Genomic DNA, 56,020 nt, shown 5'->3' with positions numbered 1-56,020 from the left:
GCGACCTCTTCGACGATCTCGGCAAGACCGGACAGGACGTTGTCGCTCACTGAAGTTCCCTTTCGATTGAAACGATGGAAAAACCGGGGGCACTCACGGGCACCGGACCACCTGTCCCGCGTAGGACAGGCCTGCGCCGAAACCGACCATCAGCACCACGTCTCCGCTGGAGATCTCGCCCGTCGCCCTCATGTGGTCCAGTGCCATGGGGATCGAGGCCGAGGAGGTGTTGCCGGATTCGACGATGTCTCGAGCGACCTTCAGGTCCTCGCGCGCACCATTGTTCCGCAGGCGCTTGGCGATCGCTTCGATGATCCGCAAGTTTGCCTGGTGCGGGGCGAACACGTCCACTTCGGACAGTTCGACACCCGCGAGTTCGGCGGCGCGGATCGCGACGGGCGCGATCTGGGTCGTCGCCCAGCGGAAGACCGTCTGGCCTTCCTGGTGGATGAACGAGTCGCGGTCGGTGATGGAGATGACCTCCGCCATGTCACCGGCCGAGCCCCACGCGACGGGGCCGATCTGGTTGTCGTCGCTGGCGCCGATCACGACGGCACCCGCGCCGTCCGCGAAGATGATCGCGGTCGAACGGTCGTCCTGGTCGGTCCAGTCGGTGAGTTTCTCCGAGCCGATCACCAGGACGTTCTTGGCGGTGCCGGCGCGGACCAGGTCCGCGCCGGTCGCGACGGCGTAGCAGAAGCCCGCGCACGCGGCGTTCAGGTCGAACGCCGGAGCTGCCTTCACACCGATCTTGTCGGCGACCTGGGCGGCGGCGTTCGGGATGGTCGACGGCATGGTGCACGTCGCGACGATCACGGCACCGATGTCGCCGGGAGCGAGGCCCGCGTCCGCGATCGCCTTGACGCCCGCGATGACCGCCATCTCGACGACGCCCTCGTCCTTGGCCGCGATGCGCCGGTTCGCGATGCCGACCCGGTCGCGGATCCACTCGTCGGACGTGTCCATGCGAGCGGCGAGGTCGTGGTTGCTCACCACGGTCTCAGGCTGGTAGCTGCCGAGGCCGATGATGCGGCTACCCGCACTTGCCTGCGGGGCGTGAAAAGGCACAGCGGTCGTCCCTGAAGAGGTCATTACTGCGTGGCTCCAACGGTGTCGAAGAGCTCCGCGACCTTCTCGAGCTGGTCGGGGGTCTTCAGGGCGAGGGTGGCGGTGCCCTTCATGGCACGCTTGGCGAGACCCGTCAGCACGCCGGCGGGCGGCAGCTCGACGGAACCGGCGATGCCCTTATCGACGAGGGTGGCCTGGCACAGGTCCCAGCGGACGGGGCTCGTGACCTGCGAGACCAGGCGCCGCAGCACCTCGGCGCCCTCGGTGACGACCTGACCGTCCTTGTTGGACACCAGCGGCAGCGACGGGTCGTGCGTGGTGACTTCGGCGGCACGCGCGCGCACTGCGTCTTCGGCAGGCGCCATGTACTTGGTGTGGAACGCGCCCGCGACGGCCAGCTTGCGGATCTTCGCCGGGCCGGGAGGGTTCTCCACGAGCGCGTCGAGCGCAGAGTGAGGACCGGCGGCGACGATCTGGCCGGCGCCGTTGCGGTTGGCGGGCACGAGCCCGAGCTCCTCCAGGCGCGCGAGCACCTCCGGCTCGTCGCCACCGAGCACCGCGGCCATGCCGGTCGGCTCCAGGGCGCACGCCTCGGCCATCGCGGCACCGCGCACGGCGGCCAGCGCGACGGCGTCGTCGGCGCTGATGACGCCCGCGACGGCGGCGGCGGCGAGCTCGCCGACCGAGTGACCGCCGACGAACACGGCGGAGGGCAGTTCGACGCGCTTGCGCAGCTCACCGAACGCGAGCACGGCGAGAGCGACGACGAGGGGCTGGGTGATCGCGGTGTCGACGATCTCGTCGGCCTCCGCGGTGGTGCCGAGACGCACGAGGTCGAGGCCCGTGATCTCCGACCACGTGCGCACCTGCTTCTCCGCCCCCTCCAGTTCGAGCCAGGGGGTGAGCATGCCGGGCGTCTGGGACCCTTGTCCGGGCGCGAGGAGTGCGATCACGTCGATTACTAAAGCTGGTGAACCCGCCGGTACCCCATGTCGTGAAGAACGAAGTACGGCGATCGTATTTGTAGAGACCCTACAAAAGTGTCGCGCAGGTGAACCAGCTGCGACGTAAGCCCAGCTCAGCGGCCGGTCAGATCGTTTGGCTCTCACCCTAACGGATGTGTGCGAAGTCCGTCACAGATCGTTCGCTACCACAGGCCCCGTGCGCGAGCAAGGCGTCCTACAGACAAAGCGACGCGAAGCACAAGCGCGTCTCGAGCGTCGTGTGCATTTCTTCCCGTCATTTCCTGAACGCGCCGAAGGCGATATCTGACCGTGTTCGGGTGCACGAACAGCCTTTTCGCGCACGTCTCCAGCACGCCGCCGACCTCCAGGAACGCGTCCACGGTCTCCAGCAGCGCGCCCCCGGCGTCCTCCAGCGGCCGCGCGACCCGGTCGACCAGCTGCCACTCGGCCTCGGGGTCACCGGCGAGCGCCCGTTCCGGCAGCAGGTCGAGGGACCGGACGGGCCTGGGCGCCGCCGGCCAGCCGACGACCGCGCGCAGTCCGCTCAACGCGTCGCTGGCGCTGCGGTGCGCCTCCGAGAGGCTCGGCACCGTCGGTCCCGCCACCACGGGCCCCTCGCCGAAGCCCTCGGCGATGCGGCCGAGCACGTCCTCGCCGGTCTCGGTCGGCCCGCCCAGCACGACCACGAGCCGGGATCCCTGGATCGACAGCAGCACCGGCCGTCCCGCGCGGGTGGCCTTGCTGCGCACCAGGTAGGTGATGGCCTGCGGGTCCTCGCTGCCGGGGTTGCCGACCAGCACGGTCGCCTCCAGCGCGGGGTCCCAGCCCAGCGCCGCGGCCCTGCTGAGCAGCGACTCCTCGGGGTCGCCGCGCACGATGCCGTCCACGACCAGCGCTTCGAGCCGGGCGTCCCACGCACCGCGCGCCTCGGCCGCCGCCGCGTACGACGTGGCCGCGGAGAAGGCGATCTCGCGCCCGTACCGCAGCACGCCCTCCAGCAGCAGCGCGCGTTCGGCCTCGTCCGCCGCCATCGCCGGCATCTGGTCCTCGAAGTGCTCCAGCGCGATCCGGACGAGCTCGACGGTCTGCCGCAGGCTCACCCAGCGGGAGATGTCCTTGGGGGCGCTGCGGAACGCGTCCGCGGTGAGCCGGATCGCCTGCTGCCGGTCGTGCAGCCACTCGACGAATCCCGCCACGCCGTTCTGGATCAGCAGCAGCACGCTCGCGCGCTGGTCCGCGGGCATCCGCGCGAACCACGGCAGCCGCTGTTCCATCGCGGCCACGCTCGCGGTGGCGAGCGAGCCCGACGCGCGCTCGATCTTGCGCATCGTGCGGGCGGAGAGGGTGGGCGGGTGCTCCTCCTTCGCCTGAGCTGCCTTCGTCATACCCGCAGCTTAAGGCTCTGGAGGTGACATCACCGGGACGGGTGACAGAACCGATGAAGCCGTTTGAACGGCCATACCTTCGGGCAGCAGAGGTCTTTTCGTGCGGCGCGGAGGTTTTCGTCTTGCCCAGGTTCCTGTCGTTCGTCCTCGGCGTGATCGCGCTCACCGCCACGGGCGTGAGCGCGTCGGCTGATCCTCCGGATCCCCTCGCCGAGTACCACGCCCAGCCGGTGAAGTGGTCTCAGTGCGGCGGGAAGCTCGCCGAGCTGGAGTGCGCCACGCTCGTCGCGCCGCTCGACTACGCCAAGCCGGCCGGTGACCGGATCAACCTGACGATCAGCCGCAAGAAGGCCGCGGCGCAGGACCGCAGGCGCGGGGTGCTGTTCACCAATCCGGGTGGACCTGGCGGCTCGGGTCTGGGCCTGCCGCTGTTCCTCGCCAAGTCCGAGCTCTCGCAGGTCTACGACGTGATCGGCATCGACCCGCGCGGTGTCGGCGGCTCGACGGCGCTGAACTGCCGTGCGGCGCCCGCGATCGCCGAGCCGGACTCACGGCCCGCGGACGGCGAGTTCGGCAAGTGGGCGGCCGAGGCGCGTGAGGCGGAGGAGGCGTGCCAGAAGTCGGCCGGCGGGATCCGGCAGTTCGTCAGCACCGCCAACACCGCCCGCGACATGGACGTCGTGCGGGCCGTGCTGGGCGAGGCGAAGATCAACTACCTGGGCTACTCCTACGGCTCGTATCTGGGCGCGGTGTACGGGACGCTGTTCCCGAACCGGCTCGACCGCAGCGTGCTCGACTCCGCCGTGCACCCGGAGTGGATCTGGCACGAGCAGTTCCGCCAGCAGGCCGTGGCGTACCGGCGCGGTGTCGAGGCGTGGGCGTCGTGGGTGGGGGAGCGCAACGAGAAGTTCGCGCTGGGCAAGTCGCGGGACGAGGTGCTGGCCGAGCTCGAGAAGGTCGCCGCGAAGCTGCACACCACGCCGATCGGTGAGCACAACCGCTCTTCCTTCGACGGCGCAGTGGGTGTCGGCTCCCGCTACCGTCCACTGTGGTCGGACCTGGCGTCGATCGTGGTCAAGCTGAGGTCGGGCGAGAAGCCGGAGAACACCGAGGGCGCCAAGGCGGGGCAGGTGCTCGCGAAGACCGGTCTCGACGAGCTGCGGTCCGGTGTGTTCGACACGGTCACCTGCGAGTCGGACTGGCCGACGGACCTGCACGTCTACTACGAGGACATGCGCACGTTCCGCGAGCGCTACCCGTTCGGCTTCGGCATCGTGCGGGCGGCGCCGATGACGTGCACGTTCCGGTCGTTCACCCCGCCGGAGGCGCCCGTGCGGATCGGCCGCAACGGCTACCCGGTCGGCGTCGTCGTGCAGTCCGAGGGCGACACGCAGACCCAGTACGCGAGCGGCCCGGCGATGGCGGAACGGCTCGGGCACAACCTGATCACCGTCGTCGACGAGGGCAAGCACGGCCTCTACAACGGTGGCAACTCCTGCGTCGACGGGAAGGTCAACCGGTACCTGATCGACGGGGCGCTGCCGGGCAGCAGTTCCGAGTGCTCCGGCGACCCGCGGCCGGACGTGCCGAAGGACGGTCAGGGCGGGGCGGCGCCGGCGTTGTCCGCGGACCGGATGCGGTCGTATCTCGACGGGCGCGGGCTGTCGGCGAGGCCGTAGAAATGTGGAAGAGCCCGCCACGGAGCGTGGCGGGCTCTTCCCTCTCCCCGGTCCCCACCGGTAGTTCCACTCTGGACTGTATTGAGACAAAAATCCACGTCAGCCACCCTTTCGTGTCACAGTGTCGAAGTTGTGGAGCGGTGTGATCCACGAAACGATCAACCGGTCGGATCTTCACTCACCGCAACTTCGTTCTAGGAGGGCCCGTGGGCTCGCAAATCACCGAGGGCCTGGGCCAGGCGTGGGCGATGGTGGCCACGTTCGTGCCGAAGCTGCTCGGCTTCCTGCTCGTTCTGGTCATCGGCTGGTTCATCGCCAAGGCCCTCGCCAAGGGTGTCCAGTTCCTGCTCAAGCGCATCGGCTTCGAGCGGCTCGTCGAGCGGTCGGGCCTGAGCGGCGCGATGCGGCAGTCGTCGATGGACGCCACCGGCCTGATCGCCAAGATCGTCTACTACTTCGTGCTGCTGATCGCGCTGCAGCTGGCGTTCGGCGTGTTCGGCGCGTCGAACCCGGTGAGCACGCTGCTCAACGAGGTCATCGCGTACCTGCCGCGCATCGTCGTGGCGATGGTGCTCGTGATCGTCGCCTCCGCGATCGGCACGGCGCTCAAGGGCCTCGTGACGGGCGCGCTGGGCCAGCGCTCGTACACGAAGATCATGGGCAACATCACCTACGGCTTCGTGATGGCGCTCGGTGTCATCGCGGCCCTCAACCAGCTGGGCATCGCCATCTCGGTGACCATGCCGGTGCTGGTCGCCGTGCTCGCCACCGTCGCCGGCGTGATCATCATCGGTGTGGGTGGCGGTCTGGTCCGCCCGATGCAGTCGCGCTGGGAGGGCTGGCTGAACCGCGTGCAGGACGAGGCGGCGGCCACCCGGTCGCCGATGCCGCGCGCGTCCCAGGAGATGCCGGCGAACGTGGGCGGTCGCATGGGTGACGCCCCGACGCCGCCGTCGGGCACGCCGATGTCCGACCAGTAGTTCCCGTCTCGTCGAAGGGGCCCTGTGCGCAGGGCCCCTTCTTCGTTTTGAGGCAGTTCTCCAGTTGCGGTCCACCACCGGCGGGGAGTCTCGGATCCACGTGACAGTCGGTGGAGGAGACGTTCCATGAAGGCCCTGGTGCTGTCCGGAGGCGCGGGAACACGCCTACGACCTTTCAGCTATTCGATGCCGAAACAACTGATCCCGATCGCCAACAAGCCGGTGCTCGAGTACGTGGTGGGGAACCTGCGCGAGATCGGGGTCACCGAGATCGGCATCATCGTCGGCGACCGCGCTGAGGAGATCTCCGACGTGCTGGGAGACGGGTCCGCGCTGGGCGTGGCGATCACGTACATCCCGCAGCACGCGCCGCTGGGGCTCGCGCACTGCGTGAAGATCGCCCGGCCGTTCCTCGGCGACGACGACTTCGTGATGTACCTGGGCGACAACATGCTCGTCGAGGGCATTTCCGAGATCGCGGACGAGTTCGCGGCGGTGCGGCCGTCCGCGCAGGTCGTCGTCTACAAGGTGCCGGACCCGCGCGCGTTCGGGGTGGCGGAGGTCGACGAGAACTCGCGCGTGACGCGGCTGGTGGAGAAACCGCAGGAGCCGCGCAGCGATCTCGCCATGATCGGCGTGTACTTCTTCACTCCGCTCATCCACCGGGCCGTGGACGCGATCGAACCGTCGTGGCGCGGCGAGCTGGAGATCACCGACGCGTTGCAGTGGCTCGTGACGCACGAACGCGACGTGCGGGCGCGGATCTACTCGGGCTTCTGGAAGGACACCGGCAAGGTCGAGGACGTGCTGGAGTGCAACCGGGAGCTGTTGCAGCGGCTGCGCACGGACATCCAGGGCGTCGTCGACGAGGAGAGCTCGTTGATCGGTGAGGTCGTGGTCGAGGAGGGTGCGCGCGTCGTGCGGTCGTGCATCGTCGGGCCCGCGATCATCGGCGCGGGGACCCTGGTCGAGGAGTCGATCGTGGGGCCGTACACGGCGATCGGCGCGGACTGCCGGATCACCGAGTCCGGGGTGTCCGACTCGATCGTGCTGTCGGGTGCCTTCGTGCACAACGTCTCCGGCATCGAGACGTCGTTGATCGGGCGCAAGGCCCGCGTGGGGTCGGCGAAGCAGCACCGGCTGGTCGTCGGTGACGACGCGCATGTGGAGGTGGCGGCGTGAAGCTGCTGGTTACCGGAGCGGCCGGGTTCATCGGTTCGCACTACGTCCGGACGATGCTCGACGGCGGGTACGCGGGCTACGAGGACGCGCACGTCACCGTGCTGGACAAGCTGACGTACGCGGGGAACCGCGCGAACCTGCCCTCGTCGCACCCGCGGATGTCGTTCGTGGAAGGTGACATCTGCGACCTGGACCTGTTGCTGGAGCTGCTTCCTGGCCACGACGCGGTGGTGCACTTCGCGGCCGAGTCGCATGTGGACCGTTCGCTGACGGCGGCCGCGGACTTCGTGCTCACCAACGTTCTCGGTACGCAGACGTTGCTCGAAGCGTGCCGCCGGGTCGGTGTCGCTCGTTTCGTGCACGTGTCGACCGACGAGGTGTACGGGTCGATCGACGAGGGTGCGTGGACCGAGACCTGGCCGCTGCAGCCGAACTCTCCGTACGCGGCCTCGAAGGCGTCCAGCGACCTGATCGCCCGCGCGTACTGGCGGACGCACGGGATGGACGTGTCGATCACGCGCTGCTCCAACAACTACGGGCCGTACCAGCACCCGGAGAAGCTGATCCCGTTGTTCATCACGAACCTGTTCAACGGTCTTCAGGTGCCGTTGTACGGGGACGGGTCGAACGTGCGGGAGTGGCTGCACGTGTCCGACCACTGCCGGGCGATCCAGCTGGTGCTCACCTCGGGGCGTTCCGGCGAGATCTACAACGTCGGTGGCGGCAACGAGCGCACCAACCTGCAGATCACCAACGCCCTGCTCGACCTGTGCAGTGCGGGGCCCGCGCTGGTGAAGCGGGTGGCCGACCGGCTGGGGCACGACCAGCGGTACGCGCTGGACGACACGAAGATCCGCGCCGAGCTGGGTTACGAGCCGCTGGTGCCGTTCGAGCAGGGCCTGGCGGACACCGTCGCCTGGTACCGCGATCACCCGGCGTGGTGGAAACCGTTGCGGGACTTCACGTCCTGATCCAGTGCCGAAGGCGGTCGCACTCCTCGGCGACCGCCTTCTCCTTGTTCTTCGGCAGCTTGTCGATGTAGTCGACGGTGACGGTGCCGTCCTTGGCGATCGACCAGGTGGCGACGACGTAGCCGTCGACGAGGACCGTGGGTTTGCCGCCCACGACCACGCCGAGCCGGTCGTCGGCGATGACCCTGCGGCGGTCGGCGTGGGCCAGCAGGATGTTGTCGAACTCGGGCAGAAGCCTTGGTGGGACGGGCGTTTCCGGGTCGGGGCGCGGGGCGTCCGGCAGGTCGAAGAGCTCCTTGCCGGCCTCGTTGCGGAAGGTCACGAGCTGGGGGCGCAGTGCGTCGAACACCTCTGCCAGCTTGGTGAGACCGGACCACTGCTGGGCGTCCATGACGGTCGCTGGGCCGAACGCCTTCAGGTAGCGCAGCACGAGTCGTTCCCGGGGCATGGCGTGCTGCTCCTGGTCGAGCCAGGCTTCCAGCGTCGTGCAGATCGCGCGGCCGCTCTTCGACCACAGGCCGCGCGGCGGGAGCTGGACGAGCGCGAGCTTGTTGCGCAGCGCGTTGCCGAGAACTGTGTGCTCGCGGTCCGGCCAGAACTCCTTCAACTGCTTTCCGGCGTCCGCGGTGCCCTGCGGGTGTTCGTCGAGGATCTTGCGACCGGCTTCGGCGACGGCGTCGAGGTCGAGGCCCTGCAGTCGTTTCGCGAACGGGCCGCTCTGCAGTTCGCGGTCGAGCTTGAGCTGGGTGAGGGGCCTGAGTGCGAGCGCGTCGGCGGCGCTGACCAGGTGGATCGTGCCGCGCATGAGCAGGATGCGCACCACGTACCTGCTGATCAGAAGGTCTTCGAGTTCCTGTGGCTGGAAGTGCTGGAGGCGGGTCCAGAGGCCGATGTACGGCGACTTCGGTTCCTGCGCCTGAATGCCGACGAGGCGCTCGATGGTGGCGAGCGCGCTGAGGTCAGCGCGCTCGCGCAGCATCTGGCGTTCGATCACGGCCCTGTTGAGAGCGTCCTGGCTCAGGGTTTCCACGGGAACAGGTTAGAACCTGATGAACGCGAACCCGGTGCCGTTCGGGCGTTCGCCGTCGTGGACGACGAGCAGGTTCAGCCTGCCGGTGACGACGTCGGCGCCGTCGGAGTGCTCGACGTCCTTGACCTTGAAGTCCCTGATCGGCTTCATGTCGGTCTTGCGGTAGGCGACGAACCTGCTGTCGCCCTGGCTGGAGGCGAGCAGCACGTCGTCGGCGATCGTGAGGCCTTCGGCGTCGGCCTCGAGCCACTTGCCGCCGAATCCGGGGTTGGGGCCGTCTGCCTCGCACTCCTCGGTGTCGGGGTTGTACTTCTGCGGCGCACCGAAGGACCGCACCTTGTCGACGAGCTGCGGCGTGCCGAACCCGTTCGCGCGCAACGGGATGCGCCAGATGCCGACGTCCTCCTGCGCCGCGTACAGGGTCCGGGTCTTCTCGTCGATCACCATGCCCTCGACCTGCGGTCCTTCGCCGGGCTCGCCGCACACCGTCCAGGTCTGGCCGTTCGGGAGGGTGAAGGTGCTCGGAAGGTCCAGAGTGGACACTTTCCGGGTGTCGTACGTCTTGCCCTTCTGCACTTCGAGGAGCGCGATGCTCGTCTCGTTGCGCCGGCTGGTGGCGACGAGGTCCTTGCCGCCGACGCGTCCGGCGGCCAGGCCGTAGACGGTGTGCTGCTCGTCCACTTCCTGCTCGGTCTTCGAGAACACCGGCTTGGTCGCGGGGTTCGTGACGTCCTTCACGCCGTGTTCGTCCACTTGGAACACCCGGATGCGGTCACGGCCGCGGTCGCTGACGAACGCGAGGTCGCCCAGGACGTCGACGTTGTTGAAGCGACCGGGCTTCGAGTCCGGCGCGGGTGCCGGTGGCGCTGGGTGGACGCCGATCGTGCGGCCGTCGAGGTCGAACGCCGCCAGCCCGCCTTCCTTGAGTGTGCCCAGGACCACACTGCGTTCGGTGTTGCGCGGGTTCACCCAGATGGCCGGATCGTCGGCATCTGCGGGCTCCTCGAACGTCTGCGTGATCACCGTCGGTGTGATGACCGGCGTTGTTGGCGCGCTGAGGAACAAAGGCACGAGCGCCAGTGCTAAGGGAGATGACATGGTGGGACCGTAGGAAACACCGGTATACAGCGACTGAACCGCGGGGGAACAAGCCGTGTGGTACGAGCTGGGATTGACGATCTTCGGCCAGAAGATCGCTTACACGGAGCTGGTCGGGCAGGTGCTGGCGCTCGCGGTGGTGTTCCTCGCGCAACGCCGTTCACTGTTGACCTGGCCTGTCCAACTGGTGTCCGTGGCTTTGCTGTTCACCGTCTACCTGTCCGCGCACCTGGGCGGTCTCGCGACCCGCCAGGTCGTCGTGGGCCTGATCGCCGTCTACGGCTGGTACGCGTGGGTCCGCCGCCGCGACCCGGTCTTCGGCGTGGTGGTGCGAGCCGGTTCGTGGCGGGAACGCGCTGCGGTGGCAGGTGTTTTCGTCGTCGGCACCGTCGCGTTCGCGCTGGTGCTGGATTACCTGGACGCCTCGTGGGCGCCCTGGCCGGATGCCGCGATCTTCGTGGGAACGGTGCTGGCGTTCTCGTTGCAGGGCCTTGGCCTGGTCGAGTTCTGGCTGGTCTGGCTGGTCGTGGACTTCGTGGGTGTGCCACTGCAGATCCAGTCGGGTCTGTACTTCAGCGCGCTGGTGTACGTGGTCTTCGCGGGCCTGGTGATCCACGGTTTCATCGACTGGAACCGCACGGCACGCCGGTTGACACAGGCGGCAAAGTCTCCTCTATGAGGGGACTGTTGATCGCTCTGCTGACCGCCGTCTCGTCGCTGGTAGCCGTTCCGGCCGTCGCCGCACCTGCGTTGCGCACCGGGTTCGAGCTCACCGGCAAGTGGACCACCGAGGCCGAGGAACAGGCCTACCTGCGCGCCACCGGCCTACCCGTCTCCGAGATCGGCGTGACCGCCCAAGGCCGCCCGATCCAGCTGGTGCGCGTGGGCTCCCGCACCGCGCGCACGGTGGTTCTCTTCATCTGCTCCCAGCACGGCGACGAACCGGCGGGCCGCGAGGCGTGCCTGATCCGCATGCGCTCCCTGCCGCGCTCGTCGTCGGTCACGTACCTCTTCGTCCCGAACGCCAACCCGGACGGACGCGTCCTCGACACCCGCGGCAACTCTCTCGGTACCGACATCAACCGCGACCACCTGCTGCTGCGCAGCGCTGAAGCTCGCGCGATGGCCGAGGTGATCCGCGACTGGAAGCCCGACGTCATCCACGACCTTCACGAGTTCGGCCCGTCCGCGCCGTACTACGTGAAGGACGTCCTCTGGCTGTGGCCACGCAACCTCAACGTCTCTGACGGCGTGCACTCGCTGTCCGAGACGCTGTCGCGCTCCTACGTCCGCCCCGCCGTGGAAGCCGCGGGCCGCACGTCAGGTGTCTACGGCATCTACGTGGATCCGGTGACCGGCGAGCCAATCCGTCAGGTCGCCGGCGACCACCAGGAACGCATCCTGCGCAACACGGGCGGCCTGAAGCACGGCATGGGCCTGCTGGTCGAGACCAACGACACCGGTACCCCCGCCTTCCGCGTCGAGTCGCATCTCAAGGCTTTGGACGGCACCCAGTCGTTCGTCGGTTCGAACCAGGCGGCGATCGAGTCCGCCACTGCTCGGTCGCGTGCCGTGCGCACCGGGCCGGTGTACTTCGGCGGCGCTGACAACCAGCCTCCCGACCCGTCGGACGTGGTGGCGACGCCTCCGTGCGGGTACGTGCTGACCGGTGCCGAGTACCGCGAGTTCGGCGACGAACTGGCGTTGCACGGGATCACGTCGCAGTACCTGCGAGGGGGCGATCGGATCGTGCCGTTGAAGCAGGAGGCCCGCGCTCTGATCCCGTTGCTTCTGGACGCGCGCGCCGACGAACCGCTGCTGAAGGCTCAGCCGGTCGCCCAGTGCTAACGCTCTGACCTGCACTTACTCCACCGGATGCAAAAGACGTTTGCGGACGTCCGCAAACGTCTTTTGCATAACTGATATATCGGTGCCAACTGATATATCGGTTGGACCCGCTCCTGGAGGTCGAGTTGGCGACGAACTCGTGGGACGCGTTGCGCCCGAAACTGGCACCCAACCCGCAGCAGTCCGAGGCCTGGCCGATCATGGCGGTGGGGATGGGGGCTACCACCGCGGGCGTTGCTCTGACCATCGGCAGCCTGATCCTGCTGCTCGGAATCACGGGGCTGCCGACCAGTCCGGCGGCCTTCGGGAACGAGTCCACCTGGCGGCTGCTCCTCGGCATCGTCTGCCTGTACACGTCCTGGTCCGTGATCAGCAATGGCAACAACTTCTTCGTCGTGCACCGGCCGATGGGCTACATCTGCTGTCTCGGTGGCGCCGTTGCTCTCGTCGTCGTGGCGCGGGATCTGGTCATCACGGCGGCGCACCTCGAGGTGACCGCCGTGGTGCTGCAGGACCCGTCGACGGCGGCCATGGTTCTCGGCTCGTTCCTGGCAGGCCTGCTGCTGCTCCGCGTCGGCAACGTGCGGTTCGCCGGCGCGCGCAGGTATCTCGCCCAGGTCGTGCCGGATCCCAGCGACCTCCGCGGACTGGGCTACAGCGTGTACCTCCGCACGTTCGCGCTGGACGACCGGCTGGCCGGCGCTCAGTCGTTCACCCGGTCGAAACGGGCTCTGCGCAGCCTCTTCGTCGTCGAGTACCCCGAGGAGATGCTGGTCGCAGACGCGTTGTCGAGCGACGACGCGCCGTTGATCGGCGTCGGCTTCCCCGGCGAACCGGCTCCGCACGTGGGCGCCCTTCGCGTCTACCTGCCGGGCACGGACTGGCAGCCACAGGTGCGGGAACTCATCCAAGGTGCACGTCACGTCGTGCTCGCACTCGGCTGGGGCGAGGGCACGCTGTGGGAACTGCGCGAGGCGATGCGACTGCTGAAACCGGAGCAGCTCATCCTGGTCGTGCCGATGGAGGAGCCCGAGTACGAACGGTTCCGGGAGAAGACCGCCAGGTCGTTGCGGGCCGAGCTGCCGCCCTGGGCCGGACGGCGGGAAGTCCGGTCGGTCGTCCGCGGCCTGATCACCTTCTCCGAGGGCTGGAAAGCCACGTTCGTGCCCGTGCGCGCCTACTCGCCGTTCCACAACTCGTTGCGCATCGCAGTCCTCCACGCGGCCTGGCCCGCCCTGCGGAGGCTCGGCTACCCGCCGCGCGGCGTGCTGCGGTGGGCGCCTGACACGACGCGGTGACCGAGCACGGCGAAGGGCCGCCCCGCCGAAGCGGAACGGCCCCTCAAAGGCCCCTGAGAGCTACGCCAGGCCCGCGTCCGACGTGGACGGGCCGGCGGCCTGCACGTCGTCGATGCGGTACTTGCGGGCCGCCTCGACGACCTTGGACTGCTCGACCTCGCCGCGCTTGGCCAGGGCGGCCAGGGTGGCGACGACGACGGACTCCGCGTCCACCAGGAAGTGGCGGCGGGCGGCCGGGCGGGTGTCGGAGAAGCCGAAGCCGTCCGTGCCCAGGGTCGTCATGTCGGTCGGGACGTACGGGCGGATCAGGTCCGGGATCGCCGACGCCCAGTCGGACACGGCGACGACCGGGCCTTGGACGTTCTGCAGCACCTGCGTCACGTAAGGCACGCGCGGCTCGGCGTCTGGGTGCAGCAGGTTGTGGCGGTCGGTGTCGACGGCGTCGCGGCGCAGCTCCGAGTACGACGTGGCGGACCACACGTCGGCGGAGACGCCCCACTCGTCGGCCAGCAGCTGCTGGGCCTTGAGAGCCCACGGGAGGCCGACGCCCGAGCCGAGGATCTGGGCACGCGGGCCGCCGGTCTGCGGGCCGTCCTGGTACTTGTAGAGGCCGCGCAGGAGGCCTTCCACATCCAGGCCCTCCGGCTCGGCGGGCTGCACGTACGGCTCGTTGTAGACCGTCATGTAGTAGAAGACGTTCTCGGCGTTCTCGCCGTACATCCTCCGCAGACCGTCCTTGACGATGTGCGCCACCTCGAACGACCACGCCGGGTCGTACGCGATCACGGCCGGGTTCGTGTGCGCCAGCAGCAGCGAGTGGCCGTCGGCGTGCTGCAGGCCCTCACCGGTCAGCGTGGTGCGGCCGGCGGTGGCGCCGAGCACGAAGCCGCGCGCCATCTGGTCCGCCGCCGCCCACAGGCCGTCGCCCGTGCGCTGGAAGCCGAACATCGAGTAGAAGATGTAGATCGGGATCATCGGCTCGCCCTGCGTGGCGTAGGACGTGCCGACCGCCGTGAACGACGCCGTGGAACCCGCCTCGTTGATGCCCTCGTGCAGGATCTGGCCCTGCTCGGACTCCTTGTAGGCGAGCATCAGGTTGGCGTCCACCGAGGTGTACGCCTGGCCGTTCGGGTTGTAGATCTTCTGCGTCGGGAACATGGAGTCCATGCCGAACGTGCGCGCCTCGTCCGGGATGATCGGCACGATGCGCGGGCCGATCTCCGGGTCCTTCGCGAGGTCGCGGACGAGCCGGACGAACGCCATCGTCGTGGCGACCTCCTGCTTGCCGGAGCCGCGCTTGATGCCGTCGTACACCTTGTCGCCCGGCAGCACGAGAGCCTTGGACTTCGTGCGGCGCTCCGGCAGGAAACCACCCAGCTGACGGCGGCGCTCCAGCATGTACTGGATCTCCGGCGAGTCCTGCCCGGGGTGGTAGTACGGCGGCAGGTACGGGTCCTTCTCGAGCACCTCGTCGGAGATCGGGATGCGCAGGCTGTCCCGGAAGCCCTTGAGGTCGTCGAGGGTCATCTTCTTCATCTGGTGCGTCGCGTTGCGCGCCGCGAAGTGCTTGCCGAGCGAGTAGCCCTTGATCGTCTTGGCGAGGATCACGGTCGGCTGGCCGACGGTCTCGGTCGCCGCCTTGTACGCCGCGTAGACCTTGCGGTAGTCGTGGCCACCGCGCTTGAGGTTCCACACCTCGTCGTCGCTCATGGCGTCGACGAGCGCCTTCGTCCGCGGGTCGCGGCCGAAGAAGTGCTCCTTGATGTACGCGCCGTCGTTCGCCTTGTAGGTCTGGTAGTCACCGTCGGGCGTGGCGTTCATGAGGTTCACGAGCGCGCCGTCGCGGTCCGCGTGCAGCAGCGCGTCCCACTCGCGGCCCCAGACGACCTTGATGACGTTCCAGCCGGCACCGCGGAAGAACGACTCCAGCTCCTGGATGATCTTGCCGTTGCCGCGCACCGGGCCGTCGAGGCGCTGCAGGTTGCAGTTGACCACGAACGTGAGGTTGTCGAGGTGCTCGTTCGCGGCGAGCTGCAGCAGGCCGCGCGACTCCGGCTCGTCCATCTCGCCGTCGCCGAGGAACGCCCACACGTGCTGGTCGGACGTGTCCTTGAAGCCGCGGTCGTGCAGGTAGCGGTTGAACCGCGCCTGGTAGATCGCGTTCATCGGGCCGATGCCCATGGAGACCGTGGGGAACTCCCAGAAGTCCGGCATGAGGCGCGGGTGCGGGTACGACGGCAGGCCGCCACCCGGACCGGCGTGCGAGTACTCCTGGCGGAAGCCGTCGAGCTGGTGCTCGGACAGGCGGCCCTCGAGGAACGCGCGGGCGTACACACCGGGGGAGGCGTGGCCCTGGATGAAGATCTGGTCGCCGCCACCGGGGTGGTTCTTGCCGCGGAAGAAGTGGTTGAAGCCGACCTCGTAGAGCGACGCGCTGGACGCGTACGTCGAGATGTGGCCACCGACACCCACGCCGGGACGCTGCGCGCGGTGCACCGTCATCGCGGCGTTCCAGCGGATCCACGCGCGGTAGCGGCGCTCCACCTCCTCGTCACCGGGGAACCACGGCTCCCGCTCGGTGGGGATGGTGTTGACGTAGTCCGTGCTGGTCAGCGCGGGCATGCCGACGTGGTTCTCACGCGCACGCTCCAGCAACCGCAGCATCAGGTAGCGGGCGCGCTGCTGCCCACCGCCCTTGAGCACCTCGTCGAACGACTCGAGCCACTCGGACGTCTCTTCGGGGTCGATGTCCGGCAGGTGGGCTGCCAGGCCGTCGCGAATGACACGTACCCGCTCGGGGCCGGTGTTCTGCGGGCTCAAGGTGTCTCCTCGGCTTCGTTGGCGGTACTCGCGCTGGCCCGGAAACCGTGCCACGCGCTCCTATCGTTGTCCTTGCGCGACGACTTCGTCACCGCTACTGATCGGTAGTTCTGGATCGTGTCGCTCACGCGCGCGCGATAAGAGGTATGTAGAGCGTGCCTCATGCCAGTGTAGGGATCTCCACAGGGGTCCCTGTTACGGCGTGTCACGTGGTCAACAGTTGCGCCGGAGGTAGCTGACAGTGTTCGCTAGCGCGAGTAACGGACTCTGGCGGCAGTCTTAGGGCTGTCGCTCTTGCGTAGTTGGAGGAGTGAAAACCGTGGTCGCCGCGGAAGACGCCGGCAAGATCGGCGTCGCCGAGAAGCTCGGGATCGAATCGGGCATGGTCGTCCAGGAACTCGGCTGGGACGAGGACGTCGACGACAACCTCCGTGCCGCCGTCGAGGAGCAGATCGGGGGCGACCTCCTCGACGAGGATGCCGACGAGACGGTGAGCGTCGTGCTGCTCTGGTGGCGAGAGGACGACGGCGACCTGGTCGACGCTCTGCTCGAGGCCACCGGTGTGCTCGCCGAGGACGGCGTGATCTGGGTTCTCACCCCGAAGACCGGCCGTCCCGGCCACGTGGAGCCCTCGGACATCGCCGAGGCCGTCCCGACCGCGGGCCTGTCGCAGACCTCGAACATCAGCGTCGCCGACGACTGGGCCGGCACCCGCCTGGTGTGGCCGAAGTCAACCAAGGCGAAGCGCTGAGCAGCCTCCGGCTGACATAGGGTTGATCCACGGGCGATCTCGTCGTCCGTGGGTTCGTCTTGGTCACACCGGAGGTCTGTTTCATGGCGGTCGAGGTCGGTTCGGAAGCCCCGGACTTCACGCTCAACGACTACAACAAGCAGCCTGTGACGTTGTCGTCGTTCCGAGGCTCGAAGAGCGTGCTCCTGGTCTTCTACCCGTTCGCGTTCAGCGGCACCTGCCAGGGCGAGCTCTGCCAGCTGCGCGACGAGATCGCGACCTACGAGGACGAGAACGTCCAGGTCCTGGGCGTGTCGGTCGACTCGCCGTTCGCGCTGAAGGCGTGGGCGAACCAGGAGGGCTACCAGTTCCCGCTGCTGTCCGACTTCTGGCCGCACGGCGCCGTCGCCCAGTCCTACGGCGTGTTCAACGAGGCCGTCGGCATGGCGCTGCGGGGCACGTTCCTGGTCGACGTGGACGGCGTCGTCCGGTTCGCGGAGGTCAACGCGCCCGGCGAGGCCCGCGATCAGGACGCCTGGAAGAAGGCCGTAGCCTCTCTCAAGGCATGATGTAGGTACCTGCGCCCTGTGCGGGCGCGGGTGTCGGGGCGTGTAGCTCAGCGGAAGAGCACTCGGTTTACACCCGAGCGGTCGCAGGTTCGATCCCTGTCGCGCCCACCACGTGTGGCTTGTCCACACCACGGACCGCAAGGAATCCCGCCCTCGTCGGCGAGCACCACGGCGGGCGGCTGGTTGAGCTCCGCGCGGTCGACGGTACCGTCGTCGCTGATCCACAGCTGCTCAGCCCGCAGTCGCAGCCGATGATCGGGAGTACGACGTGTCACGCGACTTGATCCGATCCGTGGGCATGTTCGGGTTCTCTCTTTGCGTGGCAGGGTTGGTCATCTTCCTGACTCAGCCGTCCGCGCCCTCGGCGAACACGTCTTCCAAGCCGGGCACCCCGGTTCTGTTCGAGTGCCCGGACTGGATGACAACTCAAGAGTGCATGCAGCGTTACTCCCCTCAGATCGAAGTTCGGCCGAGCGTGGAACCTGTCGTGGTGATCCTCAGCACGGTTGGCTTGGGCCTTGTCGTTTCTGCGCTGTGGGCGTGGCGGCGACAGAACCAGGCGAGCCCTGAGGCTCCGCCGAGCGCTGGACCGGAGTAGGCCCGCTGTCGCGCCCACCCAGGTGGAATTCCGTAACACACCGAAGATCTCGGCCGAAGCCGCAAGTGCGTAGAACCTGCTGCGACGCAGGAGGTCGGCCGGTGCACGAGGAACCGGAACCGTCTTCCACCACCAACCGCGTCGAGGGTGAAGCGGACACGGTCGCCCAGCTCGGGTCCAACTACGGCAACGTCGGGTTCTTCCGCGGCAACAGTTTCGTGCTCAGTCTCGGGCCGCGGTGGACCGTGATGATCCTCGTCTGCCTCCTCGTGATCGCGGCCTCGGTCACCGTGGTGCTTGTGCGGAATGCGCCTTCCACGTCGTCGCCGCCGGATTCGTCCGTGTCGTTGTCGCCGGAGCAGTGGGCCACCTGGGAGCACTCCAAGGACGGCGCGCAGGCCAGTGAGGCGGCGTTCACCGTGACCGTGCAGGGGCGTGAAGCCGCCAGCAACGTGGCGATCACCGGTGTTCGGGTCAAGATCCTGGAGAAGCGGCCGCCGTTGAAAGGGGACGTTGCTCTACCGGCAGTGCGGTGGGCCGGTCTACTCGCACTACATGGCCGTGGACCCGGACAGCCGGCAGCCCGTCAGCTTTCCCGACGACCTGGACTCCGGGACGGCCGCTGAACTGGTGGCTCAAGGGGTTCGGGCCGATCCGATCCGTTTCCCTACAGCGTTTCTGCCACGGAGGTGGAGGTTTTCACCGTCACCGCCCGGACCTCCGAGTGCGACTGCACGTGGGTGATCGAGTTCGACTGGTCCACCGAGGGGAGGAGCGGCGTGCAGACGGTGACCAACAACGGGCAGCCGTTTCGCACGACCAGCAAGGCCGACGCGGTGCCGTGTCCTTTGTCCAGATGTCTGTGAGACGGCTCGCACAAGATCTGGAGGGAGCCGCGGTCGTGCCGTATTTTGGACCGCTGCCGGAGGACGTTTGGGCCCGCCACCCCGAAGGACTCGACCTGTGAAGCGCAAGGCCAAGGCCGTGAAGCCCGTCAGCACCACCGTCACGCAGGAGCAGATCAAGCTCCTGGCGCTGGCCGAGCAGGGCGGCGTGCACCGCGGGGCCACGAGCTGGTACCTGGAGCACCGGCCGGCCAAGCAGTGGGACGCCGACGACTTGGAGATCCTCCACCAGCGCCACTGGATCACGTGGGTGCGGCCAGATCGGGCCGTGGAGCACGGGATGGCGGCGCCGGTCGACATCACGGCGCAGGGGCGGGCGGCGTTGCAGCACCACCTGCCCGGGTGGGTGCTCGGGCGCAAGGCGATCGCCGCGCCGCCGCCTCGGTTGCCCGCGGTGGAGTCGATCCGGGCGCTCGACGCCCTGTAGTGCTCACGGCTGTTGTTTCTGCCACCACACGGCGATGGTGACGCGGTTCGGCAGGTCGAGCTGTTGCTGGACGCGGGCCACGTGGCTTTCGACGGTGCGGACGGAGACGTGCAGCGCGGAGGCGATCTGCTGGTTCGTGCGGCCCGCCGCCACGAGTCTGACGACCTTGGTCTGCGCCGGAGTCAGGAGTCCTTCGCCGGGCGAGAGGGCCAGCGCCACGGCCTGGTCGTAGTCGGTGATGCGGGCGCCGCGGGCGAACCAGGCCTCGAACGTACGGTCGCCCATGGCCCTGCGCAGGCGGCGTTCGCAGGCGGCGCGGTGCAGGGCGATCGGTCTCATGCCGGCGACGCCCACTCCCGCCATCACCTGCATGGCCGACGCCGCGCCCAGCAGCTCGGCCGCGCGCTCGGGCTGGTCGAGGGCTGCGGTGATCCACGCGAGGACCTCGACCGCCCACGTCGGGCCCCAGCGGTCGCCGATGTCGAGCTGGTCGCGCAACGCCCGGCGCAGCAACTCCTCGGCCGTCGCGGCGGTGCCGAAGCGGAGCTCGGCCACGGCCATGGTCCACAACGCCCAGATGCGGAGCCACGGTTCGCCGGCCGCGTCCAGCTCGTCGTAGCACTGCTTCGTGTACGAACGCGCCTGCTCGGCGTCGCCCAGCAACGCCGCGGTGTTCGCGAGCATCACGACCGCCATCGAACGGTCACCCGCCCAGTCCGGGCCCATCGCCGCCATCGCGTCGCGCGCTGCCGTCAAGCGGGCGAAGGCCTCCTCGGCGTCCGCGGCGGCGAACAGGGCGACCAGACCGAGCACGTTGTCGACGGCCGGCACGGGACCCGGCGGCAGCGTCTCGGCCAGTTCCAGCGCCTCCCGCACGATCGCGTCGACGGGATCGCCTTGGCACAGCACGATGAACGCCAGCGCCGCCAGGGCACCGAGGCGTGCCGGGTCCGGCTCCGGCGGTGTGGCGGCGAGGGCCTGCTCCAGGATCGAGCGGATCTCCGGCAGCCAGCCGTTGTAGAACGACTCGCGGGTGCGGGCCAGGTCCGTCGCGAGCCGCAGCGCGTCCGGGTGGGCGCCGAGCACCTCGAGCGCCGCGCGGTAGTTCGGCATGTCCGCGCGCACCTGACGCAGCAGCACCAGCTCGTCCGGGCCGTACCAGGACCGCGCCACGTGGGCCGCCGTGGCGACGTAGTGGCCCGCCATCCGTTGCCGCACAACGGGTGCCTCGGCGCCGAGCAGCTCGACGCCGTACTGGCGGATCGGCTCGGGCAGCCGGAACCGCACGCGGCCCGCGTCGGGGATCACCAGCGACTTGTCGACCAGGTCGTGCAGCACGTCGGCGATCTCCCAGGACGGAAGCTCGTCGGACGAGCACACGTTCTCGGCGGCGGCCAGGTCGAACGACGAGCGGAACGCGCTCAGGCGCGCCCAGAGCCGCCGTTCCTGCCCGGTGCAGAGCTGGTGGGACCAGTCGACGATCGCGCGCATCGTCTGGTGCCGCGGCAGCGTGCTCGCCGAGCCGCGGTTCAGGAGCCTGAACATCTCGGTCAGCCGCAGGTCGAGGTCGGCGAGCGACATCGACCGCAACCGCACGGCGGCCAGCTCGATCGCGGCGGGCAGGCCGTCCAGGCGGCGGCAGATGCTCACGAGGTGGCGGACGTCGTCCTCGGACGGCTCCCACTCGCCGCCGCGCCCGCTGCGCGCCCTGTCGACCAGCAACCGGACCGATTCGTGGACGTTCGCCTCCTCCAGAGTAGAAACGACAGCGGGAGGAACGGTCAGCGGCGGCACGGTCAGCACCGACTCGCCGGGGATCGACAGCCGGCTGCGGCTGGTCGCGAGCACGCGGAGTTCGGTGGCCTCGCTCAGCAGCGCGGCGACGAGCCCGGCGCACTCGGCGAGCAGGTGCTCGCAGTTGTCCAGCACGAGCAACGTCCGGGGGTGCGCGCGCAGATGACCTACGAGCGTGCCCATCGAGTCGCGCGTGGACTGGTCGCGGATGCCGACGGCGTGCGCGACCGTGCGCACGACCTCCTGGTCGTCGCGCAGAGGGGCGAGCTCGGCCAGCCACACCCCGTCGGCGTACGAGCCGTGCACCGCGGCCGCGTGCGCGAGGGCCAGGCGCGTCTTGCCCACGCCACCGACTCCGGTCAGCGTCACCGCCCTGTCCACCGACAGCCGCCGCGCCACCTCGTCGAGCTGCGCGGTTCGGCCTACGAACGACGTCATGCCCAGCACACTAAGCCACAGCACCGACACTCTTCGTCGATCTCCTTGGAGGCGAGCCCCGACCATGTCGAACCTGCTGACCGGCGGCGATCTACGCGCACGAGACCACCACCGGATCGAGGACGACGCACGAGCAGAGGGACCCCTGCACGCCGTGACGCTGCCGAACGGCGTACGCATGCACGTGGTGACGGTCGGACTCGACCTCACCCGCAAACTGCTCCTGGACCAGCGGTTGTCCAAGGACAGCGACGCCCTGCAACGCGAGATCAAACGCCAGCTGGCCGAGCTGGGCAGCACGCAGACGGATCTCGCCGGGCTCTTCGGCCCGAGCATGCTCAACAGTGACAACCCGAAGCACGCCCGGTTGCGCGCGCTCGCGGTGAAGGCGTTCAACGGCCAGGCCGTGCAGGCGCTGGCACCTCGCATCGAGGCGATCACCACCGAACTGATCGACCGGCTGCCGGTCGGCGAAGAGATCGACCTCGTCCACGCGCTGGCGGTGCCGATGCCGCTGCACGTCATCGGCGAGGTGCTCGGGGTGCCGGAGGACGACCGGGCCCGCGTCCGCACGTTGATCGAGACCATGATGTCGATGGAGCCCGAGGTGTCCCAGCCCGCGAGCGACGAACTGGGCGGCTACTTCCACACGTTGCTCACGAATCGCGCGCTCGACGAGAACTCGTTGTTCGGCGCGTTGGTCGTCGCAGAGGAGGACGGCGACCGGCTGACCCACGACGAACTGATAGCGATGGCGTTCCTTCTCGTAGTAGCGGGCCACGAGACGACGGCGGGCCTCATCGCGAACGTCGTGCACGACGCGTTGGACAACGACCTGTGGGAGAAGGCAGCGGCAGACCCCGCTCTGGTGCCCGTGCTCGTCGAGGAGACGCTGCGGCAGAACTCGCCGGTCCGCAACGCCACCCACCGCATCACCACCGAGCCGGTCGAGATCGGCGGCGTCACGGTGCCGGAGAACACGCTCCTGCTGATCAACCTCGGCTCCGCCGGACGGTGCCCCGCGGCCCACGAGGACGCGGCACGGTACCGCGTCGACCGCGCGACGACCGGGCACGCGACGTTCGGCCACGGACCGCACTTCTGCCTGGGCTCGGCGCTCGCCAGGCTGGAGACCGAAACCGTGCTGCGCGAGCTCGTGACCCGGTTCCCGCACACGGTCTGCTCCGCCACCGAGCAGCCGCCGGTCACGCACAACGACATCATGGTCAGCCTCAAATCGCTTCCCGTCGTGCTGAGGCGCTGACACTCTGGGGCGCATGGAGATCGTTCACGGGGGACCCGAACACGTCGACACGGCCGCGCTCATCTGGGCGCACGCGGTCACGGCCAGGGACGGCTACGACGAGGTCCCGACGCTCGACCAGGCGCGTCCCGGCATCGAGAACGCGCTGGCGAACGAGCCGTCGTTGTTGCTGCTGGCGTGTGAAAGCGGTGAGGCGGTCGGCTTCCTGGCCGGCGGTCCACATGAGACGGAGCCAGGCGTCGCCTACATCAACTACGTCGGCGTGCATCCCGACGCGTGGGGCAAGGGTGTCGGCGAGGCGTTGCTGCGCGCACTGCCCGATGCCCTGACGGCGCGCGGGTACACGGGCGCCCAGCTGTTGGTCTACGTCGACAACGAGCGGGGCGTGCGGCTCTACGAGCGCCTCGGATGGATCAAGGTCGGCGACCCTGCGCCGCATCCGCGCCACGGCCGGGTGGAGCAGCGCTACTCGTTCTTTCCGAGTGGGGGCGTGTGAGCGTTCAGCGGGGGATTAGGGGATGAACCCCAATGCGTCTGACCAGGGCTATCCCCGAGTCCATTTGAGACGTAACTTTCTTCCATGTCAGTGCGCACGTTCGCCGTCGTCGTCGGCCTCGCGTTCCTCCTGGGCGGGGGCGCGATCCTCTTCGTGATGCTGGCCGTCGAGTCGCCGAGCGGGTCGCTGATCCCGTGCGGCAACGGGCTGGGCATCGGTTTCGACGAGCCGGCGGCGGCCGCGGTCGGACCGGCCTATGTGGACATCTGCGCCGATCTGAGGCACCGCAGGCTGCTCTGGGCGTTGCCGGTGATCGGTGTCGGAGCACTGTTGTTGATTGGCTCATTGTTTGCCTCACTCAACGCTACTCGCCGGTAAGGTCGCGGCATGACGTGGATGGTGTACGGCGCCAACGGCTACACCGGACGACTGATCGCCGAACTCGCGGTCGAGCGGGGCGAACGGCCGATCCTCGCCGGTCGCTCGAACGAGAAGATCGAACCGGTCGCCGCCGCTCTGGGCCTGGAGCACCGGGCGTTCGACCTGAGCCAGGCGGCGGCGAACCTCGAAGACGTCGACGCCGTCGTGCACTGCGCTGGACCGTTCGCGCACACCTCCGACGCGATGGTCGACGCCTGCCTGAAGACCCGCACGCACTACCTCGACATCACCGGCGAGATAGACGTCTTCGAGTCCATCAGCCAGAGAGACGTCGACGCGCGCAAGGCCGGCATCGTGCTGTTGCCCGGTGCCGGGTTCGACGTGGTGCCCACGGACTGTGTCGCCGCCATCCTGAAGAACGCCCTGCCGACCGCCACGCACCTAGATCTCGCGTTCGTCGTCGGAGGAGGAGCGAGCGCGGGCACCGCCAAGACCTCGGTCGAGGCCTCCGCGGTCGGTGGGCGGATCAGGGTGAACGGCGACCTGAGGAACGTCCGCATCGGGCACCGTCGCCGGACCGCCTACTTCCGGTCCGGGCCGCGTGAAGTAGGCAGTATCCCGTGGGGTGATGTGTCTACTGCATACCGTTCGACCGGTATCCCGAACATCACCACGTTCACCGTCGTGCCGGGCCTGATCGGACAGCTCCAGCAGGTGTTCGCGCCCGTGCTGCAGACATCGCTCGTGCAGAACGTCGCCAAGGCCGTCGCAGGGAAGGTGAAGGGGCCCGACGAGCGCAAGCGGGCCAACACGCGCGCGGAGGTGTTCGGCGAGGCGTGGGACGCCAAGACCAAGGTCGAGTGCGCGATCACCACGCCGAACGCCTACAGCCTCACCGCGGACTCCGTGCTCCGCGCCATCGGCAAGATCAACGGCGTGGCGCCCGGCTCGCACACGCCGTCGAGCGCGTTCGGCGCCGACTTCGTGCGCGAACTCGACGGCGTGGTCGTGAGCGAGGTCCGCTTCTCCTGAGGGTCAGCGGGGCGCGAGGAGGCTCGTGATCTCCTGCGACGCCGAGACGGTGAGCAGGTGCTGGAGGTTCTCCGGCAGGTCCTCTCCGCGCTTCTGCTTCGCCTGCGCGTACAGACGTCCGGCGCGGTAGGAGGAACGGACCAGTGGACCCGCCATCACGCCGAGGAAGCCGATCTCCTCGGCCGTCTCCTTGTGCTGGACGAACTCCTCGGGCTTCACCCAGCGCTCGACCGGGTGGTGCCGCGGCGAGGGGCGCAGGTACTGCGTGATGGTGATGATGTCGCAGCCCGCGTCGTAGAGGTCGGCCAGCGCCTCGGTGACCTCCTCGGGGGTCTCGCCCATGCCGAGGATCAGGTTCGACTTCGTGACCAGGCCGAACTCGCGGGCCTTGGTGATGACCTCGAGGGACCGCTCGTAGCGGAACGCCGGGCGGATGCGCTTGAAGATCCGCGGCACGGTCTCCAGGTTGTGCGCGAGCACCTCGGGACGTGACTCGAAGACCTCGTCGAGCTGCTCCGGGACCGCGTTGAAGTCCGGGATCAGCAGCTCGACGCCGGTGCCGGGGTTCATCTCGTGGATCTGGCGGACGGTCTCCGCGTACAGCCACGCGCCGCCGTCCTCCAGGTCGTCACGGGCGACACCGGTGACCGTGGAGTAGCGCAGGCCCATCGCCTGGACCGACTCGGCGACCCTGCGGGGCTCGTCGCGGTCGAGGTCGGCGGGCTTGCCCGTGTCGATCTGGCAGAAGTCGCAGCGCCTGGTGCACTGCTCGCCGCCGATCAGGAACGTGGCCTCGCGGTCTTCCCAGCACTCGTAGATGTTGGGACAGCCGGCCTCTTCGCAGACCGTGTGGAGGCCCTCGCGCTTGACCAGACCCTTGAGCTCCCGGTACTCGGGGCCCATCTTCGCCCGCGTCTTGATCCACGAGGGCTTCTTCTCGATCGGCGTCTGGCTGTTGCGGACCTCGAGCCGCAGCAGCTTCCGACCCTCAGGTACCACAGTCACCACCTCACCCTACGCTGCGCCGCCGGGTGTCCGGCATCACGCACGCTTCGCCTGAGGATGAACGCCGAAACCGGGCTTCTGGTCGAGCATCCGTCGTCACGGCAGGTCGGGTGTGATCCCGGTCATCTTGATCGTGAGGTCCCACAGGCGGCTCGCGGCGAGGTCGTCACGGGCGGCGGCGGTCATCCGCGCGACGGTGGGGTGGCCGCGGTAGCCGTTGAAGCTGTCCGGGCCGTAGTACTGGCCACCGCGCGCGTCCGGTGACGTCGCCGCGTAGAGCTGCGGCAGCGCGCCCATCTCGACGGACTGCGAGAACAGGTGGCTGATCTTGCCGCCGATCCGCAGGAACAACGACTTGTGTTCGCTCGCCATGTTGTTGGTCAGTTCGGTGACCGTCACACCGGGATGTGCCGCGATGGAGGTCACGTCCGATGCGCGGCGGTCCAGCTCACGCGCGAACAGGATGTTGGCGAGCTTCGACTGGCCGTAGGAGCCGCGGTAGCTGTACGAGCGACGCTCCCAGTTCGGATCGTCGAAGTCGATCCGGCCGTACTGGTGCGCGAGAGAGGCGACAGTCACGACGCGTGCGCCCGGACGTTGCCTAAGTGCGGGCAGCAGCAGCCATGTCAGGGCGGCGTGGCCCAGGTGGTTGGTGCCGAACTGTCGCTCGAAGCCGTCGACGGTCTGGCCGAGCGGGACGGCCATGATGCCCGCGTTTTTGATGAGAACGTCGAGCTGGCCGACCTTTTCAGTGACCTTCTCCGCGGCGGCGCGGACGGAGCTGAGGTCGGCGAGGTCCAGTTCGAGGACCTCGGCCGACCCCGCGACCGTCTGCCGTGCCTGTTCGCCGCGCTGGACCGAGCGACAGCCCATGATCACGTGGGCTCCTCTGGCCGCGAGCACCTGGGCGGTGCGCAGGCCGAGACCGGAGTTCGCGCCGGTCACGAGGACGGTGCGGCCGGTCTGGTCGGGAATGTCGGCTTCGGTCCAACGACTCATGGAGTCATTCCTACCGTCCGGTAACTGCCGAGCGAAAGGTGTGCGTCGAGCACGGCCCGCAACACCGGCTCCTCGGCGGCGAGCTCCGCGGTGACGCGGTCCTCGTCCACGCGGCCCTCCAGTGCGGCGGTCTCCATGCGTGCGGTCAGCTTGTTCTGCCAGCGGTGATCGAGCGCCAGCAGCAGGTCCTGCAGCGACGAGAAGACGTCCGGATCCACGATCAGCGGTGCGGACGGGTCGCGGCGGGCGTCGCGCAGGACGGCGTCGAGCGCGTCACGGCGGCGGTAGTGGTCTGCCCAGCCCATGTCTCGTACCCCCGGTCTCTCGCATACCCTCGGTATGACACGACCATACCACCGGTACGTACCGTCGGTATGTGAGATACGTTTCGCCCGTGCGAACACGACGCGCCGAGTACTCGGAGTCGACCAGGCAGGCGCTGGTCGACAGCGCCGTCGACCTGTTCACCAAACGCGGGTACGCGGGTACCTCGCTCGACGAGGTGGTGAAACGAGCCCGCGTGACGAAAGGCGCGCTGTACCACCACTTCAGCGGCAAGCAGGCGTTGTTCGAGGCGGCCTTCGCGCAGGTCGAGACGCAGTCGATCGAGTCGCTGACCGCGGTCATCAGCAGCGACGGCGACCCGTGGGAGATCGCGGTCGCGGGCCTGCGCGCGTACGTCCGCAAGTGCCTGGACCCCGAGTATCAGCGGATCATCGTCCACGAGGCGCCGGTGGTGATGGGCTGGGAGCGCTGGCGCGAGGCGGAGGAGCACTTCAGCTTCGGTCTGCTCCGCTCGGCCGTGCAGCTGCTCGTCGACGCGGGCGAGATCGAGGACCTGCCCGTGGAGATCATGGCGCGGTTGCTGTTCGGCGCGTTGTCGTCGGGGGCGAGCACGATCGCGAGCTCGTCGGACCCGAAGCGCACCGGCCGCGACGTCGAACGCGCGATCCTGCGGGTGCTGGAGGGTTTGCGCAAGAAGTAGTCGAGTTCGGCCCTAGCGGCCGGGCGCAACGTCGATCACCACGCGGACAACGAGGTGGTCAGCATCATGATCGAACCGGTCAACACGCGCCTGGGACTCGACGGCAAGATCGCCCTTGTCACGTCGGGCACACACGGTCTCGGACTTGCCATAGCCGGCAAGCTCTGCGACAACGGCGCTCACGTCATCCTCACCACGTCCCCCGGCGACGTCGACGCCGACCGGGCGATGCTCGTGCTCGCGGGCAAGCCGGGTTCGGCGTCCGTCGTGCCGTTGGACCTGCACGACGAGAGCGCGGTGCGGTCCCTGCTGGAGCAGGTGAAGCTGGAGCGCGGGCGGCTCGACCTGTTCGTGCACCACGCCGTCTCCCCGGATCTGACGCCGTTGCTGAACGTCGTGGAACCGCTCGCGAAGGCGTTCGTCGACGGCGGCCGAGTCGTCATCGCCGGCTACACGGTGACGCCCGTGCACGGCGTGATCCGCACGCTGGCACTGGAGATGGCCTGGTACCGGGTGGCGGTGAACGCGGTCGTGACGACGGTGGTCGACAACGGCCCGATGAACATCGACCCGGAACTGGTGGACCGGCTCGCGATCAAGAGCCCGTCCGGCCGGGTCACGGTGCCGGAGGACGTGGCGAACGCGGTCGCGTTGCTGTGCACGGAGGAGGCCGCCTGGATCCAGGGTCAGGTGATCACCGTCGATGGCGGACTGGAACTGCTGGAGCGCTGGGGCGAGACCCGCTGAGCGGTTGTCGCGTTCACGGTTGTGATGGGTACTGAGAGCCGCTCGAGTTCCGCTCGCGCGCGGCCGGAGCAGTGGCAATGCGTTAGCGCTCAGTGACAGGGCGGCATCAGCCCATCGATATTTCGAATTGCTTTAAGGCATTCGGAGTAGTGAAAGGCATCGTCGGCTCAAATGCTTGTCCCGTGCGGTCACCGAGTGTAAAACTCGGAAAGTTGGCAGGGGGGACCCGGCAAGGGGGCCGATGATGATCAGAGTGTTACTCGCCGAGGACGTGCAAATGGTCCGCGGCGCATTGGTCGCGTTGTTGAATCTCGAACCAGACATTGAGGTCGTCGCGTCGGTGGCAACAGGTGACGAAATCGTCCCGGCTGTTGCGAGGAGTCAACCGGACGTCGCCGTCCTCGACATCGACCTGCCCGGTATGGACGGCCTTTCGGCGGCCACGGTCATCCACGACACGGCTCCCGGGACCCGCACCCTGATCCTCACGAGCCTCGGCCGCCCCGGAACCCTGCGCCGCGCCCTCAACGCTCGCGTGAACGGTTTCATCCTCAAGGACGCGCCCATCAACGAGCTCGCCGACGCCATCCGCGGCGTGTCCGTCGGCCGCCGGGTCATCGACTCGCAGCTGGCGCTCTCGGCGTGGGACACCGACGAGTGCCCGCTCACGCCGCGCGAGCTGGAGGTGCTGCGGCTGGCGTCCGACGGTGCGGACGCCATGGAGATCGCGAGCACGCTGTTCCTGTCCGTCGGCACGATCCGCAACTACCTGACGGCGGTGACGGCGAAGCTCGACGCGCGCAACCGCGTGGACGCGGTGCGGATCGCGCGCAAGGCCGGCTGGTTCTGACCCCTGGTCTCCGGCCATGTTCTGTCTGGGCTTGGCCGAGGGCGTTGCAACAGGACGTTTGTCATCGTCCGCAAACGTCCTGTTGCAAAAGTCCAGGTCACGCGGTCGCCGTCCTTGTGTTGGAGATCCCGGATGCAAAAAACGTTTGCGGACGTCCGCAAACGTTCTTTGCATCCGGGGTGTTCAAGCAGGTCAGCGGCGTGGTGGCGGCCAACTGATATATCGGTGGTGACTCGGGGTGGGTGGCCGGATCAGGCCGCGATCGGGATGGCGGCGTGGACGTGGAAGCGGTCCGTGCCGACGTGCCGGGCGATGAACACGCCACCCGCCGCCTGCACGCGTTCGGCCTGGTTGCGGACGCCGTTGCAGTCCGAGGAGCTCGGGCGGTCGGTGGCGCCGTCGTTTACGACGTCGAGCTTCACCTCATCGCCGGTCTGGCGGACGGTGATGGCGCAGTTCTCCGCCTCGCTGTGGCGCAGAACGTTCGTGACGGCCTCTCGCAGGACTGCGGCCAGCACCGTTTCGATCTCTTCCGGCAACGGGTCGTGGTCCAGCTCGACGCGGACGTCGATGTTCGCGGCGGTCAGCATGGTCTTCGCCGAATGTGAGGTGTCCGAGAGCGACAGACGGCGGTAGCTGCGGGCCAGTGACCGCACGTCTGTGAGGGCGTTTCCGGCGATATCCAATATATCGGCCAGGTGCTCCTGGGCTCTGTCCGGGCGTTCGGAGATGAGGCGGTGGGCCAGCTCGCTCTTCAGCTTGATCGCGCTCAGGCTGTAGCCGAGCAGGTCGTGCAGGTCGCGGGCGACGCGCAGGCGTTCCTCGGCGAGGGCTGCGCCGACCGGTTCAGGTGCCGCGGGCCGGAACGTGATGCCGGAGACGAGCAGGCCCGTCGCGGTCGTCGCGATCACGGCTTCCAGGGGTGAGGCCGGTGCGGAGGTCTGCAGGAGGCTCGTCGCCGCGGCCACCAGGGCGAACACCGTCCAGCCCGCGGCCGGTCTGAACAGCGCCAGCGCGTTGCCGGCGACCAGGCCGGGCACCGCGGTCCAGAGCTGGCCGGTGAGGGGGAACGGCAGGAAGACGAGCACTGCCTGGGTGGCCAGGGCGAGGCGGCGTGCGGGGGTGTTCAGGCCGCCGAATTGGAGCCCCTGCAGGGCGAGGGCCAAGGCCAATGCGATGAGATATGTGGCGGAATGAGTCGTTTCCCGGTCCCGCAGAAGCAGCCGCGTCACGTCGGTCAGACAGATGCCCGCCACAACGGCGTGGATGATCCAGCCGGGTCTCGGCGATCCAGGCGAGTCATTCACGATTCCCCCAAGAGTGGCCCGAGAGTGGCCCGAGAGTGGCCCCAAGAGTGGGCACGTCGCGCGTCCGGCCCCTCGGCGAACCCACGGCAAATGCTAGACAGTGCGGTCCTGTTGCGGATCAAGTTCTGTATCGGTACAGAACATAGTGCCGCAGTTACCGGTTTCGGCAAATTTCGCTCGAAAGGACGAGTATTTAACGTGCCGGTCACGAGCGGTGTTCAGGCCGTTACCCGGTGAAATTGTTTGGGTACGTCCGGCCCCGTGAATATCTCACACGAGGAGCGGTAGTTCGCCATCTCGGAGTCGTGCCGAGCTACGTGGCGTTCGATAGCCCGGCTCAGGTGAACTTGATGGCACAACAACCAGCAAGCCGCCGCTGAAACTGGAACTGGGGAGGGATCCCGTCATGGAGATCAAAGTTCTCGGACCGCTGGAGGCCAGGGAGAACGGCATCTCGATCACGCCGAGCGCGGTGAAGCCGCGGCAGGTCCTCTCGCTGCTCGCGCTGCAGGCGGGGCACGTCGTCACCGTGCCCACTCTGATCGAAGAGCTGTGGGGGGTTACACCGCCGAGAAGCGCGCTCACCACGTTGCAGACATACGTGCTGCAGGTCCGTCGCCGCATCGAGGCGGCGCTTCCCGAGGGCAGCGCGGGCGCGGCGAAGAACGTGCTCGTGACCCGCTACGGCGGCTACATGCTCGACGTCGCGCCGGAGACCATCGACGTGCGCAGCTACGAGCGGCTCGCCACGGCCGGTCAGCGCGCGCTGGAGGTCGGTGACCTCGAGTCCGCGTCACGGCTGCTGCGGTCGGCCACCGACGTGTGGCGCGGGCCGGTGCTCGTGGACGTCCAGATCGGTGTGCGGCTGGGCATGGAGGTCACGCGGCTGCAGGAGTCGCGGCTCGGCGTCCTGGAGGCGCGGATCGAGGCGGACCTGCGGCTGGGCAAGCACCAGTCGTTGCTGAGCGAGCTGTCCGTGCTCACCGCGCAGCACCCCATGCACGAGAACCTCTGCGCGCAGTACATGCTCGCGCTCTACCGCGCCGGCCGTCAGTGGCGTGCCCTGGAGGCGTACCAGTCGTTGCGCGACACTCTGATCGAGGAGCTCGGCCTGGAGCCGTCGGAACGCCTGCGCCAGCTGCAGTGCGCGATCCTCAGCTCCGACCCGTCGCTGAACGGCCCGACGTCCGCACGTCAGCTGGAGCGGCAGCTCGCCGGTTGATCCGCGGCCGATCGGGGAGACCAGAAAAGTGGATACCGTCACCGGTGCGAGCTCGCTGGTCCGCGCGCTCGAGGACGCCGGTTGTGAAGTGATCTTCGGCATTCCCGGCGGGGCCATCCTTCCCGCGTACGACCCGCTGCTGGACTCGGTGAAGATCCGGCACGTGCTCGTGCGGCACGAGCAGGGCGCCGGGCACGCCGCGTCGGGGTACGCGCAGGCGACGGGCAGGGTCGGTGTGTGCGTGGCGACGTCGGGCCCCGGTGCGACGAACCTCGTCACGCCGCTCGCCGACGCCTACATGGACTCCGTGCCGATCGTGGCGATCACCGGCCAGGTCAACCGGTCGATGATCGGTACGGACGCCTTCCAGGAAGCCGACATCCGCTCCATCTCCCTGCCGATCACCAAGCACGCGTTCCAGGTGACGGACCCCGCGGACATCCCGGCGGTGATCGCCGAGGCGTTCGCACTCGCCGCCGGTGGCAGGCCGGGCCCGGTGCTGGTCGACATCCCCAAGGACGTGCTGGCCGCCACCACCACGTACACGCCGGCAGCACCGGTCGCGATCCCGCGGATCACGCCCGCTGCCAACGAGATCCGGCGCGCGGCCGGGCTGATCGCCTCCTCCCGCCGGCCGGTGTTCTACATCGGCGGGGGAGTGGTCCGCGCCGGCGCCGCCGCGGAGCTGCGGACGCTGGCCGAACGCACGGGCATCCCGGTGGTCACCACGTTGATGGCCCGCGGCGCGTTCCCCGACTCGCACCGCCAGCACCTCGGCATGCCGGGCATGCACGGCACGGTGCCCGCCGTGGCCGCGCTGCAGCAGTCCGACCTGCTGATCGCACTGGGCACGCGTTTCGACGACCGCGTCACGGGCGTGCTGGACCTGTTCGCCCCCAACGCCGCCGTGATCCACGCCGACATCGACCCCGCCGAGATCTCCAAGAACCGCAAGGCGGACGTGCCGATCGTCGGTGACTGCAAGGACGTGCTGGTCTCACTGAACGCGGCCGTGCGCCGGGCCCCGGTGCTCACGTCGTGGTGGGCCTATCTCGACGGCCTGCGCGACCGGTTCCCGCTCGGCTACGACTGGCCCGCCGACGGCAAGCTCGCGCCGCAGCACGTGATCGAACGCATCGGCAAGCTCGTCGGGCCCGAGGCGATCTACACCGCGGGTGTCGGGCAGCACCAGATGTGGGCGGCGCAGTTCGTCGGCTACGAGCGGCCGGGTTCGTTCATCAACTCCGGCGGCCTCGGCACCATGGGCTTCGCGGTCCCGGCCGCCATGGGCGCGCAGTGCGGCGTGCCGGACCGCGCGGTGTGGGCGATCGACGGTGACGGCTGCTTCCAGATGACCAACCAGGAGCTCGTCACGTGCGCCCTGGACGGCATCCCGATCAAGGTCGCCATCATCAACAACGGCAACCTCGGCATGGTCCGCCAGTGGCAGAACCTCTTCTACCGCGGCCGGTACTCCAACACGGGCTTGTCCACCCACGACCGCGTCCCCGACTTCGTCGCGCTCGCCGAGGCGCTGGGCTGTGCCGGGCTGCGGTGCACCGAGAAGTCCGAAGTGGACGATGTGATCATGCGCGCGATGGAGGTGCGCGACCGGCCGGTGGTGATCGACTTCGTGGTCGGCGAGGACGCCCAGGTGTGGCCGATGGTCGCCGCGGGAACCGGCAACGACGAGATCATGACCGTGCGGGGCATCAAGCCCCTGTTCGACGAGGACCTGTGATGAACAGACATGAGTTGTCGTTGGTGCTGCGCAACGCTCCTGGCGCACTGGCCAGGGTCGTGGTGCTGTTCTCCAGTCGCGGCGTCGACGTGGAGTCGCTCAGCCTCGATCCCACCGAGCGCGGCGACGTCTCCCGGATGGACGTGGTGGTGTGGCTGCCGGCCGGACGCAATCCCGATCAGCTGGTGAAGCAGCTTTCCCGGTTGGTCGACGTGAAGAGCGTCGTGGCGGTGGCCGATCCCGCACGGAACCAGATCGGCGCCTGAGGAAGAGGTCCGCCCCGAGCCTCCGGGGCGGACCTCTTCGTCCTGTCCGGCAACGAGAAGAGCCCGCTCTCACCGAGAGCGGGCTCTTCTCGCGCGGGCGGCGGGTCACACCTTCGCGGGTGCGTGCTTCTCCACCGCCGTCGCGTACTTGGCGAGCGTGTCGCCGGGGCTGGGACCGTTCAGGGCGCCGAAGATCTGCCCGGCCAGCGGTGAGCCGTGGCGGTCGAGGTCGGCGTGCGTCAGCGTCACGCGCGTGGTGGCCGGGCCCAGGGCCTCGAAGTCCACCTTGATGAACGACGCCCTGGAGTCCTCGTAGATCGGCTGCCAGCCGGGGCCCACGCGCCAGGTCATGACCAGGCGCTTCGGCGGGTCCCACTCGGTGATGGTGCCCCAGGCGATCTCCTGGCCGTCGGCACCGGTCTCGTAGTAGCGGCCGCCCACGACGGGCTCGATGGTGATGGATCGACGGTCCTGCACGAAGACGTGCTTCTCCGGCCACCAGTCGAGCGGGTGCTCCGCGAAGATCGCGAACGCCTGCTCGATCGAGCACTCGACCGTGACGGACTTGGCGACATCGGGAGTTGCCTCCGACATGAGCCCTCCAGGTGTGATGGACAAATCGGACTCAGCATCGGCGGAACCACTGCACGGCAACTAGAAGAGCCCTCGAACGAGAAGTCCTCCACCGGTCTTCCACCACACGTGTGGATCGTCGATGGCACAGATCACAGGAGGAGGGAGTCGTAGTGTCCCCAGTCAGCGTGACCACCTACATCGAGGTGAAGACCTTCTACGCGCTGCAGATGCGGCTGCTCGATGCACTCGACATCGAGGGGTACGCGGCTACCTTCACCGAGGACGGCGTCACCGACCACGCCCACCGCGGCGAGAAGGTCGTCGGCAGGGCGCAGCTCATCGCGGGCGCCAACGCCGCCCTGCCGCGGTACGCCAACGGAGCCGTGCGGCACTGGAACGACCACTACGTCATCGAAGAGGTCGACGAGAACACGATCAACGTCTCGTACTGCTCGCTGGTCACCCGGACCGACAAGGCCGGCAACGTCACGTTCGAGCCCACGTTCTTCATCGAGGACGTGCTCGTGCGCGTGAACGGCGAGCTCCAGGCCAAGTCGCGCACGATCCACCGCGACGAGCCCTCGCCCGTCGCCATCGCCGCCGCGGCGGCAAGGGAAGGAGCCGCATGAGCGACACCGGTCTCGTCCCGGTCGCGGAGAAGGTGAGCGCGCTCGCCGCCGAGCACGCCGAGGAGGCCGACCGGACGCGCAGGCTCGCGCCGGAGGTCGTGGCGGCCGTGCGGGAGGCCGGGTTCGCGCGGCACTTCGTCGCGAAGTCCTACGGTGGCAGCGAAGGCGGGTTCACCGAGTTCACCCAGGCCGTCATCGCGGTCGGCGAGGGTTGTGCCTCCACGGCCTGGTGCGCCTCGCTCTCCGCGCTGTCCGCCCGTTACGCCACGCACCTGCCGCGGCTCGGTCACGACGAGCTGTGGGCTGACAGCCCCGACACGTTCATCGTGACCGCGCAGCCCCCGATGGGGAAGGCGACGGTCACGCAGGGCGGTCACCGGCTCAGCGGCCGCTGGTCGTACGTCAGCGGCGTGGACTTCGCCGACTGGGCGTTGGTCTGCGGAATGGTCGCGACCGGCGGTGAACCCGAGGCGCGGTTCTTCGCCCTCCCGCGCAAGGACTTCACAGTCGTGGAGGCCTGGGACAACGCGGGCATGCGCGCCACCAGCAGCCACACGGTGATCGTCGACGACGTGTTCGTGCCGGAGCACCTGTCGTACCTGCGCGCGGACTTCGTGTCCGGCCAGAACGGCACGAGCGACCTGCCCGCGCACAACGTGCCGTTCCAGGCGGTCGGCGGTCTCACGTTCGCCGCTCCGGCGGTTGGAGCCGCGTACGGCGCGTTCCACGCCGCCACCGACGCCCTCCGTGGCAAGAAGGTCAACGTCTCCCAGGGCGTCGACCTCTGCAGGGCCTCCGCGCAGATCGACGCCGCGCGGTTCCTGGTGGAGCAGAACGCACAGGTGCTCGACGAACGCACGTTCACCCCGAGGCTGATGGCGCGCTGCGAACGCAACGCCACCTTCACCGCGGACAGCGTCGTCGAGGCGGTGGGAGCCCTCGTCAGGGCGGCCGGCACGAGCGGGCTCAGCGAGAGCTCGCCCCTGCAACGGTTCTGGCGGGACGTCGTCAGCGCGTCGAGTCACGTCGCGCTGCGCTACGAGACAGCGGCGGTGCGGACATGGCCAGCGGCGTTGATCGGCGAGTGAGGCTGGGCGTCGTCGGGTGCGCCGACATCGCCCGCCGCAGGATGCTGCCCGCGTTCGCGGGTCTGTCCGATGTGGACATCGTCGCGGTCGCGAGCCGCGACGGCGAGAAGGCGGGCAAGGTCGCGGCCGACTACGGCTGCGAGGCCGTCACCGGGTACGAGAAGCTGCTCGGCATGGATCTCGACGCCGTGTACGTGCCGCTGCCGGCGGCGCATCACGCGGTGTGGATCGAACGGGCGTTGCGTGCCGGAAAGCACGTGCTGGCCGAGAAACCGGTCACGCCGTCGCTGGAGGAGACCGCGGATCTCGTGGCCCAGGCCAGGGAACGCGGGCTCGTCCTGCGGGAGAACTTCCTGTTCCCGTTCCACTCCCAGCACCACGAGGTGCGCAGGCTCGTCCTCGCGGGCGCGGTCGGCGAGGTGCGGGCGTTCGAGGCGGCGTTCACGATCCCGCCGCGGCCGTCGGGGGACATCCGGTACCGCAAGGACCTCGCCGGCGGGGCCCTCCTCGACGTCGGCGTCTACCCGCTCAAGGCCGCGATGCTGATGCTCGGCCCCGGACTGCAGGTGCTCGGCGCGAACCTGAAGGTAGACGCCACCTACGGCGTGGACGTCTCGGGCTCGGTGCTGCTGAGGGCTCCCGGCGGTGTCACGGCGCAGCTCACGTTCGGCATGGAGCACACCTACCGGGCGAACTACTCGGTGTGGGGCAGCGAAAGCCACATCACCGTCGACCGCGCCTACGCCCCGCCCGCGGACCTCGCGCCGATCGTGCGGCTCGGCGGGGAGCAGCTCCGCCTCGAACCCGACGACCAGTACACCAACGCGGCCCGCAGCTTCGTGTCCGCGGTGAGGACCGGCGGTCCCACGTCGTGCGAGTCGATAGAACTGGCTCAGCTCGTGGACGCGGTCGTCCAGGCAGCCAGATGAAGAAGGGGCCCGGTGATCCGGGCCCCTTCTTCGTTCTCAGGCATCAGGAGCGATGTCCGGCCGCGGCGTCGAACCCGGCACGCCGACACGCTTCTCCGGGAGCACACCGTCGACGAGGTAGGCGTTGACGATGCAGTCGAGCACGGCGTTGCCCGCGAACGCGTACACCTCGTGGTCACCGGAGTCCTCGATGACGACGAGGTGGTGGCCCAGGCGTTCGGCCATCGCCACACCGCCCTCGTAGCGGTCGAACGGGTCGCCGTCCGCCTGCACGACGAGCCCGACCGGGTAGCCGACGCGCTTGACGTGCGTGGGCTCCTCCAGGGACTCGAACGTGCGGAACGCGCCGACCCACGGCTGGGCGCGCAGCACGCCGAAGCCGTACGGGTGGTGCTCGCGGTGGTAGCGCATGTCCGAGTAGTAGACGTCCAGGTCGGCCGGCCACTCGGTCTCCATCGTGATCGCCTCCAGCACACCGATCCGGAGCTCACCGGTCGTGTCCTGCGGGCGCCAGGTTCCCTCACCCGCGATCAGCTTCTGGGCCGTGGCGACGTCCTCGACCTTGCGCAGGTCGCTGACGAGGTGGCCCAGCGAGTCCCACTGCCCGCGGTCGGTGGCCCGCGTGCCCACCGCGCCGTCGAACAACGTGCGCAGGTGCACGGCACCCAGTTCCTCCAGCGAGGAGACGACCTCCTCGACGGTCTCCAGCACCGCGGCGGCGGACGTACCGAGTCCGAAGTGGACGTTGCGCTCGGCGGTCCACTGCGCCCACTTCTGCACGTTGCGGTACACGGCCTCGGCCTGCGTGACGAACTGCTCGCGCCAGGTCCAGTCCGGGTTCACGCACGAGTCGAGCACGCTGCGGTCCAGGCGCGCGGGGAACATCGACCCGTAGACGGCGCCGACCAGCGTGCCGTAGGCGTACCCGACGAAACTGATCTTGTCCTCGCCCAGCACGCCGCGGATGACGTCCATGTCCCGCGCGGTGTTGCGGGTCGTGATGTGGGGCCGCAGGTCGCCGCCGGCACGGGCGCACGCCAGCTCGCGTTCGCGCATGTCGGCGGACAGCTGCTCGAACAACGAGTCCGGCGGCCGGGAGTCGAACGGCGCCACGGGCACCACGACCTCGCTGTAGAGCCGGGTGGACCCGCCGGTGCCGCGTGGGTCGAACCCGATCAGGTCGTAGGCCTCGCGCACCTCGGCAGGGAACTCCAGCGGCAGCTTGAGGCCTTCGCCGTTGTCGCCGCCGGGGCCGCCGTTGACCGAGAGCAGAACACCCCGGCGCTTGGCGGGATTCGTCGCGGGCAGGCGGGAAAGAGCGATCGTGAGCCGCGCGCCGCCGGGGTCGCTGTAGTCGCGCGGCACCGAGATGGTGGCGCGTTGCAGGCCGTCTTCCGCCGACGGCGCGGACCATTGCGGTCGCTGTTCGTAGAACTCGTGCAGTGCGTCGGGCACGGTGAGACCTCCGCGTCGGTTGCGTCGGGTTGTGAGGGTCGCAAAAGGCCCTAGAGGAGGTCTCGAACGCGTTCGAGGGGAGTTCCAGGCGATCCCCAGGCGTCACCGGCACCTTCGAGGACGTCCGGCGAGCCTATTTCCGTGGGGAGACACCGCGATGGCCAAGATCACCTATGTCCACCCGGACGGGACGTCGTCGGTCGTCGACGTCGAGCCGGGCAACTCGATCATGCGCGGTGCCAAGCTCGCCGGCGTCGAGGGCATCCTCGCCCAGTGCGGCGGCGGCGCGACGTGCGGGACCTGCCACATCTACGTGGACAGGGACAACACCAAACCGTTGCCCGCCATGCACGACCTGGAGGACGGGCTGCTGTGCGTCACCGCGAGCCCCCGTCAGGACAACAGCAGGCTGAGCTGTCAGATCCCGGTCACCGAGGAGCTGGACGGGCTCGTCGTGCACCTTCCCGAGAAGCAACTCTGAGGAGCGTTGAACCATGACTCGACGGGTCGCCTTCGTCACGGGCGCAACCAGCGGAATCGGCCTCTCCGTCGCGGAGTCGCTCGGCGCGGCGGGCCACGCGGTGTTCGTGGTCGCGCGGGACGCGGAGAACGTCGCCTCCACGGTCAAGCAGCTCCGCGAGGAGGGGTACGAGGCCGACGGCACGACCTGTGACGTCAAGTCCACAGAGGACATCCGCAAGGCCGTCACGAAGGCCGTGGAGGTGTTCGGCCGCATCGAGATCCTCGTCAACAACGCCGGTCGCGGCGGTGGCGGCGAGATCGCCACGCTGGACGAGGACATCTGGACCGACGTCATCGACACCAACCTGCACAGCGTCTTCCGCGTCACCAAGGAAGTCCTGTCCACCGGGCAGATGAACCAGGGCGACTGGGGCCGCGTCATCAACATCGCGTCCACCGGTGGCAAGCAGGGCGTCATCTACGCCTCCCCGTACAGCGCCTCGAAGCACGGCGTCGTCGGCTTCACCAAGGCCGTCGGGCTGGAGCTCGCGAAGACCGGCATCACGGTCAACGCCGTCTGCCCCGGCTACGTCGAGACGCCGATGGCCGGCAAGGTGCGCCAGGGTTACGCCAACCACTGGGGCATCACCGAGGACGACGTCCTGGAGAGGTTCAACGCGAAGATCCCGCTCGGCCGCTACTCCACCCCGGAGGAGGTCGCCGGCCTGGTCACCTACCTGACCACGGAGACCGCGAACTCCATCACCGCGCAGGCGCTCAACGTCTGCGGTGGCCTGGGGAACTACTGATGACCGACGGAGCCGTCGTCATCGTCGGTGCCGGCCAGGCGGGCTGCCAAGCCGCGGTGTCCCTGCGAGAACTGGGACACCGCGGCACCATCACGCTGTTCGGCGACGAGGGCGTGCTGCCCTACCAGCGCCCTCCGCTCACGAAGGCCTACCTGCAGGGCGACATCGGGGTCGCCGACCTGGTGTTCCGGCCGGAGACCTACTACGTCCAGCACGACATCTCCCTCGTGCTGGACGATCCTGCGGTCTCCGTGGACCGCGCCGCGCGGCAGGTCGTGCTGCGGTCCGGTCGTGTCCTCGACTACGAGAACCTCGTGCTGGCAACGGGTTCACGGCCGCGGCCGATTCCTGGCGCGCACACGATCCGCACGATCGGGGACGCCGACTTCGCCCGTCCCCGGGGCCGTGTGGTCGCGATCGGTGCGGGGTTCATCGGACTCGAACACGCCGCCGTGGCGAGCGAAGCCGAGTGCGACGTGACCGTGGTCGAGGCGCAACCCCGTGCGTTGTCACGGGTTCTGTCCGAGCACACGGCAGAGCACGTCGTCCAGGTGCACCGCAGGCGCGGGGTGAAGTTCCTCTTCAACGCCACCGTGTCCGAGGTGCGACCCGGCGAGGTCGTGCTCGCCGACGGCACCGTGCTGCCCGCCGATCTCGTGGTCGCGGGCATCGGAGTGGTGCCGAACGCAGAACTGGCACAGGAGGCCGGGCTCACGGTCGACGACGGGATCGTGGTCGACGCGCGACTGCGCACGTCCGACCCGGCGATCTTCGCGATCGGCGACTGCGCCCGGTTCCCCCACGGCACGCGGCAGATCCGGCTGGAGTCCGTGCAGAACGCCGTGGACCAGGCGAGCTGCGTCGCCGCGGTGATCAGGGGATCTGCGGAGCCCTACGCCCAGGTGCCGTGGTTCTGGAGCGACCAGTACGCCATGAAGGTGCAGATCGCCGGCCTCACCGACGGCCACGACAACGTGGTGGTGACAGGGGATCCGACGACCGGTGCGTTCTCGGTGTTCTGCTTCCGAGGAGACAAGCTGCTCGGCGTCGAGTCCGTCAACAAGCCCGTCGACCACGTCCTGGCGCGGCGGCTGCTCGCGGCGAACTGCCCGATCCGGCCCGAGATGGTCGCGGTCCCCGGCTTCGACCTGCGCACCGCGGCCTGACGAGCGGCGGGCGGTTCAGCGCCGCCCGCCGCGCACCACGTAAGCGGTGACTCCGCTCAGGAACAACACACCGGCCGTCCACATCGCCACCGCGTCGTCAGGGGGAGACTGCGGCCACGTGATCACCCGGCCGGGGATCGACCGGGCGGGCGGCATGATCGCGCTCACGGCCCACCACAGCACCGGTGCCGCGGCGGCGAACCTCGCCCCGATCACCGTCGCGGCCAGCCCCGCCAGCCCGACCATGCCCGCCGTGTCGCGCACGACGAACTCGAAGCCGAACGTCTCGGACCCGAGTTCCTGCACCAGCAGCACCGGGCTCGCCGCCAGCACGCCCGCGAGCACCAGGTGCCAGAACCGCCACGCCGGCCACGGCACGGCGGTGGACCTGTCCAGCTCGGGATCCTGCCCGGCGAGACCGACCGTGATCACCAACACCGCCGCAAGTGACGTCAGCGACGCGCTCAACGGCGTCCACGGCGAATGCATCGCTGACCACGCGAGGAACACCACCACCGGCAGCGCCGCAAGGGCAGCGGGCACACTGCGAGAGCGCGCGTACAAGGCGACCGGCCTCATCGCGCCGCCACCAGGACGTCACGGATCTGCTCGGCGTCCTGGCACGTCAACAACATCTCCCGAGCCTTCGCCACTCGCTTCAGCTGCTCGGCCGGCGGCTGGCTGCGGAACGCCCGCCAGGCCTCGTCGAGGGCGGAACGCATGTGCGAGCTGTTCCAGAAGTGCGGTTCGGAGGCCAGCTCGGCCAGTTCACCGTTGAAGTAGCCGGCGGTCAGATAACGGACCACGACCTCCCGGCTGTTCAGGGTGTTCGGTGTGGTGCAAGGAGAAACGCCTGCCCCGGCGAGCATCTCCAGGCGCAGCTGCCCGGGAGACATCGTCAGCGCCGAGGGAGGGAGCTGCGAGTTCAGGTAGACGATGTCGCTGCTGCGCAGCGGTACCGCGAAGTGAGCCATCGCCGACGTGTCCTCCCGGACCCCGGTGGGCGGATGGGGCAGGACCGACAGCTTCTTCAGCACGTCCCGGCCCACCTCGGCCGCCGCGGGAAGGCTCGCCTGGTGCACCCGGCTCACGCACACCGGGCCGTCGCACACCATCCGGCCCGCGATCGAGTCGGTCACCAGCACGTCGGACAACCTGGCCGGCAGGATCGAGACGGCGAGCGCCAGCGCGAGCCCGGCGGGAACCAGGGCCACCAGCCGTCCGCGCCACGACCGCGACACCAGCAACAGCAACGCCGTGACGCCGAGTCCGACGAACCACACGATCTGGCCGACGTCCACCGAGGTGGAGGTGGTCACCAGATCCGAACTCGGCGGGGCGAGAACGGGAACCAGCAGTGCCAGTGGGGGTATCACGCCGTCGGGAGACCGCACGTCCTGCGCCTGGGCGGCCATCGTGGCCACCGTGAACGTCGCCACCAACGCCACGGGCACAGCCAGCGGATGGGGCAGCAGCCGTCCGACCGCGAGGCCGAGGACCACGCTGCCTGCCGCGGCGAGCACGACGGGCAGCACGAGCGGGACGAACCCGGCCGAGACGAAACCGCCGCCGACCGCGACTCTCCCGATGACGCCCAAGCACAGCAGCAGAGTGGCCGCCGCGACGACACCCGCGACCGCGGAGGCGAGCGCGCCCAGCCGGACCCAGCCGGGACGGGACGTGGTGGCGAACAGCTCGCCGACGCCTGCGCGGCTGTCCCGCATGCCCTGCAGGACGGCCAAGCCGACCACGAGCGCCCACACGTACGCCAGCGGTTCACGCAGTGCCAGCACCGCCGACGTCGAGTTGCCCGGCCACTTCGCGGTTTCCGTCGTGAGCAGCAGCAGCATCGCCGTGCCGGACACGACCACGAGCAGACCGGCCCAGAGCGCGGACGACCGCCGCAGCTCGATTCGCAGCCCTCTCACCAGCCACCACCCTTGCCCGGCGTTGCGTTGATCAACGCCGTGTAGCCGCGCTCGATCGGGCTGTCGCCCCCGTGTTCCTCGGTGCCGGCGGCGGCGAGCTCGGCGGGAGTTCCCTGGAACACCAGCGATCCCTCCGCCACGAGCACCACGTCCGTGCACGCCGCCGCGACGTCCTCGACCAGGTGCGTCGAGATCAGCACGCACGACTGCTGCCCCAGCTCGGCCACGAGCTCGCGGAAACTCAACCGCTGCGCCGGATCCAGGCCCACCGTCGGTTCGTCCAGCAACAGGACCTCGGGGTCGTTGACGATCGCCTGCGCGATGCCCGCGCGGCGCACCATGCCGCCGGACAACGTCTTGAGCCTGTCGTCGGCGCGGTCGGCCAGCCCGACCTTCTCCAGTGCGCGCTGCACCGCGCCCGGAATCGCCTGCGGCGGCATCTCCTTCAGCCACGCCAGGTACTCGACGAACTCCCGCACCGTGAACCGTTTGTAGTAACCGAAGTGCTGCGGCAGGTAGCCCAGCTTCCGTCGCAGCTTCCGCAGTCCGGTGGTGCCGCCGAGCGGGGTGCCGAGCAGCGACAGCGATCCCGCGCTGGGCTTCTGCACCGTCGCCAGCGTCCTGATCAGCGTCGTCTTCCCCGCGCCGTTCGGGCCGAGCAGTCCGTGCACGCCCCTGCCCAGGCGCAGGGTCAGCTCGTTCACCGCGTTGCGGCCACGCCTGCCACCCACTCGCACCACCAGGCCGTCGGCCTGGATCTCCCAGGGATGGGAGGTCGGTGCGACCTCCTCGGCTCCCACTACACGCATCACGAACTCCTCGACTGGACACGGAAACGGACGGCGATCACGATCAGCGCTGCCGCGAGGACGGCCGCCCACACCGGTGCGGCGGCGACGTCGAGCGCGACGGACGTGCGGCTGAGCGCGATCGTCGGCAGAACGATCCCGGCGGCCCACCCCGCGATGAGCGCGATGGCGGCACGGGTGATGCCGATCAGGCCACCGAGCGCGAGCGTGCACGTGGTGAACGCGAGGCACGGCAGCATCCAACGGGTGAGCGAGGCCCCGGTCACCGAGCCCGCCACCAGCAGACCGGGCACGACCACGGCGAGCACCGCCACGGTTCGGCGGAACACCAGCGGCAGACCGGCCCGCGGTGTGGCCGCGGTGAGTTCGTAGGCCGGGTCCATGGCACGGCCCCAGGACGCGGCGACGCCGAGCACCGGCAGCACCGGCGCCACCAGCAGCACCAGCGAGATCTGGCCGCGCGCCACCGACCCGGCCTGGTCCAGCGCCACGGCGACGGCGGTGACGAGGAGGATCATCGCGAGCCACGGCCCGGCCACGGGGGACACCCAGTGGGTGACGTGCCGCAACCACGACCGGGCCCGCGGCATCTGCGGGGTTCGGTCCAGCGCCGGTGCGAGATCGGCCCACACCCGCTCGGCGATCGGGTCGGGAGCGAGGCGGCCGCGGCACGGAGCACAGCCCTCGAGGTGCGCCTCGACCGCCCACAGCTGGTCGGCGGGGATGTCGTCACCTCGCACGTACTGGCGCAACAGCTGCTCGCCGGGGTGGTGCGCGGTCATGACAGGGCCTCCCGCATCGCGATTCGCGCCCGTCTCGCACGGGTCTTGACGGTGCCCTCCGGCACTCCGAGCAGCACCGAGGTCTCCCGCACCGACAGCCCGTCGAGCACCATGGCCCGCAGCACCTGGTGCAGTTCGGGGGCGAGCGTTCGCAACGCGTCGCCGATCTCGTCCCCGAGCACGGCGTCGAGCGCCTCGTCCTCGGCGGCGCGGACGCTGAGCTCGGGGGCCGCGGTGGCGGGCGGCTGGGCGTGGTGCGCACGCCGGCGGAACGCGTCGACCAGCCGGCGTGCGGCGATGGACCACAGCCAGCCGACCGCGCTGCCGCCCACGGCGGTGCCGGCGAACGCGTCGGCGGCGCGCCACACCGCGAGGTAGGTCTCCTGGAGCACCTCGGCGACGATCTGCTCGTCCGAACACCGCCTGCGCAACCTCACCGTCAGCCACGGCGAGGTGCGGCGGTAGAGCTCTTCGAACGCCCTGCGGTCACCTCGTGCGACACGGCGCACGAGCTGCTCCTCGTCCAGGCCGGCCGGCTCACCCCGGATTGCTCTCACACACAGCAAGACGTGGAGATCCGCGATCGGGTTCTCATCTCGCTGTGGTGTGGGTCACATCAGTCAGCGGACCTGACGGAAGAAGGTCCTGAGTTCGGAGACGAGGACGTCCGGGCGTTCGATGCCGGGGAAGTGGCCGCCGGCGGGGGCGTCGTGCCAGTAGCGCAGGTCGCTGAACCTGCCCTCGATCCACGCCTTCGGCATGCGCGCGTCCTTCGGGAAGATCGTCACCCCGGTCGGCACGGACACCTGGTGCATCGGCACGCGGTTGTGCGACTCCCAGTACAGGCGCGCGGCCGACGTCGCCGTCCCGGTGAACCAGTAGATCGACACGGCGTCCAGCAGCCTGTCGACCGGAACGACGTCCTCGAACGCGCGGTCGTGGTCGGTCCAGGAGTAGTACTTCTCGGCGATCCACGCCAGCAGGGCGACGGGGGAGTCCTGCAGGCCGTAGCCGATGGTCTGCGGCTTGGTCATCTGGATGGCGGAGTAGCCGGCCTCGCGGGCCTGGAACTCCTTCAACGCCGCCAAACCCGCGTAGTCGCGCTGGGTCAGCTCGACCTGCGCCTCGGGTGGTCCCGCGAACACCATCGTCAGGTGGATGCCGATGAGCCGCTCGGAGTCGATGTGGCCGAGCTCCGCGGTGACGAACGAGCCCCAGTCGCCGCCGTGCGCGGCGTAGCGCTCGTAGCCCAGGCCGGTCATCAACGACGACCACGCGCGAGCGATCCTCTCGACGCCCCAACCGGTCTCGGCGGGCTTGTCGGAGAACCCGTAACCCGGCAGGGAGGGCACGACGACGTGGAACGCGTCCGCGGGGTCGGCAGGATTCGTCAGGGGTTCCAGAACCTCCAGGAACTCGAGCACCGATCCGGGCCAGCCGTGGGTGAGCAGCAACGGGGTGGCGTCCGCGTGCGGCGAGCGGACGTGCAGGAAGTGGATGCCCAGCCCGTCGATCTCGGCACGGTACTGGGGAAGCGCGTTGAGGCGTGACTCGACGGCCCGCCAGTCGTACTTGTGCTCCCAGTGCTCCGCAAGCGAACGGACGAAGGACAGCGGAGCGCCCTGCGACCAGTCCTCCACCGTCTCCGCGTCGGGCCAGCGGGTCAGCGACAGACGGGTCCGCAGATCGTCCACAGAGGACTCGGAAACGGTGACCTCGAACTCGGTGACGTTCATGCGTGGGCACGTTACGGACCACGCCTCGAAGTCGCCTCGAAGGCGGTCGAGCGGACATCCAGGCCATCTCAACGCGCGGCTGGCACGGTCAAGCGCGGCTGACGAGAAGGGAACCGCCATGACCAACGCCGAACCAGAGCTGACGCCTTTCCCGTGGCACCGCAAGTGCCCGTTCCAGCCCCCGGAGGAATACGCGCAGCTGCGGCCGGAAACCCCCATCGCCAAGGTCGGGCTCCGCACCGGTCGTGAGGCGTACGTGGTCACGAGTTACGAGCACGTGCGCAAGCTCCTCACCGAGCCGAACGCGAGCTCCGACCGCGGCCACGAGGGTTTCCCGTACTACATCGACATCCCGCCGCAGTTCCGCACCGAGGGCTCGTTCATCGGGTGGGACCCGCCCAAGCACACGGTCTACCGCCGCATGGCCGCGGTGTCCGGTGAGTTCACCAAGCAGCGCGTCCGCGCGATGCTGCCCCGGATCGAGCAGATCGTCGACGAGCGCATCGACGAGATGCTGCGCCAGGGCCCGCCGTGCGACCTCGTCACCGCGCTGGCGCTGCCGGTGCCGCTGACGATCGTCTGCGAGATCCTCGGCATCCCGCACCAGGACCACGACTACCTGCACGACCGCACCGACAAGCTGTTCGGCGGCAAGTCCAGCGCCGAGGTGCGGATGGCCGCGATCACCGAGCTGAACGGCTACCTGGCCGAGCTGCTCGAGCGCAAGCTCAAGGAACCGGGCGAGGACCTGATCAGCCGCATCGTCGTCCGCTTCCACGAGGCCGGTCTCTACGACAGCCGCGAGCTCGTCAACCTGGTCCGCCTGCTGCTCAACGGCGGCCACGAGACCAGCGCCGCGATGATCGCGATCGGCACGATGACCCTGCTGGAGCACCCCGACCAGCTGGAGAAGCTGAAGAACGACTGGAGCCTCGCGCCCAACGCCGTCGAGGAGCTGCTGCGCTACCTCACGCCGGGCGACCTCGCGTCCTCCCGCGTGGCGCTGGCCGACATCGACGCCGGCCCCGTCACCATCAAGGAGGGCGAGGGCATGATCATCTGCGGTGGCGCCGCCAACCGCGACCCCGAGACCTTCCCCGAGCCCGACAAGTTCGACATCACCCGCCCGAACGCGCGCAACCACGTCGCGTTCGGCTACGGCGTGCACCACTGCATCGGCGCGGAGATCGCCCGCGTCGAGCTGACCGTGGTGCTCACCAAGCTGTTCCAGCGCATCCCGGACATCAAGCTGGCCAAGCCGTGGAACGAGCTGCAGTACAAGGACGGCGCGGTCATGTACGGCGTGTACGAGATGCCAGTCACCTGGTGAACGAACGGAAAAGGCCCGCCGGCCCGAGCCGGCGGGCCTTTTCCGTGTCGTGCTCAGCGAACCGCGCCAACGACGTCCTCCTGCGGCGAGGTCTGCAACGGCTTCTGCGGGGTGCGGCCGAACCGGCGCATGAACGGCGTCTCCACCCACGCGAACAGCGCCCAGGACACCAGCAGGGACACCGCGAACGCCGCCACCAGGAACGCCACCGCGACCGGAGCCGACCAGGCCTTGCCGCCCAGCGCGCCGAACGCGTTGATCTCCGTGCCGAACGCCCAGTGCCCGTACGTCAGCACGAGCCGGTGCACGAGGTAGAACGCGAACGACACCTCACCGAGCCACACCATGCTCGGCCGCGCGAAGAACGTCCTGCGCCCCTTGACGTCCGCGACCGCGGCGGCCGGGATCAGCAGCGCCAGCGGGATGACCGTCGCGCCGACGAACGCGTAGAGGAACGGCACGAACAGCGAGGCGACGTAACCGACGGCCGCGAGCGCGACACCCCACTTGACGCCCAGGCCGATCCACCGCCCGGTCATCACGATCCGCGCCAGGATGATGCCGAGCGCGAACTCGAACAGGCGCGTCACCGGGAAGTTGTAGACGAACCAGATCTGGACGTAGGACGCGGGACCCCACGGCCACACCGGCGTCGACGGCAGCAACACCTTGGCCAGCAACGGCACCAGCAGCACCGCGAGGACCGTGAGGCCGGCGTAGAACCACAGCCGCGACGGCCTGATCTTGTTGATCAGCACCAGCAGGAACGGGAACGACAGGTAGAAGATCGCCTCGACCGACAGCGACCACGCGACACCGTTGCCGGACAGCAGCACGTCGTAGTTCGGGATCCACGACTGCACCAGGAACAGGTTCGCGACCGCGGAGGCCGGGTCGACCGCCTGGCGGAACACCAGCAGCAGCACGATCGCCGCGACGAACGTGACGACGTGGTTGGGCACGATCTTCGCGAACCGCCGGCGGAAGAAGTTCCCCAACGCGGCGCCGGGCCGCGCGGACCACGTGAGCACGAACCCGCTGAGGATGAAGAAGAACGACACGCCGACGAACCCGGCGGTGCTCGTCGCGAGCATGTAGAGGAAGCCGACCTCGGGAGTCCTGAAGAGGAACTCCAGGCTGCCGTGGAAGACGAAGACCATTGCCGCGGCGACGAACCGCATGCCCGTCAGCGACGGGAGTCTCGACGAACTCGCTACTTGGCTCGACACGGTGGGGACCTTTCGCAAAGGGACAAACGGTTGGGTCGCCCGATGGTGAGAACCCGTCATGGCGAATGGCTCGCGACCTGCTCGAAACCGTTCACCTCAGCCGCTACCCGATCCACGCTCTAGCACGCGCGGACACCGTTTCCCGTCAAGGGAGTTCCCCAGGGAGGTTGCCGTGACATCGTCCACCACGGAGCTGCGCAGGCGGGAGGACACCGACCTCCCCGCGAGGCTCGCGAAGTCCGCCGCCACCGAGCAGGGCGCGTTCCTGCAGACAGAGCACTTCGACCTGTGGCTCACCGAACGCTGGCTCGCCAACGCGTTCCGCGTCGAGCGCATCCCGTTCGCCGACCTGGACCTCTGGTACACCGAGGCCGGCACCGGCAACATCCGGCACCAGAGCGGCAAGTTCTTCACCGTCGAGGGCCTGAAGGTCGACACCGCCACGCGGTCGTGGAGCCAGCCGATCATCCGCCAGCCCGAGGTCGGCATGCTCGGCATCCTCGTCAAGGAGTTCAACGGGGTCCTGCACTGCCTGATGCAGGCGAAGATGGAGCCCGGCAACCCGAACCTGCTGCAGCTCTCCCCGACGGTGCAGGCCACGAAGTCGAACTACACGCGGGTGCACAAGGGCGCCAAGGTGAAGTACCTGGAGTACTTCGCCGAGGGAGCCCAGCGCGGCCGGGTGATCGTCGACGTGCTCCAGTCCGAGCACGGGTCGTGGTTCTACCGCAAGAGCAACCGCAACATCGTCGTCGAGGTGACCGAGGACGTCCCGGCCGACGACGACTTCGTCTGGCTCACGCTCGGCCAGGTGAACGCGTTGCTGCACAGGGACAACCTCGTCAACATGGACTCGCGCACGGTGCTGTCCTGCCTGCCAGCGCCGGGGTACGCCGAGCCCGCCACCGAGTTCCAGGCCGCGCTGCTCGCCTCCCGCGACCCGCACGCCGGCGCGTTGTCGGCGACACCGGACGTGCTGAGCTGGTTCACCGGGCAGCGCGCGGACCACGACATCGACGTCTCCCGCGTCCCGCTCGGCGAGGTGCCCGGCTGGATCCGCACTGAGGACGAGATCTGCCGCGAGGACGGGAAGTTCTTCCGGTGCGTGGCGGTGCGGGCGATCGCGGGCAACCGCGAGGTGACCAGCTGGACGCAGCCGTTGTTCGAGCAGCACGGCCGGGGTGTCGCGGCGTTCATCGTGAAGCAGTTCGCCGGAGTGCTGCACGTGCTGGTGCACGCGCGGCTGGAGGGCGGGTTCCTCGACACCGTGGAGCTCGGGCCGACCGTGCAGTGCGTGCCCGGCAACTACCACGACGCCGAACGGCCGCCGTTCCTCGACCACGTGCTGTCCGCGGAGAAGTCGCGGATCCACTACTCGACTGTGCATTCCGAAGAGGGCGGGCGATTCCTCGACACCGAAAGCGACTACCTCGTCGTCGAGGCGGACGAATCGTTCCCGACGGATGTGCCGCCGCAGTACGCGTGGGTCACGGTCGGGCAGCTGACCGATTTGCTGCGGCACGGCCGGTACGTGAACGTGCAGGCCAGGACCCTCGTGGCGGCCCTCAACGCGCTGGGCTAGTCGAATTGGGGCAGGAATAGTACCTGTCGTTTCCCAGAAAAACACCATCGGGTGATGCGGCTCCAGCGCGACTCGAGTGCCGCCCGACCCGGCTTGAATAGCGTGGTCAGCATGAAGATCCTAGTGAGTAGCGGTCCGTCGTTCGGCCTCTACTTCCCGGTCGTCCCGCTGGCGTGGGCCTTGCGGGCGGCGGGTCACGAGGTGTTGGTGGCGAGTCCGGAGAGCATGGCCGCCACGGTCAACGGCTCCGGCCTGCCGCACGTGGCCACCTACGGCCCGATGCACATGCGCGAGGTCATGCTGCACGACCGGGCGGGCAGCCCGCTGGCACAGGCGGACACCGAGGAAGGCCTGCTCGAGCAGGTCGGCCGCGGGTTCGGCCGGCTCGCCGCCCGCACGCTCGACGGCATGCTCGCCATCACCGAGGCCTGGCGACCGGACGCGATCATCGGCGAGGCGCACGCGTTCTCCGCCGGTGTGGCCGCGTCGATCCACGGCATCCCGTGGTTCGAGAACGGCATCGGCATCGGGTACCGCTCCGACATCGACGGCTGGACGGCCGTGGAGCTCGCCCCCGAGCTGGAGAGGCTCGGGTTCGACGCGTTGCCGGAACCGGACATGGTGCTCGACACCTGTCCGGCGATCATCCGGCCACAAGATGTGGTTGCGGGACAACCGATGCGGTGCGTCCAGTACGACACGCCGGCACCGGTGCCCTCGTGGGTCTTCGAAAAGCGCGACCGCCCCCGCATCATGATCACGCTCGGCACCATCCTGCCGAACTCCCCCGCGGGCCCGGCCATCTTCAACGAGCTGGTCCGCACCCTGCCCTCGCTGGGTGTGGAGCTCGTGCTCGCGATGCCGGACGAAGCGGTCGCCAAGCTCGCTCCGCTGCCCGACGCCGTCGTCGCCGCCGGGTGGATGCCGCTCACCTCCGTGCTGCCCGCCTGTGATCTGACGGTGCACCACGCGGGTGGGGGATCGACCATGTCCTCCCTGATCGCCGGACTGCCGCAGCTGCTCGCTCCGGGAGTCATGGCGGAGCAACGGGACTCCGCGCAACGTCTCTGCGAGTTCGGTGCTGCCAAGCAGCTCCAGTCGCAGGAGGTGGAACCGGCGGAGGTGCTCGAGGCCTGCCGGGCGTTGCTGGAGGACGCGTCCTACCGGGATCGGGCGAGTCAGTTGAAGCAAGCGATCGAGGAAATGCCCTCGCCCGGCGCGGTCGTGCCGGTGATCGAGGACTTCGTCCGTCACAGCGCCGTCGGCGCAGCGGAAGAAACTGAGTGAGGAGCTATGACCCAGAACATCGACGCGGCGCCGGATTCAGGTGCGCAGAGTTGGCCGGGAGCCAACGCGACCCAAGGTGAGCCGTTCAAATGGCGCTGGCTTGCACTCGGCGTCATCCTGCTGGCCACCGCGATGGACATTCTCGACTCCCTGATCACGGTCATCGCCGCTCCGTCGATCGTGGCGGACATCGGTGGTGGCGCGACCTTCATCCAGTGGCTGGGTGCCGGGTACACGCTCGCCATGGCGTGCGGCCTGATCATCGGCGGCCGGCTCGGTGACATCTTCGGCAAGAAGACCATGTTCGTCGTCGGCGCCACCGGTTTCACGGTCGCCTCGGCGCTGTGCAGCGTCGCGACGTCGCCGGGCGTGCTGGTGACGGCTCGCGTGCTGCAGGGTCTGTTCGGCGCGATGATGCTGCCGCAGGGTCTCGGCGTCATCACCGAAGTGTTCCCGCCCAAGGAGATGGCCAAGGCGTTCGGCGCCTACGGCCCGATCCTCGGTCTCGCGACCATCGGCGGCCCGATCCTCGGCGGCTGGCTGATCAACCTCGACCTGTTCGGCACCGGCTGGCGGATGATCTTCCTGATCAACCTGCCGCTCGGCCTGCTGGCGATCTTCGGTGCCATCAAGTGCTTCCCCAAGGCCAACAAGACGGCCAAGAAGCTCGACCTGGTCGGTGCGCTGCTCGCCTCGGGTGGTGCCGCGCTGCTGGTCTTCCCGGTCGTGCAGGGACGTGAGGAGGGCTGGCCCGCGTGGACCTTCGTGTCCATCGTGGCCGGTGTGCTCACGTTCTTCGTGTTCGGCTGGTACGAGGGACGTCGCGACAAGAAGGGCGGCGAGCCGCTGGTCGTTCCGTCGCTGTTCAAGAAGAAGGCGTTCAACGGTGGCCTGGTCGCGGGTCTCGCGCTGTTCTCGGCGCTCACCGGTTTCTCACTGGTGCTGAGCATCTACCTGCAGCTGGGACTCGGGTTCACCGCGCTCGGCGCGTCGCTCGCCGTGCTGCCGCAGGCGATCGGCTCGACGTTCGGCTTCGCCGCCTCCGGCGCGGGTCTGGCCGCGAAGCTCGGTCGTCGCCTGATCCACATCGGACTCGCCGGCATGGTCGTCGGCCTGCTCGCGTTCTACCTCACGATCAAGCTCGGCGGCCCGGACGTGGGCGGCTGGGCGATGTCCCCGTCGCTGTTCTTCGCGGGCATCGGCATGGGTCTCGCGATGGCGCCGTTCTTCGAGCTGATCCTCGCGGGGGTCGACCCGCAGGAGACGGGTTCGGCGTCCGGCACGCTGACCTCGGTGCAGCAGTTCGGTGGCGCGCTGGGTGTCGCGGTCCTCGGCACCGTGTTCTTCGCGGTGGTCGGCGGATCTGGCTACCTGTCGGCGATCGAGACCAGCATCTGGGTGGTCGTGGCGCTGGAGCTGGCCGCGGCCGGGCTGATCTTCTTCCTGCCGAAGATGCCGAAGCCCGCCTGGGACCCGAGCGCCTGGGAAGGCGGCGACGGCGGCGGCGAGTGGAGTGCCGAAGCGGCCGCGCAGTGGAGTGGCGGAGACAACGCCGCCGCAGCCGAGTGGAACGCGGACGCCAAGAAGTAAGCAGCAGATTTCCCCTGGAAGGCTCGCCGATCCTCACGATCGGCGGGCCTTCCGCACGTAGTGGGCTCTTTTCAAGGAATCTTCGAGGGAGACTCAACATGACCGCGGTCACCGAACCGTCCTTGGACGTCGCGCTCGCCGCGACGTACAAGAAGTCCATCAGCGAGCACTACAAGGATCTCGCGCTCAAGCTGCAGGTCGCGTTGAACACGCAGGACCTCAGCCTGGTCGACGGGCTCATCCACGACGACTTCTTCGACGTCACCGGCCCGCCCGGAATGTTCCCCGACGGCCCGGAAGGCGTGCGGCAGCACATCCTGTGGCTCAACCGCCGCTTCAAGGACGCGAAGTGGGAGGTGCAGCAAGCCGTCGCCGAGGGCACCACGGTCGTGCTGCGCGTGCGCTTCACCGGCGTCGAGACCGAGGAGGGCCAGCCGGCTCCCGTCGGCACGCGCTTCACCTACGCGCAGGCGCACTTCTTCGAGGGCCGCGACGGTCTGCTCGTGCAACACATCGGTGTCCGCAGCGAACAGGACATCTCCCAGTAAGGGACTTCCATGGACGTCATCGGACGTGGCTTCTTGGCCATGAACCTCGCACGCATAGCGGGAAAGCATCATGACGTCGTCGCGTTCGCGGCCGGATCCTCCTCGACCGTCGCCACGTCGTCGGACGAGTTCGGCCGCGAGACCGCCGCCCTGCACGACGCGATCCGCAGGTGCCGCGCGGAAGGCAGGATGTTCGTCTACTTCTCCACCGCCTCCGCCGCCATGTACGGATCACCGGACTCCCCGGGCACGGAGGACGGGCCGGTGTTCCCCGGCAACGCCTACGGGCGCCACAAGCTCGCGATGGAGGCGTTGATCCGCGCCTCCGGGGTGGCGCATCTGGTGCTGCGCCTGGGACATCTCGTCGGTCCCGACCAGCGTCCACACCAGATGATGCCGACGCTCGTGGCACAGGTGCGGTCCGGCGAGATCGAGGTCTGGCGGGGAGCGCACCGCGACCTCATCGACGTGCTCGACGTGGTGCGGCTGCTCGACGCGCTGCTGACCATCAAGGTCAGCGACGAGGTCGTGAACGTTGCGAGCGGCGTGCCCGTCCCGGTCGAGGACGTGGTGGCACACCTGGAAAAGCGGCTGCACGTGCCGTTGCGGAAGACCTACCGCGACGCGTACGCGCGGCACGACATCTCCCTGACCAAGCTCAGCAGGCTCGCACCCGTCGTGCGTGAGCTGGGCTTCGGTCCCGACTACTACCGGCGCGTCGTCGACCGCTACCTCAGCGCCACGACCGGCGTGCCACTCGAAGACCTACCGTCAGCCGGATGAAGGAGCAACGGCAATGCGAGTACTCATCAGCACGTGGCCGGCGAGCGGGCACCTGCAGCCGATCGTCCCACTGAGCTGGGCACTGCGCGGTGCCGGCCACGAGGTCATCGTCACCACGCCGCAGCACCTCGTGCCCTTCGTGAAGTCGACGGGCCTCGACGCGATCGCGCTCGGCGAGGAACAGGACCAGAAGATGATGCTGCAGGGCATCATCCAGCAGGCCGGCGAGAACGCCTCCCCGGCAGAAGCCCTGCCGCGGCCGGACCGCCAGTTCTGGGGCAACATCGCCTACGGTCCCGCGGGCCGCACCGCGGAGACGTTGCAGCTGCAGCTGGAGAAGGCCAAGGCGTTCGCCCCCGACCTGATCGTGACCGACCCGATGGACCTCGCCGGACGGTTGCTCGGCGGCATCCTCGGCGTTCCGGTGGTGCGTCACCGCTGGGGCGTCGACCCGTTGACGGAGGCGTTCGAGGAGACCGCGCACATGGTCCTCGACCCGGTGGCGCAACAGATGGGCCTCACCGGGCTGCCGGAGCCGGAGCTGACCATCGACCCGTGCCCGCCGTCGTTCCAGCTGCCGGGGATCGAGGCGGGCCGTCCCGTGCGGTACCTGCCGTCCAACGGGTTCGGCGCGCTGCCGTCGTGGGCGCTGGAGCAGCCGTCGAAGCCGCGGATCTGCGTGTCGTTCGGCTCGATGCCCAAGGAGCTCGGCATGCGCAAGGTGCTGGGCTGGGTGTACGAGGCGATCGCGAAGCTCGGTGACGTCGAGGTCGTGCTGGCCGTGCCCAACGGGATCGCCGCCGAGGACCACTCGGTGATCGCCGACAGGGTGATCTCGTCCGCGCACCTGCCGCTGAACCTGTTCATGCGGACGTGCTCGGTGATCGTGCACCACGGCGGTTCCGGCACGGGCCTCACCGCGCTCAACGCCGCCACGCCGCAGCTGGTGCTGCCGCAGTTCGCCGACCACTTCCCGTGGGCGGAACGGCTGGAAGCGACCGGTGCCGGTGCGGCCGTCGAGGGCGTGGAGAAGCAGCAGGACGTGGCGTTCATCCAGGACCGCCTGGAGGAGCTGATCGGAAAGCCCGAAGCACGCGAGGCCTCACTGGCGTTGCAGGCCGAGATCCACAACGCGCCGTCGCCGGCGGCGCTGGTGCCGGAGCTGGAGGCCCTCGCAGCCGTCTAGTTTGATTGGCGCGAAAAGCACGTTCTGGCCGCTAGA

At 68.8% G+C, this 56,020-nt stretch carries 56 protein-coding genes and 1 tRNA gene (1 of these 57 only partly in view); 36 read left to right on the top strand and 21 right to left on the bottom strand.

Translation table 11 applies throughout. The features are described from left to right. From ACFOWZ_RS23230 to ACFOWZ_RS23215, 4 genes are all read right to left on the bottom strand, one after another. Window positions 1-50, bottom strand: the 5' portion of a protein-coding gene (locus ACFOWZ_RS23230) for an acyl carrier protein (RefSeq protein ID WP_030465146.1). It extends 187 nt beyond the left edge of the window; 50 of the gene's 237 nt are visible here — the first part of the coding sequence; it begins with the start codon at window positions 48-50; its stop codon lies beyond the left edge, outside the window. A gap of 43 nt (window positions 51-93) precedes the next feature. Beyond that, a complete protein-coding gene (locus tag ACFOWZ_RS23225) occupies window positions 94-1,068 on the bottom strand; it encodes a beta-ketoacyl-ACP synthase III (RefSeq protein ID WP_382375744.1) in 975 nt (324 codons plus the stop codon). A gap of 23 nt (window positions 1,069-1,091) precedes the next feature. Further along, entirely contained in the window at window positions 1,092-2,021 is a 930-nt protein-coding gene (locus ACFOWZ_RS23220; RefSeq protein ID WP_382375742.1) for an ACP S-malonyltransferase, read from the bottom strand. Window positions 2,022-2,215: 194 nt separating this feature from the next. Continuing rightward, on the bottom strand, window positions 2,216-3,418 hold the full coding sequence (locus ACFOWZ_RS23215; RefSeq protein WP_382375740.1) for a PucR family transcriptional regulator: 1,203 nt from the start codon (window positions 3,416-3,418) through the stop codon (window positions 2,216-2,218). Window positions 3,419-3,540: 122 nt separating this feature from the next. Here ACFOWZ_RS23215 and ACFOWZ_RS23210 point away from each other — a divergent pair, with 122 nt between their 5' ends. The 4 genes from ACFOWZ_RS23210 to rfbB all read left to right on the top strand — a co-directional run bounded on the left by ACFOWZ_RS23210 (window position 3,541) and on the right by rfbB (window position 8,230). Further along, a complete protein-coding gene (locus tag ACFOWZ_RS23210) occupies window positions 3,541-5,097 on the top strand; it encodes an alpha/beta fold hydrolase (RefSeq protein ID WP_382375738.1) in 1,557 nt (518 codons plus the stop codon). Between the two features lie 206 nt (window positions 5,098-5,303). Then, entirely contained in the window at window positions 5,304-6,077 is a 774-nt protein-coding gene (locus ACFOWZ_RS23205) for a mechanosensitive ion channel family protein (protein ID WP_382375736.1), read from the top strand. A 126-nt stretch (window positions 6,078-6,203) separates the two neighbouring features. Then, on the top strand, window positions 6,204-7,259 hold the full coding sequence (locus ACFOWZ_RS23200) for a glucose-1-phosphate thymidylyltransferase (RefSeq protein ID WP_382375734.1): 1,056 nt from the start codon (window positions 6,204-6,206) through the stop codon (window positions 7,257-7,259). Beyond that, window positions 7,256-8,230: a dTDP-glucose 4,6-dehydratase gene (rfbB, locus tag ACFOWZ_RS23195; RefSeq protein WP_382375732.1), complete on the top strand. Its 975-nt coding sequence runs from the start codon at window positions 7,256-7,258 to the stop codon at window positions 8,228-8,230. Before ACFOWZ_RS23200 ends, rfbB begins: the two co-directional genes overlap by 4 nt. Here rfbB and ACFOWZ_RS23190 read toward each other — a convergent pair. Together ACFOWZ_RS23190 and ACFOWZ_RS23185 are read right to left on the bottom strand one after the other, a co-directional pair. Further along, window positions 8,220-9,260: a winged helix DNA-binding domain-containing protein gene (locus ACFOWZ_RS23190; protein WP_382375730.1), complete on the bottom strand. Its 1,041-nt coding sequence runs from the start codon at window positions 9,258-9,260 to the stop codon at window positions 8,220-8,222. The two genes, rfbB and ACFOWZ_RS23190, sit on opposite strands and share 11 nt — an antisense overlap. A 9-nt stretch (window positions 9,261-9,269) precedes the next feature. Beyond that, window positions 9,270-10,358: a phytase gene (locus ACFOWZ_RS23185; protein WP_382375728.1), complete on the bottom strand. Its 1,089-nt coding sequence runs from the start codon at window positions 10,356-10,358 to the stop codon at window positions 9,270-9,272. Between the two features lie 55 nt (window positions 10,359-10,413). On the opposite strand from ACFOWZ_RS23185, the gene pnuC reads away from it, so the two are divergent. From pnuC to ACFOWZ_RS23170, 3 genes are all read left to right on the top strand, one after another. After that, entirely contained in the window at window positions 10,414-11,037 is a 624-nt protein-coding gene (pnuC, locus tag ACFOWZ_RS23180) for a nicotinamide riboside transporter PnuC (RefSeq protein ID WP_382375726.1), read from the top strand. Next, window positions 11,034-12,206, top strand: a complete 1,173-nt coding sequence (locus ACFOWZ_RS23175; RefSeq protein WP_382375724.1) for a M14 family zinc carboxypeptidase — start codon at window positions 11,034-11,036, stop codon at window positions 12,204-12,206. Before pnuC ends, ACFOWZ_RS23175 begins: the two co-directional genes overlap by 4 nt. Before the next feature lie 101 nt (window positions 12,207-12,307). After that, window positions 12,308-13,504, top strand: a complete 1,197-nt coding sequence (locus ACFOWZ_RS23170) for a hypothetical protein (protein WP_382375722.1) — start codon at window positions 12,308-12,310, stop codon at window positions 13,502-13,504. A gap of 60 nt (window positions 13,505-13,564) precedes the next feature. Here ACFOWZ_RS23170 and aceE read toward each other — a convergent pair whose 3' ends face one another. Further along, entirely contained in the window at window positions 13,565-16,324 is a 2,760-nt protein-coding gene (gene aceE, locus ACFOWZ_RS23165) for a pyruvate dehydrogenase (acetyl-transferring), homodimeric type (RefSeq protein ID WP_382375720.1), read from the bottom strand. 319 nt (window positions 16,325-16,643) lie between these two features. Here aceE and ACFOWZ_RS23160 point away from each other — a divergent pair, with 319 nt between their 5' ends. From ACFOWZ_RS23160 to ACFOWZ_RS23135, 6 genes are all read left to right on the top strand, one after another. After that, entirely contained in the window at window positions 16,644-17,075 is a 432-nt protein-coding gene (locus ACFOWZ_RS23160; protein WP_030465132.1) for a DUF3052 domain-containing protein, read from the top strand. Window positions 17,076-17,158: 83 nt separating this feature from the next. Next, a complete protein-coding gene (locus ACFOWZ_RS23155) occupies window positions 17,159-17,623 on the top strand; it encodes a peroxiredoxin (protein ID WP_382375718.1) in 465 nt (154 codons plus the stop codon). 36 nt (window positions 17,624-17,659) lie between these two features. After that, window positions 17,660-17,734, top strand: a tRNA-Val gene (locus ACFOWZ_RS23150). Window positions 17,735-18,322: 588 nt separating this feature from the next. Further along, a complete protein-coding gene (locus tag ACFOWZ_RS23145; protein WP_382375716.1) occupies window positions 18,323-18,847 on the top strand; it encodes a hypothetical protein in 525 nt (174 codons plus the stop codon). Window positions 18,848-18,910: 63 nt separating this feature from the next. Beyond that, on the top strand, window positions 18,911-19,087 hold the full coding sequence (locus ACFOWZ_RS23140; RefSeq protein ID WP_382375714.1) for a hypothetical protein: 177 nt from the start codon (window positions 18,911-18,913) through the stop codon (window positions 19,085-19,087). Between the two features lie 97 nt (window positions 19,088-19,184). Further along, window positions 19,185-19,553, top strand: a complete 369-nt coding sequence (locus tag ACFOWZ_RS23135; protein WP_382375712.1) for a hypothetical protein — start codon at window positions 19,185-19,187, stop codon at window positions 19,551-19,553. A gap of 3 nt (window positions 19,554-19,556) precedes the next feature. On the opposite strand, the gene ACFOWZ_RS23130 is transcribed toward ACFOWZ_RS23135, so the two are convergent. Continuing rightward, the gene (locus ACFOWZ_RS23130; RefSeq protein ID WP_382375710.1) at window positions 19,557-21,785 is read right to left on the bottom strand and encodes a LuxR C-terminal-related transcriptional regulator; all 2,229 of its coding nucleotides are present in this window, start codon (window positions 21,783-21,785) and stop codon (window positions 19,557-19,559) included. Window positions 21,786-21,849: 64 nt separating this feature from the next. Between ACFOWZ_RS23130 and ACFOWZ_RS23125 the strand changes: the two genes are divergently transcribed. The 4 genes from ACFOWZ_RS23125 (at window position 21,850) to ACFOWZ_RS23110 (ending at window position 24,958) form a co-directional block, all read left to right on the top strand. Beyond that, the gene (locus ACFOWZ_RS23125) at window positions 21,850-23,049 is read left to right on the top strand and encodes a cytochrome P450 (protein ID WP_382375708.1); all 1,200 of its coding nucleotides are present in this window, start codon (window positions 21,850-21,852) and stop codon (window positions 23,047-23,049) included. Window positions 23,050-23,062: 13 nt separating this feature from the next. Next, window positions 23,063-23,545: a GNAT family N-acetyltransferase gene (locus ACFOWZ_RS23120; protein WP_382375706.1), complete on the top strand. Its 483-nt coding sequence runs from the start codon at window positions 23,063-23,065 to the stop codon at window positions 23,543-23,545. 84 nt (window positions 23,546-23,629) lie between these two features. Continuing rightward, the gene (locus tag ACFOWZ_RS23115; RefSeq protein WP_382375704.1) at window positions 23,630-23,923 is read left to right on the top strand and encodes a hypothetical protein; all 294 of its coding nucleotides are present in this window, start codon (window positions 23,630-23,632) and stop codon (window positions 23,921-23,923) included. Between the two features lie 9 nt (window positions 23,924-23,932). Then, window positions 23,933-24,958 carry a saccharopine dehydrogenase family protein gene (locus ACFOWZ_RS23110; protein WP_382375702.1) on the top strand — a complete coding sequence of 342 codons (1,026 nt, stop codon included), beginning with the start codon at window positions 23,933-23,935 and terminating at the stop codon, window positions 24,956-24,958. A 3-nt stretch (window positions 24,959-24,961) separates the two neighbouring features. On the opposite strand, the gene lipA is transcribed toward ACFOWZ_RS23110, so the two are convergent. From lipA to ACFOWZ_RS23095, 3 genes are all read right to left on the bottom strand, one after another. Next, window positions 24,962-25,963, bottom strand: coding sequence for a lipoyl synthase (gene lipA / locus ACFOWZ_RS23105; protein WP_382375700.1), 1,002 nt, complete (start codon window positions 25,961-25,963; stop codon window positions 24,962-24,964). Between the two features lie 96 nt (window positions 25,964-26,059). Then, a complete protein-coding gene (locus ACFOWZ_RS23100; RefSeq protein ID WP_382375698.1) occupies window positions 26,060-26,962 on the bottom strand; it encodes an oxidoreductase in 903 nt (300 codons plus the stop codon). Further along, window positions 26,959-27,267, bottom strand: coding sequence for a hypothetical protein (locus tag ACFOWZ_RS23095; protein WP_382375696.1), 309 nt, complete (start codon window positions 27,265-27,267; stop codon window positions 26,959-26,961). Before ACFOWZ_RS23095 ends, ACFOWZ_RS23100 begins: the two co-directional genes overlap by 4 nt. Before the next feature lie 89 nt (window positions 27,268-27,356). On the opposite strand from ACFOWZ_RS23095, the gene ACFOWZ_RS23090 reads away from it, so the two are divergent. The 3 genes from ACFOWZ_RS23090 to ACFOWZ_RS23080 all read left to right on the top strand — a co-directional run bounded on the left by ACFOWZ_RS23090 (window position 27,357) and on the right by ACFOWZ_RS23080 (window position 29,544). After that, window positions 27,357-27,947, top strand: a complete 591-nt coding sequence (locus ACFOWZ_RS23090; protein WP_382375694.1) for a TetR/AcrR family transcriptional regulator — start codon at window positions 27,357-27,359, stop codon at window positions 27,945-27,947. Window positions 27,948-28,013: 66 nt separating this feature from the next. After that, on the top strand, window positions 28,014-28,694 hold the full coding sequence (locus tag ACFOWZ_RS23085) for an SDR family NAD(P)-dependent oxidoreductase (RefSeq protein ID WP_382375692.1): 681 nt from the start codon (window positions 28,014-28,016) through the stop codon (window positions 28,692-28,694). 244 nt (window positions 28,695-28,938) lie between these two features. Beyond that, on the top strand, window positions 28,939-29,544 hold the full coding sequence (locus ACFOWZ_RS23080; protein ID WP_030465100.1) for a response regulator transcription factor: 606 nt from the start codon (window positions 28,939-28,941) through the stop codon (window positions 29,542-29,544). Window positions 29,545-29,795: 251 nt separating this feature from the next. Here the strand turns inward: ACFOWZ_RS23080 and ACFOWZ_RS23075 are convergent, their stop codons facing one another. Then, window positions 29,796-30,710 (bottom strand): sensor histidine kinase, encoded by a 915-nt coding sequence (locus tag ACFOWZ_RS23075; RefSeq protein ID WP_382375690.1) that lies wholly within the window; start codon window positions 30,708-30,710, stop codon window positions 29,796-29,798. 547 nt (window positions 30,711-31,257) lie between these two features. Here ACFOWZ_RS23075 and ACFOWZ_RS23070 point away from each other — a divergent pair. The 3 genes from ACFOWZ_RS23070 to ACFOWZ_RS23060 are packed head-to-tail and all read left to right on the top strand — an operon-like array spanning window position 31,258 to window position 34,080. Next, entirely contained in the window at window positions 31,258-32,073 is an 816-nt protein-coding gene (locus ACFOWZ_RS23070) for an AfsR/SARP family transcriptional regulator (RefSeq protein ID WP_030465098.1), read from the top strand. 28 nt (window positions 32,074-32,101) lie between these two features. Next, window positions 32,102-33,814, top strand: a complete 1,713-nt coding sequence (locus tag ACFOWZ_RS23065) for an acetolactate synthase large subunit (RefSeq protein WP_382375687.1) — start codon at window positions 32,102-32,104, stop codon at window positions 33,812-33,814. Further along, on the top strand, window positions 33,814-34,080 hold the full coding sequence (locus tag ACFOWZ_RS23060) for an acetolactate synthase small subunit (protein WP_051782734.1): 267 nt from the start codon (window positions 33,814-33,816) through the stop codon (window positions 34,078-34,080). Before ACFOWZ_RS23065 ends, ACFOWZ_RS23060 begins: the two co-directional genes overlap by 1 nt. A gap of 105 nt (window positions 34,081-34,185) precedes the next feature. Here the strand turns inward: ACFOWZ_RS23060 and ACFOWZ_RS23055 are convergent, their stop codons facing one another. After that, on the bottom strand, window positions 34,186-34,674 hold the full coding sequence (locus ACFOWZ_RS23055; protein WP_382375685.1) for an SRPBCC family protein: 489 nt from the start codon (window positions 34,672-34,674) through the stop codon (window positions 34,186-34,188). Window positions 34,675-34,826: 152 nt separating this feature from the next. Between ACFOWZ_RS23055 and ACFOWZ_RS23050 the strand changes: the two genes are divergently transcribed. Genes ACFOWZ_RS23050 through ACFOWZ_RS23040 form a run of 3 tightly spaced genes read left to right on the top strand, consistent with a single transcriptional unit; the run spans window position 34,827 to window position 37,302 of the window. Further along, window positions 34,827-35,285, top strand: coding sequence for a nuclear transport factor 2 family protein (locus tag ACFOWZ_RS23050; protein ID WP_051782732.1), 459 nt, complete (start codon window positions 34,827-34,829; stop codon window positions 35,283-35,285). Further along, window positions 35,282-36,373, top strand: coding sequence for an acyl-CoA dehydrogenase family protein (locus ACFOWZ_RS23045; protein ID WP_382375682.1), 1,092 nt, complete (start codon window positions 35,282-35,284; stop codon window positions 36,371-36,373). The genes ACFOWZ_RS23050 and ACFOWZ_RS23045 overlap by 4 nt, the downstream gene beginning before the upstream one ends. Continuing rightward, window positions 36,346-37,302, top strand: a complete 957-nt coding sequence (locus ACFOWZ_RS23040) for a Gfo/Idh/MocA family protein (RefSeq protein WP_382375680.1) — start codon at window positions 36,346-36,348, stop codon at window positions 37,300-37,302. Before ACFOWZ_RS23045 ends, ACFOWZ_RS23040 begins: the two co-directional genes overlap by 28 nt. Before the next feature lie 36 nt (window positions 37,303-37,338). On the opposite strand, the gene ACFOWZ_RS23035 is transcribed toward ACFOWZ_RS23040, so the two are convergent. Continuing rightward, complete coding sequence (locus tag ACFOWZ_RS23035; protein ID WP_382375678.1) at window positions 37,339-38,757, bottom strand: alpha/beta fold hydrolase; 1,419 nt, start codon at window positions 38,755-38,757, stop codon at window positions 37,339-37,341. Window positions 38,758-38,914: 157 nt separating this feature from the next. On the opposite strand from ACFOWZ_RS23035, the gene ACFOWZ_RS23030 reads away from it, so the two are divergent. From ACFOWZ_RS23030 to ACFOWZ_RS23020, 3 genes are read left to right on the top strand one after another with little or no spacing between them, the layout of a single operon-like run. Then, window positions 38,915-39,238 (top strand): 2Fe-2S iron-sulfur cluster-binding protein, encoded by a 324-nt coding sequence (locus ACFOWZ_RS23030; protein WP_382375676.1) that lies wholly within the window; start codon window positions 38,915-38,917, stop codon window positions 39,236-39,238. 13 nt (window positions 39,239-39,251) lie between these two features. Next, on the top strand, window positions 39,252-40,028 hold the full coding sequence (locus tag ACFOWZ_RS23025) for an SDR family NAD(P)-dependent oxidoreductase (RefSeq protein WP_382375674.1): 777 nt from the start codon (window positions 39,252-39,254) through the stop codon (window positions 40,026-40,028). Then, the gene (locus ACFOWZ_RS23020; RefSeq protein ID WP_382375672.1) at window positions 40,028-41,194 is read left to right on the top strand and encodes an NAD(P)/FAD-dependent oxidoreductase; all 1,167 of its coding nucleotides are present in this window, start codon (window positions 40,028-40,030) and stop codon (window positions 41,192-41,194) included. Before ACFOWZ_RS23025 ends, ACFOWZ_RS23020 begins: the two co-directional genes overlap by 1 nt. Before the next feature lie 15 nt (window positions 41,195-41,209). On the opposite strand, the gene ACFOWZ_RS23015 is transcribed toward ACFOWZ_RS23020, so the two are convergent. The 6 genes from ACFOWZ_RS23015 to ACFOWZ_RS22990 form a co-directional block, all read right to left on the bottom strand. Continuing rightward, window positions 41,210-41,737: a hypothetical protein gene (locus tag ACFOWZ_RS23015; protein ID WP_382375670.1), complete on the bottom strand. Its 528-nt coding sequence runs from the start codon at window positions 41,735-41,737 to the stop codon at window positions 41,210-41,212. 32 nt (window positions 41,738-41,769) lie between these two features. Next, entirely contained in the window at window positions 41,770-43,122 is a 1,353-nt protein-coding gene (locus tag ACFOWZ_RS23010) for a hypothetical protein (protein WP_382375668.1), read from the bottom strand. Then, the gene (locus tag ACFOWZ_RS23005; RefSeq protein ID WP_382375666.1) at window positions 43,119-43,931 is read right to left on the bottom strand and encodes an ABC transporter ATP-binding protein; all 813 of its coding nucleotides are present in this window, start codon (window positions 43,929-43,931) and stop codon (window positions 43,119-43,121) included. The genes ACFOWZ_RS23010 and ACFOWZ_RS23005 overlap by 4 nt, the downstream gene beginning before the upstream one ends. Then, a complete protein-coding gene (locus ACFOWZ_RS23000) occupies window positions 43,931-44,713 on the bottom strand; it encodes a zf-HC2 domain-containing protein (protein ID WP_382375664.1) in 783 nt (260 codons plus the stop codon). The genes ACFOWZ_RS23005 and ACFOWZ_RS23000 overlap by 1 nt, the downstream gene beginning before the upstream one ends. Continuing rightward, window positions 44,710-45,261: an RNA polymerase sigma factor gene (locus ACFOWZ_RS22995; protein WP_382375852.1), complete on the bottom strand. Its 552-nt coding sequence runs from the start codon at window positions 45,259-45,261 to the stop codon at window positions 44,710-44,712. The genes ACFOWZ_RS23000 and ACFOWZ_RS22995 overlap by 4 nt, the downstream gene beginning before the upstream one ends. A gap of 72 nt (window positions 45,262-45,333) precedes the next feature. After that, window positions 45,334-46,449 carry an epoxide hydrolase family protein gene (locus tag ACFOWZ_RS22990; RefSeq protein ID WP_382375662.1) on the bottom strand — a complete coding sequence of 372 codons (1,116 nt, stop codon included), beginning with the start codon at window positions 46,447-46,449 and terminating at the stop codon, window positions 45,334-45,336. Window positions 46,450-46,567: 118 nt separating this feature from the next. Between ACFOWZ_RS22990 and ACFOWZ_RS22985 the strand changes: the two genes are divergently transcribed. Then, window positions 46,568-47,779, top strand: coding sequence for a cytochrome P450 (locus ACFOWZ_RS22985; protein ID WP_030465081.1), 1,212 nt, complete (start codon window positions 46,568-46,570; stop codon window positions 47,777-47,779). Window positions 47,780-47,832: 53 nt separating this feature from the next. On the opposite strand, the gene ACFOWZ_RS22980 is transcribed toward ACFOWZ_RS22985, so the two are convergent. Further along, window positions 47,833-49,008: an acyltransferase family protein gene (locus ACFOWZ_RS22980; protein ID WP_382375660.1), complete on the bottom strand. Its 1,176-nt coding sequence runs from the start codon at window positions 49,006-49,008 to the stop codon at window positions 47,833-47,835. A gap of 172 nt (window positions 49,009-49,180) precedes the next feature. Between ACFOWZ_RS22980 and ACFOWZ_RS22975 the strand changes: the two genes are divergently transcribed. From ACFOWZ_RS22975 to ACFOWZ_RS22950, 6 genes are all read left to right on the top strand, one after another. Next, window positions 49,181-50,590, top strand: coding sequence for an NDP-hexose 2,3-dehydratase family protein (locus ACFOWZ_RS22975; RefSeq protein ID WP_382375658.1), 1,410 nt, complete (start codon window positions 49,181-49,183; stop codon window positions 50,588-50,590). Window positions 50,591-50,701: 111 nt separating this feature from the next. Next, window positions 50,702-51,877: a nucleotide disphospho-sugar-binding domain-containing protein gene (locus ACFOWZ_RS22970; protein WP_382375656.1), complete on the top strand. Its 1,176-nt coding sequence runs from the start codon at window positions 50,702-50,704 to the stop codon at window positions 51,875-51,877. 6 nt (window positions 51,878-51,883) lie between these two features. Next, window positions 51,884-53,467 carry an MFS transporter gene (locus ACFOWZ_RS22965; RefSeq protein ID WP_382375654.1) on the top strand — a complete coding sequence of 528 codons (1,584 nt, stop codon included), beginning with the start codon at window positions 51,884-51,886 and terminating at the stop codon, window positions 53,465-53,467. Between the two features lie 98 nt (window positions 53,468-53,565). After that, window positions 53,566-54,015 carry an ester cyclase gene (locus tag ACFOWZ_RS22960; protein WP_030465076.1) on the top strand — a complete coding sequence of 150 codons (450 nt, stop codon included), beginning with the start codon at window positions 53,566-53,568 and terminating at the stop codon, window positions 54,013-54,015. 39 nt (window positions 54,016-54,054) lie between these two features. Further along, entirely contained in the window at window positions 54,055-54,798 is a 744-nt protein-coding gene (locus ACFOWZ_RS22955; RefSeq protein ID WP_382375652.1) for an NAD-dependent epimerase/dehydratase family protein, read from the top strand. 13 nt (window positions 54,799-54,811) lie between these two features. Next, on the top strand, window positions 54,812-55,984 hold the full coding sequence (locus ACFOWZ_RS22950) for a nucleotide disphospho-sugar-binding domain-containing protein (protein ID WP_382375650.1): 1,173 nt from the start codon (window positions 54,812-54,814) through the stop codon (window positions 55,982-55,984). Window positions 55,985-56,020 lie beyond the last annotated feature (36 nt).

This window comes from Lentzea rhizosphaerae, assembly GCF_042649515.1.
GTDB lineage: Bacteria > Actinomycetota > Actinomycetes > Mycobacteriales > Pseudonocardiaceae > Lentzea > Lentzea aerocolonigenes.
The sequence above is the reverse complement of the archived record's forward strand: the minus strand, read 5'-3'. Positions and strand labels throughout refer to the sequence as shown.

Coding starts and splice junctions, on each gene's coding strand:
- ACFOWZ_RS23120 (WP_382375706.1), top strand. CDS start 23,063: ATGGAGATCGTTCACGGGGGACCCGAACACGTCGACACGGCCGCGCTC.
- ACFOWZ_RS23100 (WP_382375698.1), bottom strand. CDS start 26,962: ATGAGTCGTTGGACCGAAGCCGACATTCCCGACCAGACCGGCCGCACC.
- ACFOWZ_RS22955 (WP_382375652.1), top strand. CDS start 54,055: ATGAACCTCGCACGCATAGCGGGAAAGCATCATGACGTCGTCGCGTTC.
- ACFOWZ_RS22965 (WP_382375654.1), top strand. CDS start 51,884: ATGACCCAGAACATCGACGCGGCGCCGGATTCAGGTGCGCAGAGTTGG.
- ACFOWZ_RS23070 (WP_030465098.1), top strand. CDS start 31,258: ATGGAGATCAAAGTTCTCGGACCGCTGGAGGCCAGGGAGAACGGCATC.
- ACFOWZ_RS22990 (WP_382375662.1), bottom strand. CDS start 46,449: ATGAACGTCACCGAGTTCGAGGTCACCGTTTCCGAGTCCTCTGTGGAC.
- ACFOWZ_RS23080 (WP_030465100.1), top strand. CDS start 28,939: ATGATCAGAGTGTTACTCGCCGAGGACGTGCAAATGGTCCGCGGCGCA.
- ACFOWZ_RS23085 (WP_382375692.1), top strand. CDS start 28,014: ATGATCGAACCGGTCAACACGCGCCTGGGACTCGACGGCAAGATCGCC.
- ACFOWZ_RS23175 (WP_382375724.1), top strand. CDS start 11,034: ATGAGGGGACTGTTGATCGCTCTGCTGACCGCCGTCTCGTCGCTGGTA.
- ACFOWZ_RS23115 (WP_382375704.1), top strand. CDS start 23,630: ATGTCAGTGCGCACGTTCGCCGTCGTCGTCGGCCTCGCGTTCCTCCTG.
- ACFOWZ_RS23030 (WP_382375676.1), top strand. CDS start 38,915: ATGGCCAAGATCACCTATGTCCACCCGGACGGGACGTCGTCGGTCGTC.
- ACFOWZ_RS23130 (WP_382375710.1), bottom strand. CDS start 21,785: ATGACGTCGTTCGTAGGCCGAACCGCGCAGCTCGACGAGGTGGCGCGG.
- ACFOWZ_RS23185 (WP_382375728.1), bottom strand. CDS start 10,358: ATGTCATCTCCCTTAGCACTGGCGCTCGTGCCTTTGTTCCTCAGCGCG.
- ACFOWZ_RS23110 (WP_382375702.1), top strand. CDS start 23,933: ATGACGTGGATGGTGTACGGCGCCAACGGCTACACCGGACGACTGATC.
- ACFOWZ_RS23025 (WP_382375674.1), top strand. CDS start 39,252: ATGACTCGACGGGTCGCCTTCGTCACGGGCGCAACCAGCGGAATCGGC.
- ACFOWZ_RS23125 (WP_382375708.1), top strand. CDS start 21,850: ATGTCGAACCTGCTGACCGGCGGCGATCTACGCGCACGAGACCACCAC.
- ACFOWZ_RS23095 (WP_382375696.1), bottom strand. CDS start 27,267: ATGGGCTGGGCAGACCACTACCGCCGCCGTGACGCGCTCGACGCCGTC.
- ACFOWZ_RS23045 (WP_382375682.1), top strand. CDS start 35,282: ATGAGCGACACCGGTCTCGTCCCGGTCGCGGAGAAGGTGAGCGCGCTC.
- ACFOWZ_RS23000 (WP_382375664.1), bottom strand. CDS start 44,713: ATGACCGCGCACCACCCCGGCGAGCAGCTGTTGCGCCAGTACGTGCGA.
- ACFOWZ_RS23200 (WP_382375734.1), top strand. CDS start 6,204: ATGAAGGCCCTGGTGCTGTCCGGAGGCGCGGGAACACGCCTACGACCT.
- ACFOWZ_RS23040 (WP_382375680.1), top strand. CDS start 36,346: ATGGCCAGCGGCGTTGATCGGCGAGTGAGGCTGGGCGTCGTCGGGTGC.
- ACFOWZ_RS22985 (WP_030465081.1), top strand. CDS start 46,568: ATGACCAACGCCGAACCAGAGCTGACGCCTTTCCCGTGGCACCGCAAG.
- ACFOWZ_RS23060 (WP_051782734.1), top strand. CDS start 33,814: ATGAACAGACATGAGTTGTCGTTGGTGCTGCGCAACGCTCCTGGCGCA.
- ACFOWZ_RS22950 (WP_382375650.1), top strand. CDS start 54,812: ATGCGAGTACTCATCAGCACGTGGCCGGCGAGCGGGCACCTGCAGCCG.
- ACFOWZ_RS22970 (WP_382375656.1), top strand. CDS start 50,702: ATGAAGATCCTAGTGAGTAGCGGTCCGTCGTTCGGCCTCTACTTCCCG.
- ACFOWZ_RS23215 (WP_382375740.1), bottom strand. CDS start 3,418: ATGACGAAGGCAGCTCAGGCGAAGGAGGAGCACCCGCCCACCCTCTCC.
- ACFOWZ_RS23155 (WP_382375718.1), top strand. CDS start 17,159: ATGGCGGTCGAGGTCGGTTCGGAAGCCCCGGACTTCACGCTCAACGAC.
- ACFOWZ_RS23055 (WP_382375685.1), bottom strand. CDS start 34,674: ATGTCGGAGGCAACTCCCGATGTCGCCAAGTCCGTCACGGTCGAGTGC.
- ACFOWZ_RS23020 (WP_382375672.1), top strand. CDS start 40,028: ATGACCGACGGAGCCGTCGTCATCGTCGGTGCCGGCCAGGCGGGCTGC.
- ACFOWZ_RS23005 (WP_382375666.1), bottom strand. CDS start 43,931: ATGCGTGTAGTGGGAGCCGAGGAGGTCGCACCGACCTCCCATCCCTGG.
- ACFOWZ_RS22960 (WP_030465076.1), top strand. CDS start 53,566: ATGACCGCGGTCACCGAACCGTCCTTGGACGTCGCGCTCGCCGCGACG.